This window comes from Stenotrophomonas sp. TWI819 (assembly GCF_039673075.1).
In the GTDB taxonomy this organism is placed as follows: Bacteria; Pseudomonadota; Gammaproteobacteria; order Xanthomonadales; family Xanthomonadaceae; genus Stenotrophomonas; species Stenotrophomonas rhizophila_B.
The window spans coordinates 108,828-166,498 of record NZ_JBDJKY010000005.1; the positions used below are offsets into that span (position 1 = coordinate 108,828).

A 57,671-nucleotide genomic window follows, 5' to 3' on the forward strand; every position below is an offset into this window, starting at 1 on the left:
GGGGTAAAGACTGACGGGCTCTTTGCCCAGCTCGACGTCCAGGCTGCTGGTGATGAAGACTGGGGCGCAGGCGACGAAACGGTGTTCGCCGGCACGATGACCATCCAAACGGTCATCGCCGAGGGTGACCGCGCGCTGGCACAGCGTGTAGATACCGTGGAAGCTTCGATCGGTGACATCGACCTGGGTGGCATCGAGGCCTCGGTGCAGCAGGTGAGCCAGGCGGTGGTCGACCTAAACGGACGGGTCAGCGCCACGTACACCGTCAAGGCCCAGATCACCAGCGCCGGCCAGATCTACATGGCCGGCATGGGCCTTGGTGTCGAGCAGCAGCCTGACGGCAGCTACCAGAGCCAGATCCTGATGCAGGCCGACCGGTTCGGGGTGATCAACGTCGTCAATGGCCAGGTGACCTCACCGTTCGTGATCCAAGGCGGTCAGACCTTCATCAACCAAGCGTTGATCGGCACCGGCTGGATCACCAACGCGATGATCGGCAACCAGATCGCATCCAGTTCAGTCGCCGGCAGCGGCCTGCCGCGTTGGGAGATCAACAAGGACGGTGGGCGCGTCGTGCGTGGCGATAACTTCACCATCAACGAACATCCAGCCTACGGCTATCGAATGACAGATAATCAGACTGGCGTGACGTTCATCGAGATCGGGGAGCTCAGCTGATGCCCCGTGGCTTTCGACAGCGTGATCCATACACTGGACAGGTACTGATCGACGTGACGACACGGCTTCCACGAATCATGGGGCGAGCAACCATTTCCCCTGGCGTCAGTGGCTCGGTCGCTGTGCCACCGAGTGGAACCAATCCGATCTTCTGCTACTTCGCGGGCAGCAACGTTCCGGGGCGTGAGGCTGGCTCACCAACAATCACCGTCAACGATTCAACGAACACAATCTCGTGGTCATACCCGGGGTCGTCGTACTATTCCGGCGGCACGCTGGCATACGGGAGGTATTGAGTGGCGCGCGGTGCACGTATCCGGAACGAGGGCGGCTCCCTCGTGCAGATCGATCCCCTCTACGAAAACCTATGTCTTCGCGAAAAGGGGGTAGTGCGGACGTCCGCATTCGGGGCCAGTGGGGCAGCGGCAAACGCTGGCGTCGCGACGATCCAGTTGGCCGGATGCAACGAGCCTTTGTTGATGATCCGCTGCAACGGTGTATTCGTGGGGCTAAGATCAAGGGACGAAGTGGGGGGAACGTACACCTGGCAGTTGATTGCCAGTAGCCCGGTGGTTGATGTCGAGTATTGGGTTTTCGACACCACGGATGTGGCTCAGATGGCCTTCCTGACAACGAAGGGCATGCGCATCCGGAACCCGAACAATGCCCGGGTGGTGTTCGACTCGCGCTACAAGTACATGCGAGTCCTGAGCATGATCAACACTGCGGTGGGGACCGGAGGTCAGCCATACCCCGTGCCGATCACGTCAGGCTTCGCAGTTGGCTTTGCAAATGCGTCCCTGAGCACGATCATTGCTGGCGGCCCTATCAGCGGCGGCAGCTTCTGGCTATTTCAGGTGACCGTGCAGGTGGCTGGATTCATGACCACCAACAACGGCGAGGTTCAGTGCCGTGCAATCACGATCAACTCGTTTACCAACGAGGGGCAGGGAACACCCCCCTATGGCGGCGGCATCATTGGGTCACTTAGCGCGATCGCCCTGATCTGCGATATCAGAAACTACTGACGTTGCGAGGGCGTTTACTGACCCCGTCCTGGTGCTTCACCGACCACGGTGTGACGAGATATCCCGCCCGCTGCCAGTTCACCTGCGAGAAGTAGTTCTCACGCTTGTCTACAGCCGTTCCGTTCACCAGCACGTAGGGCTTGGCGGTCTTCGGCAGATCGCAGGTGCTGGTGTATCCATCGGTCTTGACCTTGACCAGGTATGGGCCACTCCCCTCGATCTGGGCACACACTGTGGCGCGGGAACCCTTCGATACCTGCAGGGCGCGGGGCGCGACCCGTACGACGAAATCGTCCAGCGTCTCGCCCGGATTCGACTCTTCCTGATACAGCCCCACGCTGCGGCCGTGGATGACGCCAGTATCAGAGGCTGCGGCACTTCCTGCGGCGGCGACGGCGAGTAGGGTGGTAATCAGCACTGCGCGCATAACGCTCTCCATGTGTTGTTTTGAACAACACCAGCGTAGCGGCAAAGAAAGGCGATCGCCTGCGCGAGAACCATTCGCGTTTTCGGGGAGCGAATGTCAGGCCACTGCGTCCAGCAGTTCCGCGCGGTTGTTCCGCGGCGTGTTCACCGCGCGACTGACGCGATAGGCCTCCATCGCCGTTGGCTCGCTGGCCAGCAGCATCGCCATCGCGTCGTCGGGCTCGGCCGCCAGCCACTCATCGGCCTGGCCGGCCGTCAGCCAAACCGGCATCCGGTCGTGGATATCGGCAGACACGCCACTGCTGTCGCCGGTGATCACGGTGAAGGTGCCCAGATTGTCCGGGTCGAGCAGGGGACTGGTGTCTTCCCACAGGCCGGCAGCCAGCAGCGGCCCGGCCGCGTGGATGAACCACGGATCTTTCTTGCCGTCCTCCGCATTGACGGACCACTCGTAATACCCGGCCATGGGGATCAGGCAGCGGCGCTTCTTGAACGCCGACCGGAAGGCCGGCTTGGTGGCCACCGTCTCGATGCGGGCATTGATCGTGGAGCCCTGCAGCTTCTTGGCCTTGGCCCAGAAGGGGAGCAGACCCCACGACAGGCGGGTGACCTGCAGGCCGGTTCCGCGATCGAGGATCACGGACGCGCGCTGCGTCGGCGCCAGGTTGTAGCTTTCGGGGATCGACATGAGGTCGCCGACCAGCTGGGGGAAGCCCAGGGTGTCAGCGTTTCGGATCGGGGTCTGGACGAATCGGCCGCACATGGCAGCAGGCTACCGCTACAGGGAGTGCCGATAGTGTGTACGTCCTACACTGCGACCATCCACTGAGGGCATGGCGATGGGCAGAGAGGACAAGGGAACGACAGCGATAGGGTTCAAGAACCGGAACGGGCAGGAAAACCTCCAGGCGACGGGTCAGCCCGGTACGGACCACCTCCAGACCGTCTACGTGCTGAGATGCACGCATTGCGGAACCTCTTATGGCGCCAACGGCAGCGATATCCACCTGCGCAAGTGCCCCGAGTGCCAAGGGGGGCGCCCCGGGATTCCCGTTCCTCTAGGAACTGCCTGACGGCACAGCTGCAGGTTCCCCGATTGCCCGAGGGTTGTCTTGGGGGCAATCTGTTCCTGTCGGATCCGGGAGCCACAGGCCGCTCAGCCCGGGTGCTGGGGTGCCTGAGCAGCGCCCCGCCGACACCTTCGCAGGCCGATTACGGCCAGTCGCGGAATCTGAGATCCCGGTCCGTATCCTGCGCGCATGCTTCCTCCCGACTTCCGCTGGCGCTCGGTCGCCAGCCGCCCTGATGAACTGCCAGATGCCATCTACTGCGGCATGACGGAGGTGTTGCGCCTGTCGCAGCGAGTGGACGATAAGCTCTGGTGGGTCGAGGTGGACCGTCATCTTGACGACCAGCACCGCGGCCGCCGGATGTGCACCAGCTACGAGCAGGGCGTGATCGGGTCTGAGCTGTGGGCGGTCAGGCATCAACAGCGGATTCGCTTGGAGATCGATCAGCGGGAAGTGGCCCGCGCGGCCCAGCGGAAGAACCGGACCTGGTAGGCAGTCAGCCGGCGTTGGCTCCGTATCGGCGCGTGCGACCGCCGGCGGCGACAGTTGCTGCATGGATCAGAAGAGCATCGGCAAGGCGCGCTGGGCGCGCGCGAGGGCGGCTTCGCTATGGCAGCAGGCCGACGACCTGGACAGGAATCACAGCGGCGACTGGCGGGCGAGGGCGACTCGCCGGCGCGGTGCTGACCGCCTCCGAACCGAGGCGGCGCGTTTTGATCGAATCGCGACCCGCTTAAATCCCCGCCCGGACGACGAGGCTGCATGACGCCGCTGTGCCGCCGCTGAGTTTCAGAAGGTGTTCGCGATGCTATCCAAAGTCCCGAGCACAATTTCCAAGCGACTATCCGCTTTGCCCTTCGCCTTTGCCTTGAGCCACGCTCCTACGTTCGCCGGCTTGTTCACCCCGCGTTTTAGGCCAGTCGAGTGCAGCGCCGCAGCATTCAAAGCATGGTTCATTGCCTGGCCCGACCGCTCACTTCTGTGTGCAATGTGATTTCTTATCGAGATCATTGCGTCAACGGTCGCGCTACTTCTAGAAGAGACTTTTGTGAACTTTTCTGCATGTTTGGGAGAAAGAAGTCGCACTGCACCTTCTTTGAGTAGCGCGTAATTCGAGTACGTGATGTTGTTGCCTGATGGATTGGCTAGCGATTGCACATCAGCCTTGCTGAGATGAGTCGGAAATGTGATTTTTCCGAAACGATCATGTAGTGCTTTGGGCTTTCCGCTATTGCGCAGCTGCTCGTCGAAGGAATTCTGAAGGTGAACTTTTAGCTGTGATGGATTGCGATTCATGTAAGCGATGAACATGTCGCTGACGAAGCCCTCCCAACTCACGGCTGCCGCCATCAGCATATGCTCGCTAAGAGTTGACTGATCGCTTTTGTTCGGTAATCCGTCTAGGCCCGCAGCGTAGAAAGTTCGGATTCCCTGCACCTGGTCAATGAAGTCCGTCTTCACCGAGGTTGGATCGATTTTCCGCACAGGACTATCCTTGTTCTCTGAGTTCGCAGCAGATTCGCGCATCGGAGCTCGCGTTGCAAGGTTACCTAGGCAGCATTGCTTAAAAGCATCGCCACCACATTCCCGCAGCGCAGACGATCAAGGTAGTCTGCCCACTCCTGCATCATCCGGACGCGCTCGGCCATATGGGTCGTGCGGTTGTAGGCTCGGCCGTTGGGGTCGCGCACGGCGTGCGCCAGCTGATGCTCGATGATGTCTGGCCGGAAGCCCAGCACTTCGTCCAGGATCGTGCGTGCGGTGGCCCGGAACCCGTGGCCGGTCATCTGGTCGCTCTCGAACCCCATCCGCCGCAGAGCGGTGTTCACCGTGTTTTCGCTCAACGGCCGCTGCACGCTGTTTCGGCCGGAGAACACGTACCTGCCCCGGTTGGTCAGCGGATGAATCTCCCGCAGGATGTCCAGAGCCTGCCGCGACAGCGGCACCAGGTGCTCGGCGCGCATCTTCATCCTGTCGGCGGGGATGAGCCACACGGCAGCGTCCAGATCGAACTCGGACCACTCGGCCTGGCGCAACTCTCCCGGCCTCACGAACACCAGCGGAGCCAGGGCGAGCGCCCAGCGCGTGACTGGCCTGCCTTGGTAGGCGTGGATAGCGCGCAACAGCGGTGCCAGCTCCTTCGGCTCGGCCAAGGCTGCGTAGTGGCGCTTCGGCTTTGGCTGCAGAGCACCGCGTAGGTCTGCGACCGGGTTGCGCTTGGCCAGGCCCGAGGCAATGGCATAGCGCATGATCTGCCCGCAATTCTGGATCACTCGATGACCGGACTCGATGGCGCCCCGCCGCTCCATGCGTCGAGCGATCGACAGGAAGTCCGGCGCCTCGAGGTCAGCAGCCTGCCGCGAGCCGATCCACGGGAACACGTCGTTCTCCATCCACGCCTCGACCTTGATGCGATACGACGGCGCCCAGATCCGGCCCTTCATCCACTCTCGCCCGATGGACTCGAACGTCAATGCGTCCAGCCCGGCCTTCGCCGCGGCTGCGTCCTTCTTCTGCTGGCTTGGGTCTGTGCCCTGGGCGAGTAGACGGCGGGCGTCCTCGCGACGGTTGCGGGCCAGGGCCAGAGTGACCTCCGGATACACCCCGAGCGCCAGGCGCTTCTCCTTGCCGCCGAAGCGGTACTTCAATCGCCACCAACGGCCACCTGCAGGTGAGATCTCGAGGTAGAGACCACCGCCGTCGAAGAGCTTCTGGGTTTTGCTGCTTGGCTTCGCGCGCCGAATAGCGAGATCGGAGAGTGGGGGCATCGATTCTGGGGGCATGGGGCAGGTGCCCCAAAATATGCCCCCACCGTCTCACTAGCTGCAACGTGCCGGGCCGTACTTGCTCGCACAACGAAAAAGGCCGAAAGCCCTGTTATTGCAGGTCTTCCGGCCTTTCGAGTGCCCTGTCGGGCTGAATAGTGGTGGAGCCAAGGAGGATCGAACTCCTGACCTCGTCGATGCGAACGACGCGCTCTCCCAGCTGAGCTATGGCCCCACGGATACCGCACTTGCCTCGCGTGTCGCGTCTTGGAGCGCCGTGCGATGGATGTAGTGTAGCCCCGGCCAGTGGCGGCTGCCAAGAGGGGAGAGGCGGGAGCGACGCTTCATCCGAATCGCTCCCGGACGTCTTCGAACTGAACGGGAGAGTGGGTTTTGTGAGGATCGGTCGGCCGCAAACCCTTGCAGCACAACGGGTTGGATTTCTTGAGTAGCGAAATGTAACTAGACGCCATCGCGTAAAGAGGACCAAAACGGTGCCGATATGAAAGGGAGCCAATCCCTCATACCCAATCCCTTCGAGTCCCAACGATGACGACCCGTGCCGCCACCGTTTTCTCCTCCTCCATCGGCGCGCGTCTGGCGCTGCTGATGGGCCTGATCACCACTGTGGCTTTCATTGGGCTGGCGCTGCTGGTGTACCAGCAATCGGCGGCAAGCTACCAGCAGCGGGTGGAGGCCGGGCTGCAGTCGGCCACCGTGCTGATGCGCGACTCGGTCCAACTCTATGACCGCAGCCTCAGCGACAGCACCGAGCGCATGGCTGGCACTTTCCGCGCGATGCTGCCGGCGGGCGATGCCACCCTGGACCCCGCGAAGACGATCCTGATCGGTGAGCGGTCCACGCCGACGCTTCGTCTGGGCAGCGATGTCGTCAATCTGCAGGAGGCCGCCGTCGATCGCTTCGCCCAGGCGACCGGCGGCGTGGCCACCGTGTTCGCGCGCGACGGGCAGGAGTTCATTCGTGTATCGACCTCGCTGCGCAACGCCGAGGGTGCCCGTGCCATGGGCACCGTGCTGGACCACGCCAATCCGGCCTACCAGAGGCTGCTGGCCGGCGAGCGCTACACCGGCCCGGCCCGGCTGTTCGGTGTGGACTACATGACCCACTACATGCCGATCACCGATGCGGCAGGCGAGGTCGTGGGCATCGCCTTCGTCGGGCAGAACTATTCCGATGGCCTGGCGGCACTGAAGACCCGCCTGCGCGCCTCGCAGCTGGGCAAGGACGGCTACTTCATCGCCGTCGACACCCGGCCTGGCGAGAACTTCGGGACGATCATCGCCGGGCCGGACGGGGAGGGTGGCAAGCTTCAGGCCAAGGTGCCCGAATCCGACCACGCTGCGCTGCAGGCGCTGTTGGACGGCACGCTCACGCAGGGCCAGGTGCAGCTGCGCAGCGGTGATCAGGGCGCGGCCCAGACGTACTTCGTGTCGACCCAGGCCTATGGTCCGTGGCACTGGGTGGTGCTGGGCATGGAGCCGGTCTCGGTGGTGCACGCCGTGCTTGGCAAGCTGATGCTGCACATCGCGTTGGTCTCGGCGCTGGCACTGCTGGCGGTGATCGTGGCGATGGTGCTGGTGGTCCGACGGGTGCTGAGCCGGCCGTTGGCCGAAGCGGGGCAGGTGGCCCGGGACGTTGCGGCCGGTCGTCTTGAAGGCAGCATCCAGGTGCGCGGGCAGGATGAGGTGGGCCGCCTGATGGCGGCGCTGCAGCAGATGCAGGGCAAGCTCCGCGCGATCATTGCCGCACAGAACGACATGAGCCGCCAGCATGCCGAGGGTACGATCAGCTACCGCATCGATGCCGACGCATTTGAAGGGGAGTTCCGCACCATGGTGACCGGCACCAATGCACTGGTGGAGGCGCACATATCCACCAAGCTGCGCATGGTGGAGCTGGTGCAGTGCTACGCCGATGGTGACCTGTCGCCCTCGATGGAGGCGTTGCCGGGGGAGAAGGCCAAGATCACCGACGCCGTGAACGGTGTGCGCGATCGCCTGCAGGCCATCAATGGGGAAATCAAACACCTTGTCGCCGCAGCGGCAGCGGGTGATTTCAGCGTGCGCGGCAATGCGGGTGCCTTCAACCACGATTTCCGGGTGATGGTGGAAGGACTCAATACCCTGATGGTCACCGCCGACCGCAATCTGTCCTCGCTGTCGGGATTGCTGCGCGCGCTGGCCGCTGGCGACCTGCGCGGACGCATCGAGGGCGAGTTCCAGGGCGTGTTCGCCACCATGCGTGACGATGCCAATGCCACCGTCAGCCAGCTGACCACGATTGTCGCCGGCATCCAGCAGGCGGCCGTCTCCGTGGCCACTGCATCGTCGGAAATCGCGGCGGGCAACGAGGACCTTTCGCGGCGTACGGAACAACAGGCGGCCAGTCTGGAAGAGTCCGCCGCCTCGCTGGAAGAATTGACCGCAGCCGTGAAGCAGAATGCCGATCACGCCCGGCGCGCCGATCAGCTGGCGGCGCAGACGGCGGCCGTGGCCGCGCAGGGGGGCGCGGCGGTCGCGCAGGTGGTGCAGACCATGGGCGATATCCAGGCGTCGTCGCACCGTATCGCCGACATCACCACGGTGATCGACGGCATTGCCTTCCAGACCAACATCCTGGCACTCAATGCGGCGGTCGAAGCGGCACGTGCGGGTGAAGAAGGCCGTGGTTTCGCCGTGGTCGCCTCCGAAGTGCGCGCGCTGGCACAGCGCTCGGCGCAGGCGGCCCGGGAGATCAAGAGCCTGATCGGGGATTCGGTCACCAAGGTCACCGATGGCAGTGCGCTGGCCGATGAAGCGGGGCAGACACTGCAGCGGATGGTGCAGGCCGTGGGCGAGCTGGGCGGGCTGATCGAAGAGATCGCCAGCGCCAGCCAGGAGCAGGCAGCGGGTATCGATCAGGTCAGCCAGAGCATCGTGCAGATGGATGGCGTGACCCAGCAGAACGCCGCCTTGGTGGAAGAAGCCTCGGCCGCGGCGCGCGCACTGAACGCGCAGTCGAGCGAGTTGCAGCAGTCGGTGGGGCGTTTCCGTCTGGCCGGGCACACGTCGGCGCGACGCCAGGCCGTTCCCGCCTGAGCCCCGCAGGGGCAGGGGTCGCCGCCCCTGCCCATTCTCGCCGATCGGCCGATGTGCAGGGCCGATCGCGCCGCGCGCCCTTCCGGGCGGCGCGCCAGGCGGGCATAATCCGCGCCAGAAAACGCGGCCGCATAGCCAGTGGACCAGGGGGGCCGGACAGCCGTCGCCCACAACGCCCTGACACCAATCTGCAACATCCAGCCAATACCGTGCCGCATCGCTGTCTCCACAGCGATGCCGATTTCCTATGGTGCCCGGCCATCTGTCGGATGCCCCGATCTGTACTACCCGAGACCTCTGCATGCCCGCTCTACGCCACGCCCCTGTGTCGACGCGTCTTCTCTCCCGTTCCCTCTCCGCTGCCGTGCTGCCGCGCCGCCGCGCGCTGGCGCTGGCCTGCGCCTCCGCTGCGCTGATGCTGTCCGCTGCCGCCTCGGCGCAGGACGCGCAGTCCGCCAGCGCGACCTCGCTGGACACCATCACCGTCACTGCCGACCACCGCGAGCGCAACCTGCAGGAAGTGCCGGTGTCGGTCGGCGTGGTGCAGGGCGAGAAGATCCGTGATTACACCGCTGGCGGCGATGACACCCTGCTGGCCCTGTCGGGCAAGGTGCCGAGCTTCTACGCCGAAACCACCACCGGCCGCATCTTCCCGCGCTTCTACATCCGTGGTCTGGGCAACATCGATTTCTACCTGGGTGCCTCGCAGCCGGTGTCGATCATCCAGGACGACGTGGTGCTTGAACACGTGGTGCTGAAGTCCAACCCGGTCTACGACGTGGACCAGATCGAGGTGCTGCGCGGCCCGCAGGGCACGCTGTTCGGCCGCAACACCACCGCCGGCATCGTCAAGTTCGACACGATCAAGCCGAGCCAGGATTACAGCGGCCGCGTGCAGGCCAGCTACGGCTCCTACGGCAGCGTGGCCATCGATGGCGGCTTCGGCGGCCCGATCAACGACATCGCCTCGTTCCGCGTGTCGGCGCTGTACCAGCACCGCGATGATTACGTCGACAACACCTACAGCGGCCCGAGCGCCGATGGCACGGTCTCGCCGAAGAAGAACGCCATGGGCGGCTTCGATGACCGCAACGTGCGCGCGCAGCTGCTGCTGCAGCCGAGCGACAACTTCTCGCTGCTGGCCTCGGCTCATGCGCGCGATTACGACGGTACCTCGACCCTGTTCCTGCGCAACGCGGTGACCAAGGGCTCCAACAAGACCGACGTGCCGCGCGACAAGGTCGCCTACGACGAAGCCGACAACAACCCGCAGGCTTACAAGACCTACGGCGGCTCGGTGAAGGCGATCTACGATTTCGGCAACGTTTCGCTGACCTCGATCACCGCCTACGAAACCACCTCCGGCTACAGCCGCGGTGACACCGACGGCGGCGCCGCGGTGAACTATCCGGTCAATGGCGTGCCGAACGGCTACGGCCAGTCGATGGGCCAGATCCGCGATCTGGACCAGTGGACCCAGGAATTCCGCCTGGCCAACGCCGATGACAACCGCCTGAAGTGGCAGGTCGGCGCGTTCTACTTCGACGGCCGCGACACCACCGATTTCTACCAGCGCGCCTGGTTCCTGCAGGGCAATGCCCGCAACCCGAACAACTGGGTGCGCCTGCGCAACGTCAATACCTCCTGGGCGGGTTTCGGCCAGGTCAGCTATGACGTGACCGACAAGTTCACCCTGACCGCCGGCCTGCGCCAGACCAAGGATGAGAAGAAGACCCGTCTGCTCAAGACCGCCGATACCGCCGCCGGTGCCGTGACCTACAAGGGCCGCACCTACGTGGAGATGTCCGACACCACGCCGAGCTGGGACCTGAGCGCGATGTATGCGTTCAACCCGCAGCTGAGCGTGTATGCGCGCGTGGCCCGGGGCTTCCGCGGCCCGACCATCCAGGGCCGTTCGGCCGTGTTCAATGCCGATTTCACCACGGCGAACTCGGAAACCATCCTGTCCTGGGAAGCCGGCATCAAGAGCAGCCTGTGGGACAACCGCCTGCGCGTGAACGCCGCCGCGTTCACCTACGTGGTCAACGACATCCAGCTCAACGGCAACGATTCGGACGGCAACGGCGTGCTGTTCAACGCCGACAAGGCCAAGGCCTACGGTCTGGAAGCGGACATGGAGCTGCGCCCGATCCCGAACCTGGCCCTGAGCGCCGGTATCAGCCTGCTGCACAGCGAAATCCAGGACGACCGCGTGTACGCGCAGGTCTGCGCCCTCAACGGCGCCGTGGTCTGCACCGTGAATGACCCGACCATCAAGGTCGGTGCCAACACCTTCGCGCAGATCAACGGCAACCCGCTGCCGAACGCGCCGAAGTACAACATCAACCTGGCCGCGCGTTACGACATGCCGGTCAATGACAGCGATGTGTTCTTCGTGTCCACCGACTGGAACAAGCAGGGGTATACCAGCTTCGTGCTGTACGACTCGGCCGAGTTCAACTCCAAGGGCAGCTTCGAAGGCGGCCTGAAGCTGGGCTACTCCGCCAACTACGGTGCCTGGGAAGTGGCGCTGTTCGCGCGCAACATCACCAATGAGAAGAACCTCAAGGGTGTGATCGAGAACTACATGGCCGCGGTCTACAACGAACCGCGCACCGTGGGCGTTTCGCTCAACATGAACTGGTAAGTCACGCGATCACCGGTGCCGCATTGCTGCGGCGCCGGTGAGCCGGATCGATGAAAAACGCCCCGCTGATGCGGGGCGTTGTCGTTTCAGGCAGGGGGCAACAGCGCCGAGAGGATCGGCTCCAGCTGCGCCTGGCGCCAGCCCGCGAGCGCGGTCGGCCATTGGCGGCTTTCCAGATAGCTTTCCAGATGCTTGCGCGAGGCGAGCACGCCATCGGGCAGGCCGAGTTCCGCACCGCGCGCGCTGACGGCATCCTGCAGCCGCTTCAGGGCCTGCTTGTTGGCATCGTTGGCCGGCAGCGCCAGCGGTGCCTCGGCTTCATCGGCAAGCGGGGTGGTCAGCGCCTGCCACACCTGGGCGGCCAGTTTGCGCGGGGCCTTGGGGAAGCCTTCCATCAGCTTGGACAACGCCTCCACATCGGCCGGCGGGGTGCGGGCGAGCACGGCAGCCAGTTCATTGTCGAGCACCCAGCTGCGTGGCTTGTCGCTGGCGCGCGCCTGCACGTCGCGCCAGCGCAGCAGCCGCAGCAGGCGCAGCTGCGCAGCGGTGTCCATGAACTGTGCCGAGCGCATCGCCACGTGCGGCCAACGCTCTTCATCGTGTTCGACACTGGCGAGCAGGCGCTCGGCATCGTCCTGCAGCCACTGGCGGCGACCGAGTTCTGTCAGGCGCGCATCGAGGGTGTCGTGGATCTGGAACAGGTACTCCACGTCGTCGGCGGCGTACTCCAGCTGCGCGTCCGAAAGCGGGCGGCGCATCCAGTCCGAGCGGGTTTCGCCCTTGGTGAGGGTGACGCCGGTGACCGCGGTGACCAGTTTCTGGTAGCCCATGCCACCGCCGATGCCCGCCAGCGACGCACCGATCTGGGTGTCGAACAGCGGGCGCGGCAGCACGCCGCAGGCGACCTTGAAAGTGACCAGGTCTTCGCTGGCGCTGTGCATGATCTTGAGGATCGAGGTGTCGGCCAGCCACGGGGCCAGGGCCTCGTTCATGCCGGGGATGAGCGGGTCGATCAGCAGGACTTCATCACCGACGGCCATCTGCACCAGCGCCAGTTGCGGCCAATAGGTGCGTTCGCGGATGAACTCGGTGTCCAGGCCGATGCGGGTGGGGCGCTGGCGGTAGCGCTCGTCCAGTTCCGCCGGGGTTTTGATCCAGTAAGCCACGTGGGATTCCATGTACTGCAAAGGGGTGCTCAGGTCGGGGAGGATAGCCTAACCCTGTGCCACGGCCGGCATACCGCCGTGCGGTGATGAACGCCCGGGCCGTGGACGGTCGCCGCCCGGGACGGTGACGATTATGATGATCCCCTGTCCGCGCCTGCGGCATGCCACCTGGACCCTCATCGCGTCACGATGACACGCCCCAAGGAACCCCATTTGCGACCCTCAGGCACATTGCCGCTGCTGTTCACTGGCCTGTTGGGCCTGCTGGCCGCGTGTTCTCCCGCCCCGGCCCCCGCGCCGTCGGCAACGCCGGTCGCCAAGCCCGCCGCTGCACCGGCGACGACCAGCGCACCGGTTGCCCAGGTCACCATCGGGGGCGAGGACGCCGCTGAAACCGTGGAACGCTGGCAGGCGCCGGCACTGGCCCTTGGCGACGGCGACGTGACCCAGGCGCGCCGTGACGCGGCACGTGCCTTCGAGGAAGGTCGCCTGTACCGCACGGCCGAGGATGCGATTCCGATCTGGCTCGCGCTGCTCCAGCATGACCCCAAAGACCGTGCGGCCGAGACCGGCCTGAAACGTGCCCGGCAGCGGCTGCTGGAGGAGGCAGGCGCGTTGTTGGACCGCCCGCTCAAGCAGCGTGAGGCGCTTGCCCAGGCCAGTGAGATGGCCCTGGTGCTGCTCACGCTGGCACCGGATGATGCCAAGGTGCGTGAGCTGCAGTCGCGGGTGGAGATCGCCCAGCGTGTGGTGGCGTACAACCGTGCCGGTGAAGACGATCTGCGCGCGGACCGCATCGGCGAGGATGGCGACGGCGCGATCCCCAATTTCCGCGAGGCACTGGCGCTGGATGCGGACAACCCGCGCGCCCGGCAGGGCCTGGCCGCCGCCGAGAGCGCGCTGATCCGCCGTGCCGAGACCGCCGCGCGGGCCACCGATTTCGCCGCGGCCGGGACTTGGCTGGCCGAAGCGGCGAAGGTCCGCGATTCATCGATCACCATCGCCGATGCCTTCGAGCGCATCGAGAAAATCCGGTCGGATATCCTGCTGCGGCTGCGCAACGAAGGCCTGCGTGATCTGGCCACGCCGCAGGGGCTCAAGCCGGCCCGGCAGAAGCTGGAGGATGCGCTGCGCATCGCGTTGCCCGGCGACCCTGTCGTCGGCCAGCTGCGTGAGCGGATCGAACTGGTGACGCATTACGGCAGCTTCCGGCCGCGGCAGGTGTTCAGCGATGCGTTGCGCGATGGCGGCCGCGGGCCACAGATGATCGTGGTGCCGCACGGCGGTTTCCAGATGGGCGCGGCCGAGAATGAGCTCGGTGCGACCGATGCCGAAAAACCTTCGCATTACGTGCGTTTCGAACGTGGCTTCGCGATGTCGATCACGGAAGTGACCGTCGCCGATTTCCGCCGTTATGTGCAGGCCACCAAGACCCGCCCACGCGCCACGCGTCGCGGTCACTCGATCGTGTATGACGAGCGCAGCGGCAACTTCGTGCGCCGCAGCGGCGTGGACTGGCAGTCTGATTACAACGGCGCCGAGGCGATCGCCAATCTGCCGGTGATGCACGTCAGCGTGCGCGACGCCGAGAATTACGCCACGTGGCTGTCCGAGCAGACCGGGCGCTCCTACCGCCTGCCCAGCGAAGCCGAATTCGAGTACGCGCTGCGCGCGGGCAGCAGCGGCCGTTATCCATGGGGTGATGCGGGCACACCGCCAGCGCGTGCGGGCAATTTCACCGGGGCCGAGGATGTCTCGCCCTCCGGACGGCACTGGTACAACGCCTTCGTCGGCTACGGCGATGGGTATTGGGGCCCGGCCCCGGTGGCCAGCTTCGATCCCAACCCGTGGGGCCTGCACGACATTGCCGGCAACCTCAGCGAATGGGTGGCCGACTGCTGGCATGCCAGCTACCGGCGGGCACCGTCCGATGGCGTGGCCTGGTTCAACCCGGGCTGCCGGCAGCGCGTGATCCGCGGTGGCAACTGGGCCAATGCGCCGGCGCAGACCCGCGCGGCCTGGCGGCAATCGCAGGATTCGGACACCACCAGCGCACGGATCGGCTTCCGGCTGGTCCGAGGCATCTGAGGGATCACCCCGTCGTGGGGTGACGGGATTTCACCCGGCCCCCCGGCGCGCGTTCTAGGATTGGCACAGTGTCGGGCAGGGTGCCGCGGCCATCTCAGGAACCACGCGCATGCGCAACGATCCATTCGGCGGTCAGCAGCAGGGCCGCGCCCGGCGGCCAGGGCTGTTCGGCAACATCCGCTGGTGGGTGCTTCTGGCGTTTGCCGGCTATGCCGCGTTCTACTGGTTCTCCAACCGCGCCGTGGATCCCTACACCGGCGAGAGCGTGCTGATCGACAGCTCGCTCGATGCGACCCAGGAAAAGGCGCTGGGCCTGCAGGCCTACCAGGAGATCCTGGCGCAGGAGCGACCGCTGGATCCCAGTGCGCCGCAGTCGCGCGAAATCCAGGCGATCGCCCAGCGCCTGATCGCCAAGGTGGACGTGGTGGAAACCGCGCTCGCCGAAGAGCATGGCCTGAAACCTGCACATTTCGCGCGTGATTTCGAATGGGAGGTCAACGTGATCCCCTCCGATCAGGCCAATGCCTTCTGCCTGCCGGGCGGCAAGATGGCGGTCTACACCGGGTTGATTCCAGTCGCGCGTACGGTGGATGCGATGGCGGTGGTGATGGGCCATGAAATCGCGCACGCCTTATTGCGGCATGGCGCCCAGCGCATGGCCCAGCAGAAGATGACCCAGATCGGGCAGATGGCTGGTGCCGCCAGCGGCATGGACCCGCAGCAACAGCAGATGATGATGTCGACGATGGGCTACGGCTACCTGCTGCCGTACGCGCGCAGCCATGAAACCCAGGCCGATGAAGTGGGCCTGATGCTGGCCGCGGCGGCCTGCTTCGATCCGCAGGAAGCGATTCCGCTGTGGGAGCGGATGGGGCAGGCCAGTGGTGGGCAATCGACCTCGGAATTCGCGTCCACGCATCCCAACCCGGGCACGCGCATCCAGAACCTGCAGGCGTTGATGCCCAAGGCGATGGAGTACCGGCAGAAATTCTGCGAAAGCGCAGGGCGTTGAAGGCGAACCGCAGCGGCCTGGGTCCGCCGGATCAGCGCGCCGGCTCGTTGACCGTTACGTCGATCACGCCTTCCTGCACGCGTGCCTTGAGCGTGTCGCCCGGGCGCACCTGCAACGGCGAACGCACCAGACTGCCATCGTCCTCGCGGGTCAGGATCGCGTAACCACGCGCGACGGTGGCCAGCGGGCTCACTGCCTCCATCGAACGGGCGAGCGCACGCAGGCGCAGGGCGTCGCGCTGCAGCTGGCGACCGATCGCACTGTCCGCACGCGGCTGCAGGCGTTGCAGGCGCTCACGCAGGGCATCCAGCCGGCGCTGCGGATGACCGCTGCGCAGCACGGCCGCCGCGTGGCGCAGGTGGGCCAGACGGCCCTGATGCTGTGTGGACCACGCTGCGTGCAGGCGGCGCGCGACGTCCTGCTGGCGACGCTGCAACAGCTGCAGGCGCGACTGCGGGCTCTGCGCGTTGAGGCGGAGCAGGGCACGGTCCGCGCGCTGCATGGCCTGCCCCACGCTGTGCCGCTGCAGCTGCGCCAGACGCGCATCCAGGCGACGCACACGCAGCAGCAGGTCACGCTGATCAGGCACCAGCAGTTCGGCCGCGACCGACGGCGTCGGCGCGCGCAGATCGGCGGCGAAGTCGGCCAGGCTGAAGTCGGTTTCGTGCCCCACGGCAGACACCACCGGGGTCTGGCTGGCCGCGATCGCGCGGGTCAGCTGCTCATCGTTGAAGGCCCAGAGATCCTCCATCGAGCCGCCACCGCGGGTCAGCAGGATCACGTCATAGCGGCCGCTGGCATCGGCGCCACGCAGCAGCGAGGTGATCTGCGCGGCAGCGCTGTCGCCCTGCACCAGGCTGGGCAGCAGATCGACCTCGAGCATCGGGAAACGCCGTTCAAGCACGCTGAGCACGTCGCGCACCGCCGCGCCGGTGGGCGAGGTGATCACTGCCAGACGACGCACATGCGCCGGCAGCGGTCGTTTGCGCTCCGGCGCGAACAGGCCCTCGGCCTCCAGGCGCGCCTTGAGCTGCTCGAAGGCGCGCCGCAGGGCGCCTTCGCCGGCTTCCTCCATGTGGTCGAGCACCATCTGGTACTCACCGCGTGCTTCGTACAGCGTCAACCGGCCACGGGCGAGCACGCGCATGCCTTCGCGCGGCACGAACTTCAGCCACTGGCTCTTGGGCTTGAACAACGCGGCGCGGATCTGCGAGCGCGCGTCCTTCAGCGTGAAATACAGATGGCCCGAGGCCGGGCGCGTCACGCTGCCCAGTTCGGCCTCCACCCAGATCAGCGGGAACGCGCCTTCCAGCAGGTCGCGGGCCAGGATGTTGAGCTGGCTGGGCGTGAGAATCTGCGCGCTGCGGTCCATGGAGGAGTCAGGCCAAACGGTACGAACGGGGGGCCATGGTCGCACGTCGGCGGCGTTGCTTCATCCCGCAGTGGTGCGGTCGGCGTGCTGCTGCAGCGCCCAGGCGACATGCTCGCGCACGATGGCTGAAGGATGCTCACGTCGTGCCTGCAGCGCGGCCAGTGTCTCGGCGTGGCTGGGGGCATTGCCCAGCGCCACGGCAATGTTGCGCAGCCAGCGTTCATGTCCGCTGCGGCGGATCGGGCTGCCCTCGGTGCGGCGCAGGAACTCGTCTTCTTCCCAAGCGAACAGCTGGGCGAGCGAGGCGGTGTCCAGATCGTTGCGCGCGCGGAAATCCGGCTCGTCGGTGCGCTTGGCGAACTTGTTCCAGGGGCAGACCAGCTGGCAGTCGTCGCAGCCGTAAATGCGGTTGCCCATCGCCGTGCGCATGTCCTCGGGAATCGCGCCGTCGTGTTCAATGGTGAGGTAGGAGATGCAGCGGCGTGCATCCAGGCGGTGCGGGGCGATGATCGCCTGGGTCGGGCAGACATCGATGCAGCGCGTGCAGGTGCCGCAGTGTGCGGTGGCCGGTGTATCCACCGGCAGCGGCAGGTCGACGTAGATTTCGCCGATGAAGAACCACGAGCCGCCCTGTTTGTCGATCAGGCAGGTGTGCTTGCCGATCCAGCCCAGCCCGGCATTACGGGCGAGCGCGCGCTCCAGCACCGGGGCCGAATCAACGAACACGCGGTAGCCGAACGGCCCGATCTCCGCGGCGATGCTGTCGGCGAACTTCTGCAGCCGGTTGCGCATCAGCTTGTGGTAATCGCGGCCCAGCGCATAGCGCGCCACGTAGGCGCGGTCGCCATCGTGCAGGGTGGCCCAGGCTTCGGCGTCGTCCTTGTGGCCGTAATCCATGCCGACCGAGATCACCCGCACCGTGCCCGGCAGCAGTTCATCCGGCCGTGCGCGCAGCGTGCCGTGGCGCGCCATCCACTCCATCGTGCCGTACAGGCCCTTGCCCAGCCAATCGGCCAGGTGCGCCTCGTCTTCGCGCAGATCGATGCCGGACACGCCGCAGCGCTGGAAGCCGTGCACGCCCGCGATCGCACGGATGCGGTCGGCGGCACGGGCCAGATGGACGGGGGCGGGCAGGGGAACGGCGGACATGGCCTGGGCGGAAACGGAGCCTGGGAAGGGCGCGGCAAGGCTGCGCCTGGGCGACAAGTATAGAATCCCGGCATGCCCGAGCTTGCTGAACTGTTCGATATCGCCGCTGCGCGCCGCCTGGATGCGCAGGCCAGTGCCCTGCTGGGCGATGGCGGTGCCTCGCTGATGGAACAGGCCGGCCAGGCCGCCTGGCATTGCCTGCTGGAGCGCTGGCCGCAGGCGCAGCGCATCGGTGTGGTGGTGGGGGGCGGCAACAACGGCGGCGATGGCTACGTGCTGGCCCGTCTGGCCCGTGAAGCCGGCCGCCCGGTGACGGTGCTGCGGCTGGACACCGATGCGCCGGCTACACCGTTGTCGCAGCGGGCCGAGCAGGCGTTCCTCGCCGCCGGCGGTGCGGTGGCGCGCTTCGATGGCGTTCTCCCGCCGATGGACCTGCTGGTGGACGCGCTGTTCGGCATCGGTCTGAACCGCGCGCCGGCCGGTGCCGCGGTGGATCTGATCACGGCCATCAACGGCGCTGGGGTGCCGGTGCTGGCGCTGGACGTGCCCAGCGGCGTGGATGCACGCACCGGTCACGTGCCCGGCGTTGCCATCCGTGCCACGGTCACCCTGCAGTTCATCGTGCGCCACCAGGGGCTGTATACCGGCGCAGCGCTGGAGCATGTCGGCGGTCGCCGCCTGGCCGCGCTGGATCTGCCTGCCGACGCTGGCGAAGGCGTGCAGCACAGCGCCGAGTGCTGGCAGCAACCGCGCCTGCGCGCGCAGCTGCCGGCGCGCCGCGCCAATACCCACAAGGGCGAATCCGGCCACGTGCTGTGCGTGGGCGGCAACCTCGGCAGCGGGGGCGCGGTGATGCTGGCCAGTGAATCGGCGTTGCGCGCCGGCGCAGGGCTGGTCAGTGTGGCGACCCAGTCACCGCATGTCGCCCCGCTGCTGGCGCGCCTGCCCGAAGCGATGGTGCATGCCGTACAGGACGCGCAGGAGCTGCAGGCCCTGCTGCCGCGTGCCGGTGTGATCGCGATCGGGCCAGGCCTGGGCCAGGACGACTGGGCGCACGAACTGTGGCGGCAGGTGCTGGCCAGCGGCAAGCCGCTGGTGATCGATGCCGACGCCCTGAACCTGCTGGCCAAGGCGCCGCAGCCGCTCCATGACGCGATCCTGACCCCGCACCCGGGCGAGGCCGCGCGCCTGCTCGGGCTGAGCACCACGCAGGTGCAGGCCGACCGTTTCACGGCGGCCAAAGCGCTGGCCGAGCGTTTCCACGCGGTGGTGGTGCTCAAGGGCGCCGGCACCGTGGTCGCTGCGCCCGATGCGCTGCCGCGGGTGATGGCCGCCGGCAATCCAGGCATGGCCGTGGGTGGCATGGGCGACCTGCTCACCGGCATCATTGCCGCCCTGCGTGCGCAGGGGCTGGGCGCTTTCGATGCCGCCAGCACCGGCGCATTGCTGCACAGCCTGGCCGGCGATGCCGCCGCCAGTGACGGCCAGCGGGGCCTGTTTCCCACCGATCTGCTGGCGCCGCTGCGCCGGCTGGTCAATCCGGACGGTTGAACATGATCGAGTTTTTCCTCGCGCAGACCGAAGACACCGACCTGCTCGGGCAATGGCTGGCCGCGACCCGGCCGCCACAGGCGGTGATGCAGCTGCAGGGCGACCTGGGCGCCGGCAAATCCACCCTGGCCCGCGCACTGCTGCGCGCGCTGGGCGTGCAGGGGGCGATCCGCAGCCCGACCTACACCCTGGTGGAGCGCTACCCGCTGGCCGACGGCCACGAGGCCTGGCACCTGGATCTGTACCGGATCGGCAACGCGCAGGAGCTGGATTTCCTCGGGCTGGACGAAGGCAGCGCCTCGCTGTGGCTGGTCGAATGGCCCGAGCGCGGTGCCGGTGCATTGCCGCCGACGGACCTCGAAGTGGCGCTGGATATCCAGGGCCAGGGGCGTCGCGCCCGGCTCACCGCCACCAGTCCGGCCGGTCGTGAATGGCTCGCACGGCTGCCCCAAGGGGGTGACTTGCAGGCCCTTTCTGTCGGCTGACACTAGGAAACACCGGCAGGTTACGGATTATTAAGGGAAAAGGAGTTGCATTTCATTCAGCGCGGTGATTGAATCCAGACCCATGCCAATGGGGAAATCACTCGCCGCCCTCTGCACTGCCGTCGGACTCTGTCTGGCGAGCGCGCTGTCGTGGGCGGGCGAAGTCCGCCAGGTGGCCGTGGAGACCGGTGCGACCGGGACCCGTGCGGAGATTTCGCTGGCCGGCAGCGGGGGCTACAAGACCCTGTCGCTGGCCGGTCCGAACCGGCTGGTGGTGGATTTCCCGGATTCCAGCGCGATCCGCAACCTCAAACTGCCTGCGCCCAAGGGCGTGGTGACTGCTGTCCGCACCGGGCAGCCGGTGCCGGGCACGTTCCGCGTGGTGTTCGACCTGGCCGAATCGGTCGCTCCGTTCCGCCCGCAGATGATCAAGCAGGGCGACGAGTCGCGCTTGGTGATCGAGTGGCCGGGCGATGCGCCGGCCGCGACCACCGTTGCCAGTGCGCCCGCGCCCACCCCGGCCGCAGCGCCTTCGCCCACGCCAGCGGCTTCGACGCCGGCCGCCGCGCCGGCACCGACCGCCGCCCAGACGGCACAGGCACGCAGCGATGCAGCGCGCGCCACCGCCTTGCTGACCGCGTCGGTGCGCCAGCAGGCCAGCGCCACGGTCGCCACCTCGGCGCCGGGCCCGGCTGCCGCGACGGCCACCACGGTCAACGTCGCTGCCGCAGGGACCGCCAACGCGGCTAGCAACAGCGCCTCGCCGGCCGCGATCCTGGCCGGTCAGTCGACCCCGGCGGTCGTGGCCAGTGCGCCGGTTCCGACGCCCGCGCCGACCCCTGCGCTGCAGGACAACCCGCGTCCTGCCATGCCCAGCGATGCTTCGCGCGTGAAGATGCGCGCCGGCATGCGTCCGTTGGTGATCGCGATCGACCCCGGCCATGGCGGCCAGGATCCCGGCGCGGTCGGCCCAACCGGCAAGCGCGAAAAAGACATCACCCTGGCGGTGGCCCGTGAACTGGCCCGCCAGATCAACGCGACGCCCGGGCTGAAGGCCTACCTGACCCGCGACAGCGACGTGTTCATTCCGCTGCCGATGCGCGCGCAGAAGGCGCGTGCGGCCAAGGCCGACATGTTCATCTCGATCCACGCCGATGCCGCCGAGAACCGGGCAGCAACCGGCTCGTCGGTGTACGTGCTCTCCACCAAGGGCGCCTCCTCGCAGCGAGCGCGCTGGCTGGCCGACAAGGAAAACGCCGCCGATCTGGTCGGTGGCGTGCGCCTGCAGCAGACCGAAGGCACCCTGGCCAACGTGCTGCTGGATCTGGCCCAGAGCGGTTACATGAAGGCCTCCGAAGACGCGGCCGGGCATGTGCTGGGCGGCCTGAAGCGGATCGGCAAGAACCACAAGCCCAACATCGAACGTGCGAACTTCGCGGTGCTGCGCACCTCGGACATGCCGGCGATGCTGGTCGAAACCGCCTTCATCTCCAACCCCGATGAAGAGCGCCGCCTGATCGATCCGGCCTACCAGCGCCAGATCGCCGGCGCAGTGCTGGACGGTGTGCATACCTTCTTCAGCCGTCAGCCGCCGCCGGGCACCCTGTATGCCGCGCGCGCCCAGGCTGAAATCGATGCCGCCAGCACCGTGGCGGGCGGCAGCAAGTAACCCCTCCGGGCTGCACCGCCCGGCGCACGCTATCATCACGGGATGACGTCCGTTTCCCGAATTCCCACCGCTGCCACGCCTGCCATCTCCCTTGCCCGGAGGTGCGCATGAGCATCCGCCAACTCCCTGAGATCCTGATCAACCAGATCGCCGCGGGCGAAGTGGTCGAACGCCCTGCGTCCGTGGTCAAGGAACTGGTCGAAAACGCGCTGGACGCCGGCGCCACCCGGGTGGATATCGACCTGGAAGAGGGCGGTGTGCGGCTGATCCGCATCCGCGACGACGGCGGTGGCATCGCCCCGGAAGATCTGCCGTTGGCGGTGTCGCGGCATGCAACCAGCAAGATCGCCAGCCTGGACGATCTGGAATCGGTGGCCACGCTCGGCTTCCGCGGCGAAGCGCTGCCGTCGATCGCCTCGGTCAGCCGCTTCACCCTGAGCTCGCGCCGCGCCATCGACGAGCACGGTTCGGCCCTGCATATCGAGGGCGGCCGGCTGGGCGAAGTCACCCCGCGCGCGCAGGCGCCCGGCACCACGGTGGAAGTGCGCGAGCTCTTCTACAACGTGCCGGCGCGCCGCAAGTTCCTGCGCGCCGAGCGCACCGAGCTGGGTCATATCGAAGAGTGGCTGCGCTCGCTCGCGCTGGCGCGCCCGGATGTCGAACTGCGCGTGTCGCACAACGGCAAGCCCTCGCGCCGTTATAAGCCCGGGGATCTGTACTCGGATGCGCGCCTGGGCGAAACGCTGGGCGAAGACTTCGCCAACCAGGCACTGCGCGTGGATCACAGCGGTGCCGGCCTGCGTCTGCACGGCTGGATCGCGCAGCCGCATTATTCGCGGGCCAGCACCGATCAGCAGTACCTGTACGTCAACGGCCGCTCGGTGCGCGACCGCAGCGTTGCCCATGCGGTGAAGATGGCCTACGGCGATGTGCTGTTCCACGGTCGTCAGCCCGCGTACGTGCTGTTCCTGGAACTCGACCCGACCCGCGTCGATGTCAACGTGCATCCGGCCAAGCATGAAGTGCGCTTCCGCGACTCGCGCCTGATCCACGATTTCGTCTACCGCACGCTCAAGGAAGCGCTGGCCGAAACCCGTGCCGGCATGACCGCGGCCGGCCCCCAGGTGCATGCCACCGAGAGTGCCGCCACGGCGGCCCCCGCTTACGGGCTGCCGACGTCGGGCAGTACCGGCGATGCACTCGCCGGCAACGGCGCTGGCGGTGGCATGGGCGGCGACTGGCGCCCGCAGCAATCACCGTTGGGGTTGCGTGTGGCCGATGCGCCATCCGCCTACGCAGCGCTGTATGGCGCGCCGGGCGGTACCGCAGCGGCCAGCAGCCTGCCGCCGATGCCGACTGAAAACGGCCTGCCGGTGACCGCGGCCGACAGTGGCGTGCCACCGCTGGGCTATGCGATTGCCCAGTTGCATGGCATCTACATCCTGGCCGAGAACGCCGAAGGCCTGATCGTGGTGGACATGCACGCCGCACACGAGCGCATCGGTTACGAGCGGCTGAAAACCGCACATGACGGCATGGGCCTGCATGCGCAGCCGCTGCTGGTGCCGATCACCCTGGCGGTGGGCGAACGCGATGCCGACACTGCCGAGCGCGAGGCGGACACCTTGACCTCGCTGGGCTTTGAGATCACCCGCGCCGGCCCCGGTTCACTGCACGTACGCAGCATTCCGGCGTTGCTGGCCAATGCCGAACCCGAAGCGCTGCTGCGCGACGTGCTCACCGACCTGCGTGAGCATGGGCAGAGCCGACGCATTGCCAGTGCCCGCGACGAACTGCTGTCCACCATGGCCTGCCACGGCGCGGTGCGCGCCAACCGGCGCCTGACCGTGCCGGAAATGAACGGCCTGCTGCGCGACATGGAAATCACCGAACGCTCGGGTCAGTGCAATCACGGCCGACCGACCTGGGCCCGTTTTTCGCTGGCGGAAATCGACCGCTGGTTCCTGCGTGGACGCTGAGAGGAAGGTCATGGGGAAGCACTGGGGAGTGTGGGCGACTGCGTTGCTGCTGGCAGTGAGTATCTCGGGGTGTGGCGAAAAGAACGAGGCAGCACCGGCGAAGGTCGCGATCGATCCGGCCTTCGAGGCCGAACAACAGCAGTGGCGCCAACAGCGCTACGAAGCGCTGCACGCCGCCGATGGCTGGACCAGCCTGGTTGGCCTGCACTGGCTGGAGTACAAGGCGCACTACATCGGGCGTGGGCCGGGCAGCGGCATCCGCCTGGCGGTCGGCCCGGACAAGCTCGGCATGGTCGCGCGCGAGGGCAGCACCGTCTGGTTCACGCCGGAGCGTGGCGTGCCGATGCGCGTGGAGGGCAAGCCGGTCACCGGCCGCATCCGCTTCTTCAGCGATCGCGATCCAACGCCGACCGTCATCGCCTTCGATGACGACAAGGGCCGGCTCAGCCTGATCCATCGCGGTGAGCGCTTCGCGCTGCGGGTCAAGCACGCCGATGCCCCCTCGCGGACGAACTTCACCGGCCTGACGTACTGGCCGGGTGGCCCGTCGTGGCGCATCACCGCGCGCTTCGTGCCACATCCGGCCGGCAAGACGCTGCCGATCGTGGACATCACCGGGCTGACCACGAACATGCCCAATGCCGGCACGCTGGAATTCGAACGCGACGGCCACACTTGGCGGCTGGAGGCGATCGGCGAGCCTGGGCGCGAGCTGTTCGTGATCTTCGGCGATCGCACCAGCGGCCACGGCAGCTATCCGGCTGGCCGCTATCTCGATCTGCCCGCGCCCGACGCGCAGGGCCGGGTGGTGATCGATTTCAATCACGCCTACAACCCGCCGTGCGCGTTCACGCCGTTCGCGACCTGTCCACTGACACCCCCTGAAAACCGCCTGGACCTGCGTGTGGACGCAGGTGAGCAGGCGTACCACGCCCCTGAAGGAGAGGCTTGATGATCTCGATGTTGTCGCGTGTCGTATCCCCGTTGCTGATCGCTGCGAGCCTGTTGGTCGGTACGGGAAGCGCCGAAGCGCGCCCGGCGGCGCCGAGCGCGCCGACAGCGGCCAAGGCCACCCCGCCGGTCCCGCTGCTGTGGAAGGTCACCGGCCCGGGCGACAGCCGCCTGTATCTGCTGGGCTCGTTCCATCTCCTGCAGCCCACCGATTATCCGCTCTCTGCTGATGTCGATCAGGCGTTCACCGCCTCCCAGCGAGTGGTGTTCGAGCTGTCGCCGCAGGACATGGAATCGCCGCAGCTGGCGCAGAAAATGGTGCAGGCCGCGATGCGCACCGATGGCTCGGAGCTGAAACGCGACCTGGACGCCGCGACCTGGACCAAGCTGCAGGCCTATGCGCAGGAGAACAAGCTGCCGCTGGCCCAACTGCAGGGCATGAAGCCGTGGTTCGTCGGCCTGACCATCACCCTGAGCCAGTTCACCAAGATGGGCCTGGACCCGGCGCTTGGGCTGGATCGCCATTTCATGACCCGCGCCGCCAGCGCCGGCAAGGCCACCGCCGGGCTGGAAGACATCGACACCCAGATCGCCGTGCTGTCGGGGATGTCGGCCAAGGAGCAGCAGCAGATGGTCGCCGAGGCGCTTGAGCAGGCCGGCAAGGGCGACGAGATGGGCCGCAAGCTGCATGACGCCTGGCGCCGCGGCGACGACACGCTGCTGTGGACCTCGATGGCCACCGAAATGCGCGGCCAGTACCCGCAGCTGTACAAGCGCATCAACACCGACCGCAACGATGCCTGGGTGCCCAAGCTGCAGCAGCATCTGCAGGCCGGGCAGGGCGGCACGATGGTGGTGGTGGGCACGTTGCACCTGCTCGGCAACGACGGTGTGGTCGAAAAGCTGCGTGCCAAGGGCTACAAGGTGGAGCGCGTCTGCACCGGCTGCGCCAAGCCCAAGCGCTGATGCGCGCGGCTGGAGGGCGATAGGGTCGACCGGATGGGGTCGACGACGTCGCCGGTCCCTGAAACGAGAAAAGGCGCGGCCCGAGGGCTGCGCCTTTTTCTTGGTTGCGCCGAGCGGGGGCTCAGCGGCGGGTCTTGCCTGCGCCCGGTGCCGGCGTTTCCGGCTTCTTGCCGGTACCCGTACCCGTGCCAGTGCCACCCGGACGGCCACCGAAGCCGCCGCCCATGTTGCGCTGGAAATCCTGCCACATCTCCATGTTGCGCTCGGTCAGCTGGTTCATCATCGCCCAGGGGGTCTGGCCGAGGAGATTGCCCATCTGCTGGCGGAACTGCTGCTGCTGGTCCAGGAAGACCTGCATGCTGCGCTCCAGATAGTTGCCCATGAAGCCCTGCAGCGAGTCGCCATAGAAGCGGATCAGCTGGCTGAGCAGCTGGGTGGACAGCATCGGTTCGCCGTCCTGCTCCTGGTCGGCGATGATCTGCAGCAGCACCGAGCGGGTCAGGTCATCGCCGCTCTTGGCGTCACGCACCTCGAAGTCCTCACCGTCCAGGATCAGCTGGCGCACATCCTCTATGGTGATGTAGCTGGAGATTTCCGTGTCGTAGAGCCGGCGGTTCGGATACTTCTTGATAATGCGGGTCGCAGCCATGAAGCAGTCACTCATCACAGTAGGCGCGCAGCATGGCGCAGTGCAGCAGCCTATGCAACCGCCATAGGTAGCAAGGGGCCGCATTTATGTTGCGCAACATGGAGTGCAGCAATTTCGGCCCTTACCACCCCATGTGGTGGCCGCCGTTGATATCCAGATTGGAGCCGGTGATCCAGGACGCTTCCTCGTTGACCAGGAAGGCCACTGCGTAGGCGATTTCCTCCGGCTTGCCGAGGCGGCCGGTGGGGATGTCGGCGATGATCTTGGCGCGCACTTCGTCCGGCACGGCCATCACCATGTCGGTGGCCACGTAGCCCGGCGAAATCGTATTCACGGTGATGCCGAAGCCGGCATTCTCACGCGCCAGCGAAATGGTGAAGCCGTGCATGCCGGCTTTGGCCGCGGCGTAGTTGGCCTGGCCGTACTGGCCCTTCAGGCCGTTGATCGAGCTGATCTGGATGACCCGGCCCCAGCCGCGGCGGCGCATGCCCTCGATGACCGGACGGGTGACGTTGAACACCGAATTGAGGTTGGTGTTGATCACGTCGTGCCACTGGTCCGCGCGCATGCGGTGGAAGGTGGTGTCGCGGGTGATGCCGGCGTTGTTGATCAGGATCTCGACCGGGCCCAGCGCCGCTTCGACCGCCTGCACCATGCTTTCGGCGGTGCCGGGGTCGGACACATCGCCCGGGAAAATCGCTACGTCGCAGCCGCGCGCCAGCATCTTCTCGCGCCAGGCCCTGGCTTTGGCTTCGTCACGGTAGTTGGTGGCGACCCGATGGCCCTGGTCGGCCAGGCGTTGGCAGATGGCAGTACCGATACCGCCGGTACCACCGGTGACCAGTGCGACGCGAGATGTCATGAGCAGCTACTCCGAAAGGCAGGGCCAACAAGGGGGAAAGCGATTCTGCAACATCAGGGGGCAAAAGGGGCAGCCTCGCCAGCGGCGTGCAGGGTGGAAATGTCGCCAGGTGGCAACCGGGCCGGATCGAAGCCGGCGGCGGCCTGCTGAAGCCACCCGCCCACATCATCGCCCTCCGCACCGATCGATGGCGCCTGGCCCAGCTGCGCCCATGCCCGGCGCAGGGCCGGCAGCGGCCGGGCCGGATCCACCGGCAGCGCCGCCTCGGACTTGGAGAGCTTGCGCCCGTCCGGGCCGAGCAGGAGCGGCAGATGCAGATAGCGCGGTGTCGGCAAACCCAGCGCCTGCTGCAGCAGGATCTGGCGCGGTGTGGAATCGAGCAGGTCCGCCCCACGCACCACATCGGTCACCTGCTGCGCGCCATCGTCGACCACGACCGCCAGCTGGTAGGCCCAATAGCCGTCGGCGCGGCGCAGCACGAAGTCGCCAACCTCGGCGTGCACGTCCTGCACGATGCGGCCCTGCAATCCGTCATCGAACCCCACCACACTGCCGGGCGGCACCCGCAGCCGCACGGCAGGCTGCGCACGCTCGGCACGGGCCACGCAGTGGTGATGGATGCCGCCCTGCGCGGCCAGCTCGCTGCGGCTGCAATGGCAGGCAAACGCCTTGCCCTCGCGCAGCAGCCGGTCCAGCGCCGCCTGATACACCGCATCGCGCTGGCTCTGATGCACGACCGGCCCGTCACTGGTCAGGCCGAATGCCGCCAATGTGGCCAGTTGGCCGCTGACCGCGCCCGGCACAGTTCGAGGAGGATCGACGTCTTCCACCCGCACCAGCCAGCGGCCGCCCGCGTGCCGCGCGAGCAGCCAGCTGCCCAGCGCGGCCAGCAGCGAGCCGGGGTGCAGAGGGCCGGTAGGCGAGGGCGCAAATCGGCCGCAGTAGGGGGGCATGGACATGAACTATGAATCGTCGGTCAGTTTGCGACTTGAATTCAAGCTGAAGTCACCGCAGATTTGCATTCATCAACCTCCCATGAGCGTCCTTTTCCCATGTTCAGTCGCATTGCTCTCTTCCTGCTGACCAACTTTGCGGTGCTGATCCTGGCCGGCATCGTGATGTCGGTACTGGGCGTCAATCCCAACCAGATGAGCGGCCTGCTGGTCTTCGCGGCCATCTTCGGTTTCGGCGGCTCGTTCATCTCGCTGCTGCTGTCCAAGTTCATGGCCAAGCGTTCCACCGGCGCCGTCGTGATCACCGAGCCGCGCAACCCCACCGAACGCTGGTTGCTGGCCACCGTCGAGCGCCAGGCCCGCGAAGCCGGCATCGGCATGCCCGAAGTGGCCGTGTACGAAGGCCCGGAAATCAACGCCTTCGCCACGGGCGCCAACCGCAACAAGGCCCTGGTCGCCGTCTCCACCGGCCTGCTGCACAACATGAGCGAAGACGAAGCCGAAGCCGTGCTCGGCCATGAAATCGCCCACGTCGCCAACGGTGACATGATCACCATGGCCCTGCTGCAGGGCGTGCTCAACACCTTCGTGATCGTCCTGGCCCGCATCGTCGGCGGCTTCATCGACAGCGCCCTGTCCGGCAACCGCGAAGGCGGCGGCCGCGGCTTTGCGTACTACATCATCGTGTTTGTCCTGGAAATGGTGTTCGGCCTGTTCGCCACCATGATCTCCATGTGGTTCTCCCGTCACCGCGAATTCCGCGCCGACGCCGGTGGCGCCCACCTGGCCGGCCGCCAGAAGATGATCGCCGCCCTCGAGCGCCTCAAGGTCAACCACGGCCAAAGCACCCTGCCGACCCAGATCGCCGCCTTCGGCATCGCCGGCGGCGCCGCCAAGAAGCTGTTCATGAGCCACCCCCCGCTGGACGAGCGCATCGCCGCCCTGCGCGCCGCCAACAACACCGTGGTGTAACCCACACCGCAGTGCGCAGAGCAGAACGCCCGGCTCCCGCCGGGCGTTTTTTGTTGGGCGGGCGCCCGCGACCAAAAAATGTCAGTGCCGTCCAGTAGATGTCAGGAGCGTTGAGCTCTCCCATCCGCCACATCGAGATCTGTCGAGAGGCCGGTGGGCAGCCTGGGCCAAGACCGTCAGGGCGCCATGGATGGCGCCCACGAGCCCCCAGGGATGGGTTTACGGCGCGTCTTGGCCCAGGCTACCCACCGGCCTCTCGCCCTCAGCAATGGAAGCGCTGCCGCTGCCGCTGCCGCTGCCGTTGCCGTTACCGTTGCCAGCATTCAACAGCAGCCGGCCAGCGGTCGACACTACCGAAGCACGACGAGCCAGGCTCGCTATGACGCGTCCAGAACGGCGCACGATGACAGCCCACAAACAACAACGGCGCCCGAAGGCGCCGTCATCATGCAGATCAGATCCAGCCCGATCAGAACTTCGCGTCGAACTCCGCCGCGTAGCCCGTATTGACCAGCACCTTCTGCAGCGCATCGCTGATCTTCACATTGCCAGCCACGATCTGCTGGGTCTCCGGACCGCGGCTGTCCATACGGGCCGGGGTCGCACCCTTGAAATCGCACACACGGCCACCGGCCTCACGGACCAGCAGCACACCGGCGGCGATGTCCCAGGCCTTCACACCGGCCTCGAAGTACGCATCGGCACGGCCACAGGCCACATAGGCCAGATCCAGCGCCGCCGAACCCGTGCGGCGCACGTCTTCGGCCTGCACCAGCAGCGCGTCCACCGCCTTCAGCTGCGCGCTCGTGCGCTGACGCTCACGCGGTGCAAAACCGGTATGGATCATCGCGCCGCCCAGATCCTTGCGCTCGGCAATCCGGATACGGCGGTCATTGAACACCGCGCCCGCACCACGGCTGGCGGTGAACAACTCATTGCGGAGCGGATCGAAGATCACCGCGTCGATCGGCTCACCGTTCTCGACCAGGGCGATGGACACGCAGTAGTGCGGGAAGCCGCGCAGGTAGTTGCTGGTGCCGTCCAGCGGATCGATGACCCACATGTAACGGTTGACCGACTGCACGCCACCTTCCTCACCCATGATCCCGTACTCGGGATAGGCGCGCTTGAGTTCCTTGACGATGACCTTTTCCGCATCTGCATCGACTTCACTGGCATAGTCCATGCGGCCCTTCTGCACGACGTTCAACGCCTCGAGCTTGTTGATGTTGCGCAACAGGACGTTGCCGGCGAGGCGGGCGGCCTTGACCATGACGGTGACGGCGGGTTTCTGCATGGCGAAAAGCTCCCGTAAAGGCAGAGTAGGGGTTTGGCGGGGGAAAAGAGCGGTCCCGGCGCAGAGGCCGGTCGCACAGTTTACCATTTGTCGCTGTCCTGCTCGCATCTGGCCTGTTCATGTCCGTTCAAACCGCTCCCGCCCGCATCCGCTTCGTCCTGGTCGGCACCCAGCACCCCGGAAACATGGGGGCGGCCGCACGTGCCATGAAAACCATGGGCCTGGGCCGCCTGGTCCTGGTCGCCCCGGAAAAACCGCTGGATGAAGAGGCCTTCCGCCGCTCGGCCGGTGCCGAAGACGTCCTCGGCGACGCGCCGGTCGTGGCGACCCTGGCCGAGGCCGTGGCCGACTGCCGCTTCGTGCTGGGCTGTACCGCCCGCTCGCGCCGGGTCCAGCTGGAAGAACTGCTGCCGGCCGTGGCCGCCCAGCGCGTGCTGGCCAAGGCGGCCGAGCCGGCCGAAGTGGCCTTCGTGTTCGGCCGTGAACGCACCGGCCTGACCAACGAAGAGCTGCAGCTCTGCCACGCCGCCGTGCATATTCCGTCCAACCCGGACTTCAGTTCATTGAACCTGGCCGCCGCCGTCCAGGTGCTGGCCTATGAAGTGCGCATGGCCATTCTCGGCGCGGCCGATGCCCCCGCCGCCATGCCGGCCGACCCCGGCTTCGGCGAAGCGCCGGCCAGCCATGCCCAGGTGGAAGGCCTGTTCGGCCAGCTGGGTGACACCTTGGATGAGATCGATTTCCACAAGGGCCGTGCCCCCGAATCGGCGATGCGCAAGCTGCGCCGCCTGTTCCTGCGTACCGAGCTGAGCGAGCAGGAAGTGCGGCTGCTGCGCGGCATTCTGTCCGACGCACAGCGCATGGCGAGATTGGCGACAAATAAGCCCCTGTAAGCCGACGCAGTTCTCACTTTTTCGGGTAGTCTGTCTCGATTCCTTGGGGGGAGTGATGGGCTTGTCGGGACTGCGAAGGCTGCTGCAGAGCGTATTGCTGTGTCTGGCCATCGCCGCGACGACGGGGTCGGCCTGGGCCGGTCCCGCCCACGAACTGGTGCTGGGAAGGATCAGCGACGACCCGAAGTCTCACTATGCACAGCTGCAGCCCCTGCTGGATTATGTGATCCCGCGCATGCGCGATGTCGGCATTACCGAAGGCCGCATCCTGATGGCGCGGGACGCCCAGCAGATGGGCAGCTATCTGCGCCGCGGCCGGGTCGACTGGGTCACTGAAACCTCCGGCACCGCCGTCGCGCTGGGCCTGCGCAGCGGCGCCAGGCCGCTGCTGCTGACCGAGCGCAGCGGCGTGCGGGAGTACCACACGGTGTTCTTCGTGCGCCGCGACAGCCCCATCCAGACCCTGGAAGATCTGCGCGGGCATACGCTGGCGCTGCAGAACGTGGCCTCCACCAGCGCCTACCTGGTGCCGGTGATGACGTTGTTGCAGCATGGCGAAACCCCGGAAATTCTGGCGTCGCTGGGTGACACGGCGGCACCGGACAGCGTGGGCTATGTGTTCGCGCGGTCCGAATCCAACATCGCCACCTTCGTCCACAAGGGGCTGGTCGATGCCGGGGCGGTGAGCAGCGTGGACTGGGCCGACGGCAAGCGTATCCCGGCCAACTTCGTGCGTGACTTCCGGGTCATCCACCGCACCGAGCCGTATCCGCGCGCTGTGGAAATGGTGCGCGAAGGGCTCGACCCGCGGGTCCGCGACCGCCTGCAGGAGGTGCTGCTGGAGGCCGCCTCGGACCCGCAGGGACGCAGTGCATTGAATGTGTTTTTTGGTACGTCCGGGTTCCACCGCGTGGATGCACAGATGCAGCACCGGCTGGATGAATTGAAACAGGGCTTGACGCGCGTGCGGATGGAAGTGGAATGAGTCGGTTGGGTTCCGGAATGCAGGCAAAGTTCGTGCTGGCGATGAGCGGCGCGATGCTGGTGGTGGTGGCCATCGTGGCGGTGGTGCTGGGGCGTCAGGCGACGATGCAGGGCGAGGTCCAGCACCTCAGCGGCAACGTCATCCATGACCTGTTCGACCGCAGCGTGCGCAGCCGGGGTGAGGCCTTGGCGCGCGAGCTGTCCGATGCGCTGGCCAACCCGCTGTACTACAACGACCTGGAGCAGGTCGGCGCGCTGGTGCGCAACACCTCGCGCCAGCAGGTGGTGCGCTACGTGCTGGTGTTCGACGAGAACGGCCGGCTGATCCACGATGGCTCGGTGGACGTGCTCGAGTTCGGTCAGCCGATGCGCGATCCGCTGGCGACCGGTGCGGTCGGTGCGCGCGAGCTGGTCGTCCAGCAGTCGCCCAAGGTGCTCGACAACGCGATGCCGATCATGATCGGCAACCAGCGCATCGGCGGGGTCCGCGTAGGCATGGCGCTGGATGATGTCCAGGCGATGGAAAAGAAAGCCAACCAGACCCTGGGCGAGCGGCTGCAGCAGGTCGGCAAGCGGCATCTGGGCTGGCTGCTGCTGATGCTGGGCCTGCTGGTCGGCATTGGCGCGGTGGTGATCATCTATGTGCAGCGCACGCTGGTCACCCCGATCCGCTGGCTGGCCGGCGCCGCCCGCCAGATCGAGGCGGGCGACTACAACCTGCAGATGCGCCAGAGCCATCGCCAGGACGAGGTAGGCGAACTGGTGCGGGCATTCGGTCGCATGAGCCAGGCCATCGCCCGGCATGACCGCGAAGTGCGGCACATGGCCTATACCGACGCGCTGACCGGTCTGACCAACCGGCTGGCCTTCCGCGAAGCGCTGGACCATCGGCTGATGGCCGCGCGTGCGTCGGGCCACCGGCTGGGACTGCTGTTCGCCGACATCGACGATTTCAAGCGCGTCAACGACACCCTCGGCCATGAGGCTGGCGATGAAGCCCTGCTGCAGTTCGCCCAGCGCATCAGCGCCGCGGTCGCGCAGGCCGGTGGCGATGAGGCCCTGTTGGCCCGCTTCGGTGGCGATGAGTTCGTGATCCTGATCGGCGAAGGTGACGTGGCTGCCCGCGCCCGCGAGCTGGCCGAAATCCTGGTCCGCGAGCTGGGGCAGCCACTGGTGGTACAGGGCAGGGAGCTGTTCCTGGGCACCTCGATCGGCGTGACCCTGTTCCCGGACGATGCCGCCGATGCCACCACGCTGCTCAAGAACGGCGACATCGCGATGTACCAGGCCAAGATGGCCGGTAAAAACTGTTACCGCTACTACAGCCGGGCGATGGACCATGCGGTCGAGCGCCGCGTGCACATGGAGCAGGAGCTGCGCGGCGCCTGGGAGCGCGGCGAGCTGCGGCTGGCCTATCAGCCGATCTACCGGACCCGCGACCGCCGTATGGTCGGCGTGGAGGTGCTGCTGCGCTGGCAGCACCCGACCCTGGGCACGATTCCGCCCTCGGTGTTCATCGAAGTGGCCGAGCAGAGCGGCCTGATCGAAGTGATCGGTCCCAAGGTGCTGCGCGCGGCCTGTACCGAGGCGGTGCAGTGGCCGCCGGGTGCCGATGGCGAAGGCCTGTTCGTCTCGGTCAACGTGTCACCGCGCCAGCTGCGCGGTGGCGAGCTGCCAACGCTGGTTGCCGACTGCCTGCGCGACACCGGGCTGCCGGCGTCGCGCCTGCATCTGGAGCTGACCGAAACGGCGGTGATCGGTGATGAAATGCTGGCCGCCGCATTGCTGGACAAGCTGCACCGGACGGGCGTGAAGGTCTGGCTGGATGATTTCGGAACCGGCTTCTCCGGCCTGAGCCACCTGCGCCAGGTGCCGGTGGACGGGGTCAAGATCGACAAGAGCTTCGTGGCCGACATGCAGCGTGACCCGGACGACCTGGCCTTGACCACGGCGATCATCGCCATGGCCCATGCGCTGGGGATCACCGTGGTGGCCGAAGGCATCGAGCAGGAAGTGCAGTTCGATCTGCTGGCCCAGCGCGGCTGCGACCTGGCCCAGGGCTACTGGTTGAGCCACCCGGTCAGCGCCACGGACGTGGTGCAGCTGCTCGAGGCCGGCAGCTGACGCTAGACCGGGCGCTTGCTGCTGTCGCCGGAGATCTCGCGGACCAGCTTGGGGACCAGGTAGCCGGACAGGCGTGCGGTCAGCTGTGCATGCAGGTCCTTGGCGGTGTCGTCGGCCACTTCGAAATGGGCGACGCCTTCGACCCGGTCCACCTGATACAGGTAATAGGGCAGCACGCCCGCCGCGAAACTGCGCTCGCTCAACGCCTGCAGCGCCTGGATCGAATCGTTGACCCCGCGCAGCAGCACCGCCTGGTTGAGCAGGGTGGCGCCGGCCGCGCGCAGGCGCGCCATTGCAGCATCCACGGTCGCATCGAATTCGTTGGCGTGGTTGGCATGGATCACGAACGCCACCGGCCACGGCAGCGAGGCGATCCACTGCACCAGCTCCTCATCCACGCGCTCGGGCAGGACCACGGGCAGGCGGCTGTGGATGCGCAGGCGGCGCAGGTGCGGAATCTGCTTCAGGGCCTGGGTCAGCTCCACCAGCTTGTGGGTCGCCAGCGACAGCGGGTCGCCGCCGGACAGGATCACCTCGTCGATGTCCGGGTCCTGCGCGATCGCATCGACCGCATCGCGCCAGCCCTCGCGGGCCGCGTTTTCGGTGCCATAGTCGAAATGGCGGCGGAAGCAGTAGCGGCAGTTGATCGCGCAGCTGCCGGTGGTGACCAGCAGGGCACGGCCACGGTACTTCTGGATGACCCCCGTGGCCTTCTTGGCCGCGCCATCGCCGACCGCGTCCAGGCTGAAGCCGGGCACGACCTTCAGCTCGTCGGTGATCGGCAGTACCTGCCGGAGCAGGGGGTCATGCCGGTCGCCATGGCGCATCCGGGCCGCGAAGCCCTGCGGCACGCGCACCGCGAACTGGCCGGTCGCCTCGTCAGAGACCCCCAGCGCCACCGGATCCAGCCCCAGCTGCCGCAGCAGCTCGCGCGGGTCGCGGATCGCCTCGCGCCACCGTTGCTGCCAGCGGACGGGGGCGGCCAGGGGCATGGCGGAAAGCTGCATGGAATGGGGGCCTGCGGTTATCATGTGGGTCAGAAATATCGAGTCACCCCACCGGTGTCGGTGGGATTTCCCATTCTATCCGGCTCGCCGCGCCTGCGCGGCGTTTGCCCATTCAGGAGTTTCAGCATGGCCACTGTTGGCATGAACGATGTCAAGAACGGGATGAAGATCCTGATCAACAACGAACCGGCCGTCATCACTGAGACCGAATACGTCAAGCCGGGCAAGGGCCAGGCCTTCACCCGCATGAAGTACCGCTTCATCAAGTCGGGCCGCGTGGTCGAAATGACCATGAAGGCGACCGACGACGTGGAGAAGGCCGATGTTGTCGATACCAACATGGACTTCATGTACAGCGACGGCGAGTTCTGGCACTTCATGGACCCGGAAACCTTCGAGCAGGTCCAGGCCACCAAGGCCGGCATGGGTGGTGCGGACAAGTGGCTGAAGGGCGAGGAAGTCTGCATCGTGACGCTGTGGAACGGCGAGCCTATCTTCGTGCAGCCGCCGAACTTCGTGGAACTGAAGATCACCGAAACCGATCCGGGCGTCCGTGGCGACACCTCGGGCGGCGGCGGCAAGCCGGCCACCCTGGAAACCGGCGCCGTGGTCCGCGTGCCGCTGTTCGTCAACCAGGATGAAATCATCAAGGTCGACACCCGCTCGGGCGAATACTCCGCACGCGCAGGCAAGTAATCCGGGTAGGCGGCAGCGCATTCGCGCTGGCGCTCCCACGATCCGCGCCGCGGATCGTGGGCCCCAACTCACCAGCATCCACACTCCGCCGCTTCGCGGCCGCCCCTGACCCAGGGGCCAGTCCTCCAGAAGCATCGCGGTAGCCGTCCAGCATGGGACCGGTCTTCTGAAGGTTCGAGGTAGGCCCTGCCGTAGGCTGACCTGTTTCTCCAGCAAAGTGAGCCCGCATGACCGACACCGCCCGCATTCCCGAAGCCTGTGACCTGTTGATCGAAGCCGGTTACGTGGTCCCGATCGAGCCGCATGCGGTGGTGCTGGAAGACCATGCCGTGGCCGTGCGTGGCAGTGAGATCATCGCGATCCTGCCGCGTGCGCAAGCGCGCGAGCGCTTTGCGCCCAAGCAGACCGTGTCCCGACCGGACGCGGCGCTGATGCCGGGTCTGGTCAACGCGCATACCCACAATCCCATGACCCTGCTGCGGGGCGTCGCCGACGACCTGCCGCTGATGGTCTGGCTGCAGCAGCACATCTGGCCGGTGGAAGCGGCGGTGATCGGGCCGGAGTTCGTGGCCGACGGCACCACCCTGGCGATCGCCGAGATGCTGCGCGGCGGTACCACCTGCGCCAACGAAAATTACTTCTTCTCCGACGTCCAGGCCGCCGTCTACAAGCAGCACGGGTTCCGTGCGCTGGTCGGTGCGGTGATCATCGATTTCCCGACCGCCTGGGCCAAGACCGACGACGAGTACTTCGCCAAGGCCGGCGAGCTGCACGACCAGTGGCGCAACGATCCGCTGATCGGCACCTCGTTCGCCCCGCACGCGCCGTATACCGTCAACGACGCGAACTTCGAACGCGTGCGCATGCTGTCCGACCAGCTGGACATGCAGGTGCACCTGCACACGCATGAAACCGCGCAGGAAATCAGCGACTCGATCAAGCTGCATGGCCAGCGTCCGCTGGCGCGTCTGGATCGGCTCGGCCTGGTCAACGACCGCCTGATCGCGGTGCACATGACCCAGTTGACCGAGGCTGAGATCCATCTGTGCGCCGAGCGCGGCGTCAGCGTGGTGCATTGCCCCGAATCCAACCTCAAGCTGGCCTCCGGGTTCTGCCCGGCCTGCGCGCTGCAGCGCGCCGGTGTGAACCTGGCGATCGGCACCGATGGCTGTGCCAGCAACAATGACCTGGACATGTTCAGCGAGAACCGGACCGCGGCGATCCTGGCCAAGGCCGTGGCCAATGACGCCACCGCGCTGGACGCGGCCACCACGCTGCGTGCGGCCACCCTGGGCGGCGCACGCGCGCTGGGCTTCGGCGACCGTATCGGCTCGATCGAGGTCGGCAAGCAGGCCGATCTGGTCTGCGTGGATCTCTCCGCGCTGGAAACCCAACCGCTGCACCATGTGCTCTCGCAGCTTGTCTACGCCGCCGGCCGCCACCAGGTCAGCGATGTCTGGATCGCGGGCCAGCCCAAGCTGGTCCAGCGCGAACTGGTCGGCATGGACACCGCCGCGATCGTCGCCAACGCCCGCCAGTGGCGCGAGCGTATCCGACACATCCGTGCTTGATGCATCAAGGATCCCCATGAACACCCCCCAAGCTTCCACCAATTTCGATCAGGCCGAACTGGACAAGTTCGCCGCGCTCGCCAACCGCTGGTGGGACGTCGATGGCCCGCAGAAGCCGCTGCACGCGTTGAACCCGGTGCGCCTGCAGTACGTCGCCCAGCGCGTCACCCTGCGCGGCGCCCGCGTACTTGATATCGGCTGCGGTGGCGGCCTGCTCAGCGAAGCGCTGGCCAAGGAAGGCGCGGACGTCACCGCGATCGACCTGGCCCCGGAACTGGTCAAGGTCGCCCGCCTGCACGGGCTGGAGTCGGGCGTCACGGTCGACTACCGCGTGCAGGCCGCTGAAGACCTGGCCGCCGAACAGCCGGGCAGCTTCGATGTGGTGACCTGCATGGAAATGCTCGAGCACGTGCCGGACCCGGGCGCGATCATCGCCGCCTGCCATCGCCTGCTCAAGCCGGGCGGCCAGCTGTTCCTGTCCACCGTGAACCGCACCCCGGCCGCGTTCGCCGTGGCGATCGTCGGTGCCGAATACGTGGCGCGGCTGCTGCCCAAGGGCACGCACCACTACCAGGATTTCATCAAGCCGGCCGAGCTGGGCAAGTGGCTGCGTGAGGCTGATTTCAACCTGCGCGACGTCAGTGGCATGGCCTATGAGCCGTGGCGCAACCGTGCCCGCCTGAGCACGCGCACCGACATCAATTACCTGGCCTACGCGGTCAAGCCGGACGACGCGGCACGTGTCTGAGTCCGGTTTCCCGCCGGCGGTGCTGTTCGATCTGGACGGCACCCTGCTGGACAGCGCCCCGGACATGCTGGCCACCGCCAACGCGATGCTGGCCGAACGCGAGCGTGCGCCGATCACCTTGGACGCGCTGCGCCCGGTGGTCTCCAAGGGCTCGCGTGCGATGGTCTCGGTGGCGTTTCCCGAGCTGGGGCAGGACGCGCGTGATGCGCTGGTGCCAGAGTTTCTGGCGCGCTACGAAGGCCTGATCGGCCAGCATGCCGTGCTGTTCGATGGCATCGCCGGCATGCTCGACGCGCTCGATGCGGCCGGCTGCGCGTGGGGCATCGTCACCAACAAGCCCGAGTATCTGGCCCGGCTGATCGTGCCGCAGCTGGGCTGGCAACAGCGCTGCAAGGTGTTGATCGGCGGCGACACCCTGGCCCAGCGCAAGCCGCACCCACTGCCGCTGTTGGCCGCCGCCGAGCGCATGGGCATCACCCCGGGCACGTGTATCTACGTGGGCGATGACGAGCGCGACATCGTCGCCGCCAACGCCGCCGGCATGGCCTCGGTCGCCGCGCTGTGGGGCTATCGGCTCGATGCCGACGATCCCATGGCCTGGGGCGCCGACACGCTGATCGCACGTCCCGAACACCTGCAACATGCCAAGGCGTGGCCGCTTCCGCGCACGCTCTAGCCTTTCAAGGAATACACCGTGAGTACTCCCAGCGCCCTGGACAGTTTCCTGGACAAGTGGCGGACCCGCTGGCCCGAGTGGCAGGTGGCCGAACGCTTCGTGCCCGAGCACCAGCGCACCCTGGTGGTGGCGTGGTTCTCGCTGCTGCAGGAGTTTGACGACATCCTCAATACCGCCGGCGACCCGATGCCGTCCGACGCCAAACTGGCGTGGTGGGGTGAAGAGCTGCGCAGCTGGTCCGCACAGCGCTCGCGCCATCCGCTGGGCCGTGTGCTCGAGCCGGTGCGCGCGCCGTGGGCGCAGCTGGCCGAGACCTTGCCCGATCTGATCCAAGCGCGTGCGGTGCCGATCGATCCGGCGCAGGCGCTGCGCGCGTTGCAGGCCTATGCGGCCGCCGTGGCCGCGGTCGAAGCGGTGATGTTCGATACCCCGGCGCGTGGCGATGTCGCCACCGCGGTGCTGGTGCAGACCCTGGCCCAGCGGCTGCACGAGAGTGGCGTCGCCGCGATTCCGCGTTCGCTGCTGGCCGAGGATGACACCGCGGCACCGCGCAAGTGGGCGCAGCAGCTGCTGGCGAAGTGGCCGGCGCGGGTTGCCGGCCCGCGTCCCCGCCGGCTGTACGCCGCGTTGGCCCGTGCCCGCCAGCAGACCTGGGCGCAGGACCGCCAGTACCAGGCCACGCCGATGCGTACGCTGTGGCGGACCTGGTGGGCTGCGCGAGGCTGAGCGTGGGTGCCGGCCAGCGGCCGGCCCTCCGTTACTTTCCGCGTTCCAGCACCAGCAGCGGGTCGATGCGGGTATCGAACCAGTTCATGCCCCAATGCAGGTGCGGGCCGGTCGCACGACCGGTCGCACCGACAGCGGCGATCACCTGGCCCTGCTCGACGCGGTCGCCGACTTTCACGTCGATGCGCGACAGGTGCAGGAAATTCGAACTGATCCCGAAGCCGTGATCCAGCAGCAGCGTGCCGCCGGTCAAATACAGGTCCGGGCCAGCGAAGGTGACCACCCCTGCGGCCGGTGCCTTCACCGGGGTGCCGGTCGGCACCGCGATGTCCATGCCGGAGTGGCCCGAACCGGGTTGGCCGTTATAGACGCGCGCATTGCCGAAGCGGCCGCTGATGCGGCCCTGCACCGGCCAGATGAAGGCCTGTGCGAAGTCGGCGCGATTGTCATCGCGGGCACGCGCGGCGGTGACCTGCGCCTGCTCACGCTTGATCCGCTCGGCAATCGCCGGCGGCGGATTGACCGTCTTCGGCGGCACGCCGTTGACGCGCTCGGTCGGCCAGTCACGCGGGGTGACCGCGATGCTGGCCGTTTCAGTGCCGCCGTCCGGACGCGTCACCTGCACCTGCAACGGACCTTTCTCATCGCGGCCGATACCGAACACCACGCTGCCGTACCCGCTCACGCGCAGGGTGCGGCCGCCGTACTGCACGACGCTGCCGGCCGGCACCTTGCCGATCACCATCGCGCCCTGCGAGGCGCTGGCCGGAAACACCACGCGCGCGTCGGCCTGGGCCACGGCGGGCGAGGGCAGCAGGCTGCCCATCGTCACGACGCCTGCGGCCGCCAGGGCCGCGCTCAACACCCGTGCCCGCATCAGCGGTCGAAGCTCATGCGCTGGCCGTTCGGCGAGCCCACCAGCTTCTCGCCATCCCACGCCAACTGCCCGTTGACCCAGGTCGAGGCGATGCGCGAACGGAAGGTGGTGCCCTCAAACGGCGACCAGCCGCACTTGGACAGCACATCTTCGCGCTTGACGGTGAACGGCACGTCTTCGACCAGCACCAGATCGGCGAAGTAGCCTTCGCGCAGGTAGCCACGCTGGCTGACATCGAACAGCTGCGCCGGTGCGTGCGCGAACTTCTGCACGACCTGGGTGATCTCCAGCTTGCCTTCGTGCACCAGTTCCAGCGCGGCGACCAGTGCGTACTGCACCAGCGGCAGGCCGGACGGCGCCTGTGCATAGGGCTTCTGCTTTTCTTCCCAGGTGTGCGGCGCATGATCGGTGGCGAGCACGTCGATCACGTCATCGGCCACGGCGCGGGTCAGCGCTTCGCGGTCGCTGGCTTCCTTGATCGCCGGGTTGCACTTGATCAGGTTGCCCAGCCGCGCGTAATCGCTGCGGTCGAAACGCAGGAAGTGGATGCACGTTTCGGCGGTGATCTGCTTGCGGCTGCCATCGGCGCGGATCAGCGGGCCGCGTTCGAACAGGGCCAGCTCATCGGCGGTGGAGATATGCAGCACGTGCAGGCGGGTGCCGTGCTTCCTGGCCAGCGACACGGCCAGCTCGGAGGACTTCAGGCACGCCTCGCGCGAGCGGATGTCCGGGTGCTGCTCGGCACTCAGGGCATCGCCATACTTCTCGGCGTACTCCTTGGCCTTGGCATCGATCATCGGCGTGTCTTCGCAGTGCGTGATGATCGGCGTAGGCGCATCGCGGAAGATCGCATCGAGCGTTTCCGGGTTGTCGACCAGCATGTTGCCGGTGGAGGCGCCCATGAACACCTTGATGCCCGGCGCGGTTTTGGGATCCAGCGACTGGATGTGGGCCAGGTTGTCGTTGCTGGCGCCCATGTAGAAGCCGTAGTTGGCGCGTGCGCGGCCGGCGGCGGCATCGTATTTGGACTGCAGGATCTCGGCGTTGAGCGTGGGCGGGTTGGTGTTGGGCATGTCCATGAAGCTGGTCAGGCCCCCGGCGACGGCCGCGGCCGATTCGGTCGCGATGTCGCCCTTGTGGGTCAGGCCGGGCTCACGGAAATGGACCTGGTCGTCGATCATGCCCGGCAGCAGCCAGCGGCCGGCGGCGTCGACGACGGTTTCGCCGGGGCGGGCATCCAAACCGGGGCCGATCTGCGCGATGCGGCCATCTTCGATGCGCAGGTCACCCTGGGTGATGGTGCCTTCGTTGACCAGGCGGGCGTTGACGATGAGCGTGGAGGACATTCAGTGTTTTCCTGTGCAGCGGCAGGTGGCGTCATGCGCGGCGCGCGGGGGCACCTCGTCGATGCCACCGGGATGGAAGGGATGGCAGCGGCCCAGCCGGCGCGCGGCCAGCCAGCTGCCGCGCGCGGGGCCATGGGTGGCGATGGCTTGCATGGCGTATTCAGAACAGCTGGGCATGAAGCGGCAACGCGGCCCCAGCAGCGGGCTGATGAAGCGCTTGTAGAAGCGCAGCAGGGCGATGAGCAGGCGTGAGATCACCCCCCAATCTTATTCCAGTTGGCATGAAGGGCGCATTTGTCGCAGGATGGGGCGTTGGACCCGTCCGCACCCACGCGCGCGACGGGCCGCCCCGGCGTGTCGCCGGGTCAGGTACCGAACTGCGCACGTTGGCCCGCCTGCCAGGCGGGCCGGTCGCACGCCTTGCGACTCCGGGGCTGAACGGAGTAGGCGGTGTGGTTGCTGCTGCTGGTCGGGTAGGCTATAAAGGCCCGCTTTCCCGGGCCCCGGGGAATCCAAGGAAGAGCGTTTCGTGGCTGCTAAAAAAACTGCAAAGAAGGCCGTCAAGGCCGCCAAGAAAACCGCCAAGCCTGTTGTAAAGAAGTTGGCGGCCAAGTCCGTTGCCAAGAAGCCGGCCGCCAAGCCGGCTGGCAAGCCTGCATCCAAACAACCGGCGGCCAGGACGGCACCCGTTAAAAAGGCGGCCAGCACGTCGCCGGCCAAGGCCGTCAAGAAGGCTGTCGCCAAGAAGCCTGCTGCCAAGACGGTGGTGGCCAAGAAGACCGTCGCCAAGAAGGTCGTTGCCAAGAAGTCGACGGTCGCCAAGCCGGTTGCCACGCCCGCCAAGCGCGCGGCAGGCAAGCCGGTGAGCAAGGCGCCCGTCAAGAAAGCCGCTGCCAGCAAGACGGCAGCCAAGAAGACCGTGACGCCTGCTGTCGCCAAACCGGCGGCCAAGCCGGCACCGGCGAAGAAGTCCGCAGTCAAGCAGGCACCGGCCACGCCGGCCAAGGCCAGCAAGACCGCCAGCAAGCCCGTGGCACCCAAGCCGGCCACCAAGCCGGTTGCAGCACCTGTAGTGAAGTCCGCACCGAAGCCGGCATCGCCGGCCCCGGCCAAGTCTGTCCCGGCCAAGAGCGCGGCCAAACCTGTTACCTCTCCGGCCTCCGCGCCGGCGCCGGTCGCAGCGGCCCCCGCCTCCAAGGCCCCGCAAAACAAGAATCCCGTGCCCGTTTCGAAATCGCCTGCAAAAACCCCCGCCAAGTCCGAGTCCGCCCCCAAGCCCGTGTCGCGTCCGGTCGGCAAGGTCGCCGTTGCCGTGGCAGCGCGCTCGTCCGCCCCGGCACCGCGCACCAAGGTCAAGGTGGTGGAATACAAGACTGACGAAGCCACCGGTCGTCCGATCCTGCCCGACGGTTACAAGCCGAGCGCGGAAGAGGAATACATGAGCCCGCTGCAGCTGGAGTATTTCCGCCAGCGCCTGCAGCACTGGCGCAATGATCTGGTGGAGGAATCCAAGCAGACCATCGCGAATCTGCAGGAAGAAGTGCGTGATATCGGCGATGAGGCCGAGCGCGCTACCCGCGAGACCGAGAACTCGCTGGAACTGCGTACCCGCGATCGTTATCGCAAGCTGATCGGCAAGATCAACAGCACGCTGAAGCGTCTGGAAGATGGCGATTACGGTTTCTGTGTGGATACGGGCGAAGAGATTGGCCTGGATCGTCTGGAAGCCCGCCTGACCGCTGAGCGCACGATCGATGCGCAGGAGCGTTGGGAGCATCTGCAGAAGCAGCAGGGCGACTGATCGCGCTGTTGGTTGTGCTGTTCTACGAAAAACCTGGCTTCGGCCGGGTTTTTTTTGGCTGTCTGTTTTTGGTTCGGGTTGGTTCGGGTTGGTCGCGAAGGGCGTTGGCGCCTTGCTGTCTGGTGCCCGAGTGGGTCGGGCAGCCCGGTCCGGGACCCGCCGTAAACCCATCCATGGGGGCTCGTAGTGCGGCTTGCTCGTGCGTGCAATCCTGCACGCACGGCAAGGCCGGGGTTGGGCGTCCTGCCCAACCCGTCCGGCGCATGCGCCGGACCCATGCCGCACACGGTCCCGGACCGGGCTACCCGACCCACTCCCGACAGGTTCATGGGTGGGCGGCAGGAAGAGCCTGGACTCCCGCTTCCGACACGCTGTGAGTCAGTCGCCAAGGTTGCCTGGGTACCGCGCTGGTCTGGATGCTTGTGCAGCGGTGCGCGCGATATCCACGCATGGCGTGAATCTACCGGCGAGGCGGGCGCGCCGAGAATTGCGCAATTCGTAATTCGCAATACGCTGGCACCCGGAAGGGAAGCCGAAGCCGTAAGCCGTAAGCCAGCAGCTAACAGCTAACAGCCAAAGCCAAGCGCTGACAGCCAACAGCCAACAGCCAACAGCTAACAGCCAACAGCCAACAGCCAACAGCCAACAGCCATCAACCGGCGCTGTACGCCGTGAGTGATAAGCCGTGAGACGTCCGCTATCTGCTGTTTGCCGTTCGCTTTTCGCTGTTGATTCCGCGCAAGCAACCCACTGTCCATGGGTGGACGGGTAGCGCAGTGAAGGACCGTGTGCGGCATGGATGCCGCACTACGAGCCCCCATGGATGGGTTCACGGCGGGTCCTGCACTGCGGTGCCCGGCCGCCCAACCCCAGGCATAAACAGGCGCCGACTCACAGCCCCGGCAACCCAACCGCGCAGCGCCAGTCAATTAGCCAAACGGCCAAACGGCCGAGCGGCCAACCAACCGGGCAGCCGATCAGCCAGGCAGGAAATCCGTCAATGCAGATCGCGCAGGTTCAACCGCCGCAGCGTCGGGTTCTTCCAGGCCGTAATGCCCGCCACGCTCAACACCGCAAAGCCACCCAGCACCACCGCCGGGACCAGCCCCAACAGCTTCGCCATCGTGCCCGCATAGAACGCACCCAGCTCATTCGACGAACTGATGAAAATGCCATTGATCGACGACACCCGACCACGCATCTCCTCCGGCGTCGCCAACTGCAGAATCGTCGAACGCACCACCACCGACACACCGTCGAACGCACCGTAGAACAACAGGATCGCCGCCGACAGCCAGAAATTCGACGACAGCCCGAACCCGATCACGCACAGACCAAAGCCGGCCACCGCGAACAACAGCACACGGCCCGCATTGCGCTGCAGCGGCCGACGCGCCAACCACAGCCCCACGCACACCGAGCCCAGCGCCGGCGCCGCGCGCAGCACCCCCAGCCCCTCCGGGCCGTGATGCAGAATCTCGTGCAGGAAGGCCGGCAGCATCGCCACCACGCCGCCGAGCAACACCGAAAACATGTCCAGCGCCATCGCTCCGACCATGATCTTGTTGCCCAGCACGAACCGGCCGCCCTCGGCGATGCTCTTGAAGATCGGGGCCGCCGGACCCGTGTGCACCGGCTCGGACACCCGCAGTGCCGCCAGGCAGCCCAGCGCGATCAGCGATACGCCCACCGCCACGCCATAGGCCACGCCCTTGCCGCCCCACGCCACCAGTGCGCCGCCCAGTGCCGGGCCGACCACCATGCCGGTCTGGAACACCACTGCGCCCAGTCCCGCGCCACGCGCGTACTGCGTGCGCTCCAGCACGCGGGCGAACAGTGCGTTGTAGATCGGCGAGAGGAACGCGCGGACCATGCCGGTCAGTGCGATCGCCGCATAGATCGGCCACACCCCGTGGAACGGCAGCCAGCCCTGGGCGACCGCGGTCAGCACCAATGCGGTCATCACCAGCCCGCTGCACGCGACCATGCCCAGCCGGCGGCGGGGCAGGTGGTCCACCAGATAGCCGGCGAACGGCGCCACGCAGAAGAACGGGAGCACCTCGGCCAGGCCGACCAGGCCCAGCGAGAACGGATTGCGGGTGACTTCGTAGATATGCCAGCCGACCGTCACCGCAACGATCTGGTAGGAGAGCATCGCGAAGATGCGGTACGCCAGCACCAGCGAAAAGCCCGGGCGGGCCAGCAGCTGCAGGGCGCTGTCCGGCTCCTGCGGATCGGCGGAGAGCGTCACGACTGCGCTTGGGCGGTGTCGCGGATGAAGGCCAGCATCGCCGCGACGCCGTTGCTGCGGGTCGGCGACAGGTGGCGCGACAGCCCGATGTCCTGGATGTAGCTCGGCTCGGTGGCCAGGATCTCGGCCGCCGAACGGCCCGAGTAGACGCGCAGGGCCAGGTAGATCAGCCCGGAGACGATCGCCGAATCACTGATCGCGTGGAAGCGCAGCGCCTCGGCATTGCCGTCCGGCACGATCCAGACCATCGATTGGCAGCCGAGCAGGCGGTGCTCCTCGGTCTTCCACTCATTCGGGAAGGTGGGCAGCTTGCGGCCGAGGTCGATCAGGTACTGGTAGCGCTCGGACCAGTCACCGAAGAAGGCGAATTCCTCGGCGATGGCGGCCTGGGCGTCAGCAGCGGTGGGCTCGAGCGGGAACGGGGAGGTGGGGGTCATGGGGGCTCCGGGTCGGTGTTCGCCGTCCGTGGGTGACCGTGCAGTTGCGGGGGGAGGCAGCCCGGCCGTCCGTGGCCGGGGCGATGTCATGGCAACGCCCAGGGGATCGGGCGGTGTCGGGTAGCGCCCGACGGTCAGCCGGGCGGTCTGTCAGCGCTTGCGCGACCAGCGCACGCCTTGGGCGGTGTCTTCCAGCACGATGCCCTCGGCGGCCAACTGGTCGCGGATCGCATCGGCGCGGGCGAAGTCGCGGGCCTGCTTGGCAGCGGCGCGTTCGTCGATCAGGCCCTGGATGGCCGCATCGTCGTCGTTGCCGCCTGCGGTGCCAAACCAGGCTGCGGGATCCTGCTGCAGCAGGCCCAGTGCCAGGCCGGCACCGAGCAGCGCGGACTTCCAGTGCGCCTTGTCGGCGTCGGCAGCCTTGCGTGCCTCACCGGCGATACGGGCCAGCTCGGCCAGCGCCTGCGGCGTATTGAGGTCGTCATCCAGCGCGGCCTCGATCTCGGTCGGAATCACCGCAGCGGCGTCCACCTCGACCAGACCGCGCAGGGTGCCGTACAGCCGGTCCAGGGTGCGCACCGACTGCTCGATCAGCGCATCGGACCAGTCCAGCGGCTGCCGGTAGTGGGCCGACAGCAGCGCATAGCGCAGCGCCTCGGGGGCATGCTGGCGGACCAGATCATGCACGCGCTCGATGTTGCCGATCGACTTGCTCATCTTGGCGCCGCCGAAGTTGAGCATGCCGTTGTGCAGCCAGAACCGGGCGAAGGTCTGCCCGCCATGCGCGCACTCGCTCTGGGCGATCTCGTTCTCGTGGTGCGGGAACTGCAGGTCCACGCCGCCGGCATGGATATCGATGGTCGGCCCCAGGTGCGCGGCGGCCATCGCCGAGCACTCGATGTGCCAGCCCGGGCGGCCACGGCCCCAGGGCGATGCCCAGCCCGGCAGATCGTCGCTGGACGGCTTCCACAGCACGAAATCGCCCGGGTCGCGCTTGTACGGGGCGACATCCACGCGCGCACCGGCCAGCATCTCGTCCGGGTCACGGCGCGAGAGCTTGCCGTAGTCGGCGTAGGAGCTCACCGAGAAAAGCACGTGGCCTTCGGCCGCATAGGCGTGCCCGTTGGTGATCAGCTGCTCGATCATGGTGACGATGTTCGGGATGTGCGCGGTCGCCTCCGGCTCGATATCCGGCGGCACCACGCCCAGCGCGGCCATGTCCTCGCGGTAGGCGGCGGCGAAGCGGTCGGTGATGGTGCTGATCGGAACCTGCTGCTCGCGTGCGGCCGTGTTGATCTTGTCATCCACGTCGGTGATGTTGCGGGCATAGCGCAGGCCACCGAAGCGGCGTCGCAGCAGATCGGCCAGGACCCCGAACACCACCGGCCCACGGGCATTGCCGATGTGGACGTAGTTGTAGACCGTGGGGCCACACACATACAGGGTCGGACAGGTCGGATCGAGCGGGGTGAACGGTTCGAGCTGGCGTGTCAGGTTGTTGTGCAGGCGCAGGGTCATGAGGGTCTGGGGCGGGGGTAAGCGGTCGATTTTAGAACGTGTCGGGGGCTTTGGGGGGATGTGGCCGGGGCGGGGCTGTCGGCGGGTATCTGACTGAAACGACACCGGTACACCTGTGGCGCTCGGGGCAACAGGCCCGCCGTTGCGGGCTTCCGGCCGGCGGGCCGGTCCGGACTATGGGCAGAAACGTCACGGACGGGTAATGTTCAGCCCCTTGTGCCTGCCACTGCCTACACTATCCCCCTTGTCCTTTTCCCTGTTGCCAATGAAATCCGCTTCGTTGTTGACGCTGGTCTGCGTGCTCGGAAGTGCCGCCTTCGGGGCGTGCGCCCAGGACAGTGAGGTGCGCAACCGGGTCGTGATCGTGGAGAACGTGAAGTTCGACTACGCCCAGGTGCTCAACGTGGAGCCCATCTTCCAGACCCTGCGGGCGACGCGCACCGAGGAACACTGCGAGCCGGTCTCCACCCGTACCCTGGCACCGGTCAACGTCACCGGCGAGGAGCCGCAGGAAGACAAGGGCCGCTTCGGCCGCTTCATGGATTCGGTGCGCTCGATCTTCCGCCGGGAGGATGGCAGTACCGACGAGAGCGCCTATCAGGAGACCGTCGTGGTCGAGAAGCCGCCGGCCAATACCGGGCCGCTGCTGACCCGCGATTGCAAGATCATCCCGGTCGGCCGCGAGTTCCGCCGCCCGATCGCCTACGACGTGGACTACGTCTACAAGGGCACCAAGTACCGCTCCCGCCTGCCGGAAGACCCGGGCAACCGGCTCAAGATCCGGGTCTCGATCACCCCTTGGGTGGGCAACGAGCAGGCCGGTGGCGCCAACCCGTGACACCTTCCGTCGCCTCACGGGCGACGCCTTCAACCTGAATTTCCATTCAGGCCTTGCACCCACCCCGGGTGCATGCAAAGATGGGCGGCCATGAAACTCACCGACTTCCAGCACGACACCAGCGCCGCCCGTATGGCTACGGGCATGACGTCGCGTGCCCGCCGACCGGAACCCCACATTTTCGCTGGGTAACCGGAGCTTCGTGCTGTCTGTTCGGAAAACCCAGCCCCCGCGCTGGGTTTTTTCGTTTCTACGATCTGAAAAGTTTCATCTGTATACGTTTTGTTGAGCCCTGAACGCGCCCCGGCGCCCCCAACCTCCGCCGGAAACGGTGGAAAACCAGCCGCAAAGGATCGATCGATGTCCCTGAAGCACTTCCTGAACACCCAGGACTGGAGCCGCACCGACCTGGATGCCCTGTTGACCCAGGCCGCGTTGTTCAAGCGCAACAAACTGGGCGACGAGCTCAAGGGCAAGTCGATTGCCCTGGTGTTCTTCAACCCCTCCATGCGTACCCGCACCAGCTTCGAGCTGGGCGCGTTCCAGCTGGGTGGCCACGCGATCGTGCTGCAGCCGGGCAAAGACGCCTGGCCGATCGAGTTCAACCTGGGCTCGGTGATGGACGGGGACACCGAGGAGCACATCGCCGAAGTAGCCAAGGTGCTGGGCCGCTATGTGGACCTGATCGGCGTGCGTGCCTTCCCGAAGTTCATCGACTGGACCAAGGACCGCGAAGACGAAGTGCTCAAGAGCTTCGCCAAGTACTCGCCGGTGCCGGTGATCAACATGGAAACCATCACCCACCCGTGCCAGGAACTGGCCCACGTGATGGCGCTGCAGGAACACTTCGGTACCCAGGACCTGCGCGGCAAGAAGTACGTGCTGACCTGGACCTACCATCCCAAGCCGCTGAACACCGCCGTAGCCAACTCGGCGCTGACCATCGCCACCCGCATGGGCATGGACGTGACCCTGCTGTGCCCGACCCCGGATTACATCCTGGATGAGCGCTACATGGGCTGGGCCGAGCAGAACGTCGCCGAGAGCGGCGGTTCGCTGCAGGTCAGCCATGACATCGCCAGCGCCTACACCGGTGCGGACGTGGTGTACGCCAAGAGCTGGGGCGCGCTGCCGTTCTTCGGCAACTGGGAGCCTGAGAAGCCGATCCGCGACCAGTACAAGCACTTCATCGTCGACGAAGCCAAGATGGCGCTCACCAACAACGGTGTCTTCAGCCACTGCCTGCCGCTGCGCCGCAACGTGAAGGCGACCGACGGCGTGATGGATTCGGCGCAGTGCATCGCGATCAACGAAGCCGAAAACCGCCTGCATGTGCAGAAGGCGATCATGTCGGCGCTGATCGGCCGGTAATCGAACGAATCCAACGGTGCAGCCACGCATGGCGTGGCTCTACCGGCTCCAGAACCCAATCAATACCGCATTTCCAATTGGACCCTGACCCCATGAGCAAGAAAGACATCGTCCTGGCCTTCTCCGGCGGACTCGACACCAGCTTCTGCGTGCCTTACCTGCAGGAGCGCGGCTACAACGTGCACACCGTGTTCGCCGATACCGGCGGCGTGGATGACGAAGAGCGCGATTTCATCGAGAAGCGTGCTGCCGAGCTGGGTGTCACCACCCACGTCACCGTCGATGGTGGCCCGGCGATCTGGAGTGGCTTCGTCAAGCCGTTCGTGTGGGCCGGCGAAGGCTACCAGGGCCAGTACCCGCTGCTGGTCTCCGATCGCTACCTGATCGTGGATGCCGCGCTCAAGCGCGCCGCCGAACTGGGCACCAACATCATTGCCCACGGCTGCACCGGCATGGGCAACGACCAGGTCCGTTTCGATCTGGCCGTGAAGGCATTGGGCGACTACCAGATCGTTGCGCCGATCCGCGAAATCCAGAAGGAACACACCCAGACCCGCGCCTACGAGCAGAAGTACCTGGAAGAGCGTGGCTTCGGCGTGCGTGCCAAGCAGCAGGCCTACACCATCAACGAGAACCTGCTCGGCCTGACCATGTCCGGCGGCGAGATCGACCGTTGGGAAGCGCCGGGCGAGGGTGCCCGCGGCTGGTGCGCGCCGCGCAGCGAATGGCCGGTCGAGCCGCTCACCGTCACCCTGAAGTTCGTCGAAGGCGAAGCCGTCGAGCTGGACGGCAAAGCGCTGGCCGGTGAGCAGATCCTGGCCAAGCTCAACAAGCTGTTCGCCCCGTACGGCGTTGGCCGTGGCGTCTACACCGGTGACACCGTGATCGGCCTGAAGGGCCGCATCGTGTTCGAAGCGCCGGGCCTGGTCTCGCTGCTGGCCGCACACCGCGCGCTGGAAGATGCGGTGCTGACCAAGCAGCAGAACCGCTTCAAACCGGACGTGGCACGCAAGTGGGTGGAGCTGGTGTACGAAGGCTTCTACCACGACCCGCTCAAGACCGACATCGAGGCCTTCCTGAAGTCCTCGCAGACCAAGGTCAACGGTGAAGTGGTGCTGGAAACCCGCGGTGGCCGTGTGGATGCCGTGGCCGTGAAGTCGCCGCACCTGCTCAACGCCAAGGGCGCCACCTATGCACAGTCGGCGGACTGGGGCGTGGAAGAAGCCGAAGGCTTCATCAAGCTGTTCGGCATGAGCTCGACGCTTTACGCGCAAGTCAATCACTGAGCGATTGAATTGCGCGCGCGTCTCCCGCGCATTCTTCCTCAACCCCGCGCCGTTGGCGCGCCCCCTTGAACACCAAGGGGGCTCTCCACCAGACGCATTCCGGTAGCGCCTGGCCATGCCCGGCGGAATTCCACAGGATTGTTGATTCATGCTTGAACAGACACTCGATCACCTGCAGCAGCTTGTGTCCTTCGACACGCGCAATCCGCCGCGTGCGATCACCACCGGCGGCATCTTCGATTACCTGCGTGCGAACCTGCCCGGGTTCAATGTGGAGGTGATCGACCATGGCGACGGTGCAGTCAGCCTGTATGCGGTGCGTGGCACCCCGAAGTACCTGTTCAACGTGCACCTGGATACCGTGCCGGATTCGCCGCATTGGACGGCCGACCCGCACGTGATGCGGCGCGCCGAGGACCGCGTGATCGGACTGGGCGTGTGTGACATCAAGGGCGCCGCGGCTGCGTTGGTGGCGGCTGCGAACGCCAGCGATGGCGACGCCGCGTTTCTGTTCTCCAGCGACGAGGAGGCCAACGACCCGCGCTGCATCGCCGCCTTCCTCGCCCGCGGCATTGCGTATGAAGCGGTGCTGGTGGCCGAGCCGACGATGAGCGAAGCGGTACTCGCGCACCGTGGCATCAGCTCGGTGCTGATGCAGTTCAAGGGCCGCGCCGGGCATGCCTCGGGCAAGCAGGATGCGGCCGCCAGCGCACTGCATCAGGCGATGCGCTGGGGCAACCGCGCGTTGGACCATGTCGAGTCGTTGTCGCATGCGCGCTTTGGTGGGCTGACCGGCCTGCGCTTCAACATCGGGCGCGTGGAAGGCGGCATCAAGGCCAACATGATCGCGCCCGCCGCCGAGGTGCGCTTCGGCTTCCGCCCGCTGCCGTCGATGGATATCGATGCGCTGTTGGCCACCTTTGCCGGTTTCGCCGAACCGGAGGCCGCGGTGTTCACCGAGACCTTCCGCGGGCCCAGCTTCCCGGCCGGCGATATTGCCGAAGCAGAAAACCGCCGTCTGGCTGCGCGTGACGTGGCCGATGCGCTGGACATCCCGATCGGCAACGCAGTGGATTTCTGGACCGAGGCCTCGCTGTTCTCGGCCGGGGGTTACACCACGCTGGTGTACGGCCCGGGCGACATCGCCCAGGCCCACACTGCCGATGAGTTCGTGACGCTGGAGCAGCTGCACCGTTACGCCGAGTCCGTGCACCGCATCATTGCGCACGGCGCCTGATCGAATGACGCCGTCGTGGTCCCCCACTGACGGAACTCCCATCGCGGCCCCGGCCGCCTGCGACGATATCGAAATGCCTTCTTCCCAGCCCCACCGCCAGACCCGTCAGACCATCGTGCGCCTGCTCTCGAGCATGGCCAGCGCGAAGGAGATCAGCCAGTACCTCAAGCGTTTCTCGCAGCTGGACGCCAAACGCTTTGCCGTGGTCAAAGTCGGCGGCGCGGTGCTGCGCGATGACCTGGAGGCGCTGACCTCCTCGCTGTCGTTCCTGCAGGAAGTCGGCCTGACCCCGATCGTGCTGCATGGCGCCGGCCCGCAGCTGGACGCCGAACTGTCGGCGGCCGGCATCGAGAAGCAGACCGTCAACGGCCTGCGCGTGACCTCGGCCGAAGGCCTGGCGATCGTCCGCCGGGTGTTCCAGGCCTCCAATCTGCAGCTGGTCGAAGCGCTGCAGCAGAACGGTGCGCGCGCAACCTCGATCACCGGCGGCGTGTTCGAAGCCGAGTACCTGGATCAGGACACCTACGGCCTGGTCGGTGAGGTCAAGAAGGTCAACCTGGCTCCGATCGAAGCCAGCCTGCGTGCCGGCTCGATCCCGGTGATCACCAGCCTGGGCGAAACCCGCTGCGGGCAGATCCTCAACGTCAACGCCGATTTCGCCGCCAATGAGCTGGTGCAGGAACTGCAGCCCTACAAGATCATCTTCCTGACCGGCACCGGCGGCCTGCTTGATGAAGAGGGCAAGGTGATCGACTCGATCAACCTGTCCACCGAGTACGACCAGCTGATGCAGCAGCCGTGGATCCATGGCGGCATGCGGGTCAAGATCGAGCAGATCAAGGACCTGCTGGATCGGCTGCCGCTGGAATCGTCGGTGTCGATCACCCGCCCGGCGGACCTGGCCAAGGAGCTGTTCACCCACAAGGGCTCGGGCACGCTGGTGCGCAAGGGTGAGAAAGTGCTGCGCGCCACCGCATGGGATGCGCTCGATCTGCCGCGCCTGAAGCAGCTGATCGAATCCAGCTTCGGCCGTACCCTGGTGCCGGATTATTTCCAGAAGACCAAGCTGCTGCGCGCCTACGTGAGCGAGAACTATCGCACCGCCGTGATCCTCACCGACGAGCCCGAAGGCGTCTACCTGGACAAGTTCGCGGTGCTCGACGATGCGCAGGGCGAAGGCCTGGGCCGCGCGGTCTGGAATGTCATGCTGGACGAAACCCCGCAGCTGTTCTGGCGCTCGCGCAACGGCAACCCGATCAATCACTTCTACTACGCGCAATCCGATGGCTGCTACAAGCAGGGCCACTGGAAGGTGTTCTGGTTCGGCGCCGATGGCTTCGACCGCATCAAAGCGTACGTCGAGCATTGCGCCGCACGCACCCCCAGCCTGGAGGGCTGAACCTCATGAATCTCGCCGATTGGACCAAGGTCCCCACACTGGCCGGCACACACGCCCGGCTGGAGCCGCTGCAGATGGCGCACATCGATGGCCTGCGCGGTGCACTGGGGGATGGCACCTTGTCCAAGCTCTGGTACACCCAGGTGCCCAGTGCGAAGACCATGACGGCCTATGTCCAGGCCGCGCTGCAGGCGCAGGCCGAGGGCAAGGGGTTGCCGTTCGTGGTCCTCAACGAGGCCGATGAAGTGGTCGGCACCACCCGCTACTACGATCTGGACGCCGAGGTGCCGCGCCTGAGCATCGGCTACACCTGGTATGGCGAGGCCGCCCAACGCACCGGCATCAACACCGAAACCAAGCTGATGCTGCTCACCCACGCCTTCGAGCGGCTGGAGTGCCTGAGCGTGGTGTTCGAGACCAGCTGGTTCAACCTCACCTCGCGCACCGCGATCGCGCGGTTGGGGGCCAAGCAGGACGGCGTGCTGCGCAACCACAAGCGCCACCCGGATGGCACCCCGCGCGACACCGTCATCTTCTCCATCATCGATGCGGAATGGCAGGGGGTGAAACGCCACCTGCAGCACCGCCTGGACGCACACGCATGAGCACCAAGACCTTCACCGTCGGCATCGTCGGCGCCCGCGGCCACACCGGTGCCGAGCTGATCAAGCTGATCGCCGCCCACCCGCACCTGCAGCTGGGCTTCGTGTCCTCGCGCGAACTGGCCGGCCAGCGCGTGAGCGATCACCACAGCGACTGGCACGGTGAACTGCAGTTCGAGAACCTGGATGCGGACGCTGTCGCCGCCAAGGGCATGGACGCCGTGATCCTGGCGTTGCCCAATGGCCTGTCCGCGCCGTTCGTGGCCGCGCTGGATGCGGCCAGGCCGGAGACGGTGATCGTGGATCTGTCGGCTGATCAGCGCTTTGAGCCGAGCTGGTACTACGGCCTGCCGGAGCTGACCCGGGGCGATTACCTGGGCCAGAAGCACATCAGCAACCCGGGCTGCTACGCCACCGCGATGCAGCTGGCGATCAGCCCGCTGCTGCAGCAGCTGGCCGGCCCGCCGCAGTGCTTTGGTGTCTCTGGTTACTCCGGCGCGGGCACCACGCCCTCGGACAAGAACAATCCCGAACTGCTGCGCGACAACCTGATGCCGTATGCGCTGACCAACCATGTGCACGAGCGTGAAGTGACCGCGCACCTGCGCGTGCCGGTCGAGTTCATGCCGCATGTGGCGCCGCACTTCCGCGGCATCACCATGACCGTGAATCTGTGGCTCAACACGGTGGTCACGCGTGAGGACGTGATCGCGCTCTATCAGAAGTACTACGCCAACGAAGCGTTGATCGACGTGATCGACGAAGCGCCATGGGTGAGCCAGATCGCGGGTCGCCATGGTGTGCAGATCGGCGGCTTCGACGTGGCCCCGGGCGGCAAGCGCGTGGTGGTGGTGGCGACTCTGGACAACCTGCTCAAGGGCGCGGCCACCCAGGCGATGCAGAACCTCAACCTGGCGCTGGGCCTGGACGAACTGGCTTCCATCCCGCACTGAATTCCCACGGCGCCGCGCGGCCCCCTGCGCGCGCCCTGACAACCCGGCGGAGCGAATCCGCCTACGGAGCAAGACATGGCAGACCTTCTGTGGCAGAAGCCCGGCGTGGCGGTAGACGCCAAGATCCAGACCTTCCTGGCCGGCGATGATGTGATCCTGGACCGCGAGTTCTTCCTGTACGACGTGGCGGCCAGCAAGGCGCATGCGCAGGGCCTGGAGAACATCGGCATCCTCGGCAACGACGAGCGCATCGGCCTGCAGCGCGAGCTGGATGTGCTGGCCGAGGATTTCCGCAGCGGCACATTCGTGCTGGATGAGCGCTTCGAGGATTGCCACTCGGCGATCGAAGCGCGCCTGACCGAGCACCTCGGCGATGCCGGCCGCAAGATCCACACCGGCCGCAGCCGCAACGACCAGATCCTGGTGGCGACCCGGCTGTGGCTGAAGGACAAGCTGCTGCGCGTGGCCGAGCTGAGCCGCGAGATCGCCAAGGTCGCGCTGGATCGCGCCGAGGCCGAAAAAGACCTGCCGGTGCCGGGCTACACCCACATCCAGCGCGCCGTGGTGTCCTCGGCGGGCATGTGGTGGGCCGGCTGGGCCGAAGCCTTCATCGACAACGCGATCCGCGCGCACGACACCTTCAACCTGGTCGATGCCAATCCGCTCGGCACGGCCGCCGGTTATGGCGTGAACCTGCCGCTGGACCGCGCGCACACCACCGAGGCACTCGGTTTCGCACGGATGCAGATCTCGCCGATCTACGCGCAGCTCTCGCGCGGCAAGTTCGAGCTGGCCGCCCTGGAAGCGCTTGGCGGCGCCACGCTGGATCTGCGCCGCATCGCGTGGGACCTGTCGCTGTTCACCAGCAGCGAGTTCGGCTTCGTCGCGCTGCCGGCGCAGTACACCACCGGCAGTTCGATCATGCCGAACAAGCGCAACCCGGACGTGATCGAACTGATGCGTGCCACCCACGCCAGCGTGGCCGCGGCACGCACCGAGATCGAGCAGCTGCTGTCGCTGCCGTCGGGCTATCACCGCGATCTGCAGAGCAGCAAGGGCGCGATCTTCCATGGCTTCGGCCGCGGTCTGGCCGCGCTGGAACTGCTGCCGGCACTGCTGGCCAACCTGGAATGGCGCGACGACAAGCTTCGTGCGGCGATCGACTCGGGCATGTACGCCACTGATGTCGCCGTGGAAGCGGCGGTGGCCGGTGTGCCGTTCCGCGAGGCGTACAAGGCCGCCGCCGCGGCGGCGGATACGGCCGGGCAGGGGCGTACCCCCGAAGGCAGCCTGGCCGCGCGCGTGTCGCCCGGCGCGGCGGCCGACCTGCGGCTGGATGAACTGCGCGCCCGCTGGGCCGCACTGGTGTAATCACGACGGCGGCCGCAAGGTCGCCGTTTTTGTAACGTCTTGCCGGGTGCGCCCGGGAAAAGGACTCACATGAAAACCTGTTATCTGGTGATGGTCACCCGCACCCCGGACTTCCGCGATGACGT

The 57,671-nt window shown here is 66.6% G+C and carries 50 protein-coding genes and 1 tRNA gene (2 of these 51 cut by a window edge); 32 read left to right on the forward strand and 19 right to left on the reverse strand.

Annotated elements, in window-relative coordinates; all coding sequences use genetic code 11:
* Window positions 1-678, forward strand: the 3' end of a protein-coding gene (locus ABE463_RS08805) for a DUF1983 domain-containing protein (RefSeq protein WP_346467902.1). The gene continues 2,835 nt to the left of window position 1, outside the view; only the last 678 of its 3,513 coding nucleotides appear in the window; the start codon falls outside the window, past its left edge; its stop codon occupies window positions 676-678.
* Between the two features lie 338 nt (window positions 679-1,016).
* Complete coding sequence (locus ABE463_RS08810) at window positions 1,017-1,706, forward strand: hypothetical protein (RefSeq protein WP_346467903.1); 690 nt, start codon at window positions 1,017-1,019, stop codon at window positions 1,704-1,706.
* Here ABE463_RS08810 and ABE463_RS08815 read toward each other — a convergent pair.
* Together ABE463_RS08815 and ABE463_RS08820 are read right to left on the reverse strand one after the other, a co-directional pair.
* Entirely contained in the window at window positions 1,693-2,133 is a 441-nt protein-coding gene (locus ABE463_RS08815; protein ID WP_346467904.1) for a hypothetical protein, read from the reverse strand. The two genes, ABE463_RS08810 and ABE463_RS08815, sit on opposite strands and share 14 nt — an antisense overlap.
* A 96-nt stretch (window positions 2,134-2,229) precedes the next feature.
* Window positions 2,230-2,895 (reverse strand): SOS response-associated peptidase, encoded by a 666-nt coding sequence (locus ABE463_RS08820; RefSeq protein WP_346467905.1) that lies wholly within the window; start codon window positions 2,893-2,895, stop codon window positions 2,230-2,232.
* A gap of 496 nt (window positions 2,896-3,391) precedes the next feature.
* Here ABE463_RS08820 and ABE463_RS08825 point away from each other — a divergent pair, with 496 nt between their 5' ends.
* Entirely contained in the window at window positions 3,392-3,694 is a 303-nt protein-coding gene (locus ABE463_RS08825; protein ID WP_346467906.1) for a hypothetical protein, read from the forward strand.
* Window positions 3,695-3,991: 297 nt separating this feature from the next.
* Here ABE463_RS08825 and ABE463_RS08830 read toward each other — a convergent pair whose 3' ends face one another.
* The 3 genes from ABE463_RS08830 to ABE463_RS08840 form a co-directional block, all read right to left on the reverse strand.
* Window positions 3,992-4,729, reverse strand: coding sequence for a hypothetical protein (locus tag ABE463_RS08830; RefSeq protein WP_346467907.1), 738 nt, complete (start codon window positions 4,727-4,729; stop codon window positions 3,992-3,994).
* 23 nt (window positions 4,730-4,752) lie between these two features.
* Window positions 4,753-5,970 (reverse strand): integrase arm-type DNA-binding domain-containing protein, encoded by a 1,218-nt coding sequence (locus ABE463_RS08835; protein ID WP_346467908.1) that lies wholly within the window; start codon window positions 5,968-5,970, stop codon window positions 4,753-4,755.
* Window positions 5,971-6,126: 156 nt separating this feature from the next.
* Window positions 6,127-6,202: transfer RNA gene (locus tag ABE463_RS08840), tRNA-Ala, on the reverse strand.
* A gap of 314 nt (window positions 6,203-6,516) precedes the next feature.
* On the opposite strand from ABE463_RS08840, the gene ABE463_RS08845 reads away from it, so the two are divergent.
* Entirely contained in the window at window positions 6,517-9,066 is a 2,550-nt protein-coding gene (locus ABE463_RS08845) for a Cache 3/Cache 2 fusion domain-containing protein (RefSeq protein WP_346467909.1), read from the forward strand.
* 301 nt (window positions 9,067-9,367) lie between these two features.
* Window positions 9,368-11,713: a TonB-dependent receptor gene (locus ABE463_RS08850; RefSeq protein WP_346467910.1), complete on the forward strand. Its 2,346-nt coding sequence runs from the start codon at window positions 9,368-9,370 to the stop codon at window positions 11,711-11,713.
* 86 nt (window positions 11,714-11,799) lie between these two features.
* On the opposite strand, the gene rnd is transcribed toward ABE463_RS08850, so the two are convergent.
* The gene (rnd, locus tag ABE463_RS08855; RefSeq protein WP_346467911.1) at window positions 11,800-12,879 is read right to left on the reverse strand and encodes a ribonuclease D; all 1,080 of its coding nucleotides are present in this window, start codon (window positions 12,877-12,879) and stop codon (window positions 11,800-11,802) included.
* Window positions 12,880-13,092: 213 nt separating this feature from the next.
* Between rnd and ABE463_RS08860 the strand changes: the two genes are divergently transcribed.
* Both ABE463_RS08860 and ABE463_RS08865 read left to right on the forward strand, forming a co-directional pair.
* Window positions 13,093-14,967 carry a formylglycine-generating enzyme family protein gene (locus tag ABE463_RS08860; protein WP_346467912.1) on the forward strand — a complete coding sequence of 625 codons (1,875 nt, stop codon included), beginning with the start codon at window positions 13,093-13,095 and terminating at the stop codon, window positions 14,965-14,967.
* Between the two features lie 109 nt (window positions 14,968-15,076).
* Window positions 15,077-15,979, forward strand: a complete 903-nt coding sequence (locus ABE463_RS08865; protein WP_346467913.1) for a M48 family metallopeptidase — start codon at window positions 15,077-15,079, stop codon at window positions 15,977-15,979.
* A gap of 31 nt (window positions 15,980-16,010) precedes the next feature.
* Here the strand turns inward: ABE463_RS08865 and xseA are convergent, their stop codons facing one another.
* Complete coding sequence (gene xseA, locus ABE463_RS08870) at window positions 16,011-17,351, reverse strand: exodeoxyribonuclease VII large subunit (protein WP_346467914.1); 1,341 nt, start codon at window positions 17,349-17,351, stop codon at window positions 16,011-16,013.
* A 60-nt stretch (window positions 17,352-17,411) separates the two neighbouring features.
* Window positions 17,412-18,500: a tRNA epoxyqueuosine(34) reductase QueG gene (gene queG, locus ABE463_RS08875; protein WP_346467915.1), complete on the reverse strand. Its 1,089-nt coding sequence runs from the start codon at window positions 18,498-18,500 to the stop codon at window positions 17,412-17,414.
* A 72-nt stretch (window positions 18,501-18,572) separates the two neighbouring features.
* On the opposite strand from queG, the gene ABE463_RS08880 reads away from it, so the two are divergent.
* The 6 genes from ABE463_RS08880 (at window position 18,573) to ABE463_RS08905 (ending at window position 26,101) form a co-directional block, all read left to right on the forward strand.
* A complete protein-coding gene (locus tag ABE463_RS08880; RefSeq protein ID WP_346467916.1) occupies window positions 18,573-20,051 on the forward strand; it encodes an NAD(P)H-hydrate dehydratase in 1,479 nt (492 codons plus the stop codon).
* Between the two features lie 2 nt (window positions 20,052-20,053).
* Window positions 20,054-20,536 (forward strand): tRNA (adenosine(37)-N6)-threonylcarbamoyltransferase complex ATPase subunit type 1 TsaE, encoded by a 483-nt coding sequence (gene tsaE / locus ABE463_RS08885; protein ID WP_259261485.1) that lies wholly within the window; start codon window positions 20,054-20,056, stop codon window positions 20,534-20,536.
* Between the two features lie 88 nt (window positions 20,537-20,624).
* The gene (locus ABE463_RS08890; protein ID WP_346468016.1) at window positions 20,625-22,205 is read left to right on the forward strand and encodes an N-acetylmuramoyl-L-alanine amidase; all 1,581 of its coding nucleotides are present in this window, start codon (window positions 20,625-20,627) and stop codon (window positions 22,203-22,205) included.
* Window positions 22,206-22,312: 107 nt separating this feature from the next.
* Window positions 22,313-24,184, forward strand: coding sequence for a DNA mismatch repair endonuclease MutL (mutL, locus tag ABE463_RS08895; RefSeq protein WP_346467917.1), 1,872 nt, complete (start codon window positions 22,313-22,315; stop codon window positions 24,182-24,184).
* Between the two features lie 10 nt (window positions 24,185-24,194).
* The gene (locus ABE463_RS08900; RefSeq protein WP_346467918.1) at window positions 24,195-25,136 is read left to right on the forward strand and encodes a DUF1684 domain-containing protein; all 942 of its coding nucleotides are present in this window, start codon (window positions 24,195-24,197) and stop codon (window positions 25,134-25,136) included.
* A 2-nt stretch (window positions 25,137-25,138) separates the two neighbouring features.
* Window positions 25,139-26,101, forward strand: coding sequence for a TraB/GumN family protein (locus tag ABE463_RS08905; RefSeq protein ID WP_259261648.1), 963 nt, complete (start codon window positions 25,139-25,141; stop codon window positions 26,099-26,101).
* 121 nt (window positions 26,102-26,222) lie between these two features.
* Here ABE463_RS08905 and phaR read toward each other — a convergent pair whose 3' ends face one another.
* From phaR to gluQRS, 3 genes are all read right to left on the reverse strand, one after another.
* Complete coding sequence (phaR, locus tag ABE463_RS08910; protein ID WP_346467919.1) at window positions 26,223-26,750, reverse strand: polyhydroxyalkanoate synthesis repressor PhaR; 528 nt, start codon at window positions 26,748-26,750, stop codon at window positions 26,223-26,225.
* Window positions 26,751-26,871: 121 nt separating this feature from the next.
* Window positions 26,872-27,612 (reverse strand): acetoacetyl-CoA reductase, encoded by a 741-nt coding sequence (gene phbB, locus ABE463_RS08915; RefSeq protein ID WP_346467920.1) that lies wholly within the window; start codon window positions 27,610-27,612, stop codon window positions 26,872-26,874.
* A 53-nt stretch (window positions 27,613-27,665) separates the two neighbouring features.
* Window positions 27,666-28,571, reverse strand: a complete 906-nt coding sequence (gene gluQRS / locus ABE463_RS08920; RefSeq protein ID WP_346467921.1) for a tRNA glutamyl-Q(34) synthetase GluQRS — start codon at window positions 28,569-28,571, stop codon at window positions 27,666-27,668.
* 93 nt (window positions 28,572-28,664) lie between these two features.
* Here gluQRS and htpX point away from each other — a divergent pair, with 93 nt between their 5' ends.
* The gene (gene htpX, locus ABE463_RS08925) at window positions 28,665-29,537 is read left to right on the forward strand and encodes a protease HtpX (protein ID WP_121038240.1); all 873 of its coding nucleotides are present in this window, start codon (window positions 28,665-28,667) and stop codon (window positions 29,535-29,537) included.
* Window positions 29,538-30,006: 469 nt separating this feature from the next.
* Here htpX and ABE463_RS08930 read toward each other — a convergent pair whose 3' ends face one another.
* A complete protein-coding gene (locus tag ABE463_RS08930; protein WP_019182815.1) occupies window positions 30,007-30,834 on the reverse strand; it encodes an inositol monophosphatase family protein in 828 nt (275 codons plus the stop codon).
* Between the two features lie 119 nt (window positions 30,835-30,953).
* On the opposite strand from ABE463_RS08930, the gene ABE463_RS08935 reads away from it, so the two are divergent.
* From ABE463_RS08935 to ABE463_RS08945, 3 genes are read left to right on the forward strand one after another with little or no spacing between them, the layout of a single operon-like run.
* Complete coding sequence (locus ABE463_RS08935) at window positions 30,954-31,727, forward strand: RNA methyltransferase (RefSeq protein WP_259261490.1); 774 nt, start codon at window positions 30,954-30,956, stop codon at window positions 31,725-31,727.
* Between the two features lie 52 nt (window positions 31,728-31,779).
* A complete protein-coding gene (locus tag ABE463_RS08940; RefSeq protein WP_123730705.1) occupies window positions 31,780-32,712 on the forward strand; it encodes a phosphate/phosphite/phosphonate ABC transporter substrate-binding protein in 933 nt (310 codons plus the stop codon).
* Complete coding sequence (locus tag ABE463_RS08945; protein ID WP_259261492.1) at window positions 32,709-34,835, forward strand: EAL domain-containing protein; 2,127 nt, start codon at window positions 32,709-32,711, stop codon at window positions 34,833-34,835. The genes ABE463_RS08940 and ABE463_RS08945 overlap by 4 nt, the downstream gene beginning before the upstream one ends.
* A 2-nt stretch (window positions 34,836-34,837) precedes the next feature.
* On the opposite strand, the gene epmB is transcribed toward ABE463_RS08945, so the two are convergent.
* Window positions 34,838-35,842 (reverse strand): EF-P beta-lysylation protein EpmB, encoded by a 1,005-nt coding sequence (epmB, locus tag ABE463_RS08950; RefSeq protein WP_346467922.1) that lies wholly within the window; start codon window positions 35,840-35,842, stop codon window positions 34,838-34,840.
* Between the two features lie 126 nt (window positions 35,843-35,968).
* On the opposite strand from epmB, the gene efp reads away from it, so the two are divergent.
* The 5 genes from efp (at window position 35,969) to ABE463_RS08975 (ending at window position 40,259) form a co-directional block, all read left to right on the forward strand.
* A complete protein-coding gene (gene efp, locus ABE463_RS08955; protein WP_123730708.1) occupies window positions 35,969-36,538 on the forward strand; it encodes an elongation factor P in 570 nt (189 codons plus the stop codon).
* Between the two features lie 227 nt (window positions 36,539-36,765).
* Window positions 36,766-38,109: a TRZ/ATZ family hydrolase gene (locus ABE463_RS08960; protein WP_123730709.1), complete on the forward strand. Its 1,344-nt coding sequence runs from the start codon at window positions 36,766-36,768 to the stop codon at window positions 38,107-38,109.
* A 16-nt stretch (window positions 38,110-38,125) separates the two neighbouring features.
* Window positions 38,126-38,857, forward strand: coding sequence for a bifunctional 2-polyprenyl-6-hydroxyphenol methylase/3-demethylubiquinol 3-O-methyltransferase UbiG (ubiG, locus tag ABE463_RS08965; protein ID WP_346467923.1), 732 nt, complete (start codon window positions 38,126-38,128; stop codon window positions 38,855-38,857).
* Entirely contained in the window at window positions 38,850-39,533 is a 684-nt protein-coding gene (locus ABE463_RS08970) for a phosphoglycolate phosphatase (protein WP_346467924.1), read from the forward strand. Before ubiG ends, ABE463_RS08970 begins: the two co-directional genes overlap by 8 nt.
* Window positions 39,534-39,551: 18 nt before the next feature.
* Entirely contained in the window at window positions 39,552-40,259 is a 708-nt protein-coding gene (locus ABE463_RS08975) for a squalene/phytoene synthase family protein (RefSeq protein ID WP_346467925.1), read from the forward strand.
* Window positions 40,260-40,290: 31 nt separating this feature from the next.
* On the opposite strand, the gene ABE463_RS08980 is transcribed toward ABE463_RS08975, so the two are convergent.
* Genes ABE463_RS08980 through yidD form a run of 3 tightly spaced genes read right to left on the reverse strand, consistent with a single transcriptional unit; the run spans window position 40,291 to window position 42,740 of the window.
* Complete coding sequence (locus ABE463_RS08980) at window positions 40,291-41,136, reverse strand: M23 family metallopeptidase (protein WP_346467926.1); 846 nt, start codon at window positions 41,134-41,136, stop codon at window positions 40,291-40,293.
* On the reverse strand, window positions 41,136-42,482 hold the full coding sequence (locus ABE463_RS08985) for a dihydroorotase (RefSeq protein ID WP_282264030.1): 1,347 nt from the start codon (window positions 42,480-42,482) through the stop codon (window positions 41,136-41,138). The genes ABE463_RS08980 and ABE463_RS08985 overlap by 1 nt, the downstream gene beginning before the upstream one ends.
* Window positions 42,483-42,740 carry a membrane protein insertion efficiency factor YidD gene (gene yidD, locus ABE463_RS08990; RefSeq protein ID WP_121038212.1) on the reverse strand — a complete coding sequence of 86 codons (258 nt, stop codon included), beginning with the start codon at window positions 42,738-42,740 and terminating at the stop codon, window positions 42,483-42,485.
* 271 nt (window positions 42,741-43,011) lie between these two features.
* Here yidD and dksA point away from each other — a divergent pair, with 271 nt between their 5' ends.
* Window positions 43,012-44,283 (forward strand): RNA polymerase-binding protein DksA, encoded by a 1,272-nt coding sequence (gene dksA, locus ABE463_RS08995; RefSeq protein ID WP_259261499.1) that lies wholly within the window; start codon window positions 43,012-43,014, stop codon window positions 44,281-44,283.
* Window positions 44,284-45,280: 997 nt separating this feature from the next.
* Here the strand turns inward: dksA and ABE463_RS09000 are convergent.
* From ABE463_RS09000 to cysS, 3 genes are all read right to left on the reverse strand, one after another.
* The gene (locus ABE463_RS09000; RefSeq protein WP_259261500.1) at window positions 45,281-46,534 is read right to left on the reverse strand and encodes an MFS transporter; all 1,254 of its coding nucleotides are present in this window, start codon (window positions 46,532-46,534) and stop codon (window positions 45,281-45,283) included.
* Complete coding sequence (locus ABE463_RS09005) at window positions 46,531-46,971, reverse strand: SufE family protein (RefSeq protein ID WP_346467927.1); 441 nt, start codon at window positions 46,969-46,971, stop codon at window positions 46,531-46,533. The genes ABE463_RS09000 and ABE463_RS09005 overlap by 4 nt, the downstream gene beginning before the upstream one ends.
* 150 nt (window positions 46,972-47,121) lie before the next feature.
* Complete coding sequence (gene cysS, locus ABE463_RS09010) at window positions 47,122-48,489, reverse strand: cysteine--tRNA ligase (protein WP_346467928.1); 1,368 nt, start codon at window positions 48,487-48,489, stop codon at window positions 47,122-47,124.
* Between the two features lie 265 nt (window positions 48,490-48,754).
* Here cysS and ABE463_RS09015 point away from each other — a divergent pair, with 265 nt between their 5' ends.
* From ABE463_RS09015 to ABE463_RS09055, 9 genes are all read left to right on the forward strand, one after another.
* A complete protein-coding gene (locus tag ABE463_RS09015) occupies window positions 48,755-49,327 on the forward strand; it encodes a hypothetical protein (RefSeq protein WP_123730718.1) in 573 nt (190 codons plus the stop codon).
* A gap of 360 nt (window positions 49,328-49,687) precedes the next feature.
* On the forward strand, window positions 49,688-50,698 hold the full coding sequence (locus ABE463_RS09020) for an N-acetylornithine carbamoyltransferase (protein ID WP_346467929.1): 1,011 nt from the start codon (window positions 49,688-49,690) through the stop codon (window positions 50,696-50,698).
* A 92-nt stretch (window positions 50,699-50,790) separates the two neighbouring features.
* Complete coding sequence (locus ABE463_RS09025; RefSeq protein ID WP_346467930.1) at window positions 50,791-51,984, forward strand: argininosuccinate synthase; 1,194 nt, start codon at window positions 50,791-50,793, stop codon at window positions 51,982-51,984.
* A 148-nt stretch (window positions 51,985-52,132) separates the two neighbouring features.
* Window positions 52,133-53,221: an acetylornithine deacetylase gene (locus ABE463_RS09030; protein WP_346467931.1), complete on the forward strand. Its 1,089-nt coding sequence runs from the start codon at window positions 52,133-52,135 to the stop codon at window positions 53,219-53,221.
* 73 nt (window positions 53,222-53,294) lie between these two features.
* Window positions 53,295-54,620, forward strand: a complete 1,326-nt coding sequence (locus ABE463_RS09035; protein WP_183073675.1) for an acetylglutamate kinase — start codon at window positions 53,295-53,297, stop codon at window positions 54,618-54,620.
* Window positions 54,621-54,625: 5 nt separating this feature from the next.
* A complete protein-coding gene (locus ABE463_RS09040; protein ID WP_346467932.1) occupies window positions 54,626-55,225 on the forward strand; it encodes a GNAT family protein in 600 nt (199 codons plus the stop codon).
* On the forward strand, window positions 55,222-56,175 hold the full coding sequence (argC, locus tag ABE463_RS09045; RefSeq protein ID WP_259261506.1) for an N-acetyl-gamma-glutamyl-phosphate reductase: 954 nt from the start codon (window positions 55,222-55,224) through the stop codon (window positions 56,173-56,175). Before ABE463_RS09040 ends, argC begins: the two co-directional genes overlap by 4 nt.
* Window positions 56,176-56,250: 75 nt before the next feature.
* The gene (gene argH / locus ABE463_RS09050) at window positions 56,251-57,546 is read left to right on the forward strand and encodes an argininosuccinate lyase (RefSeq protein WP_346467933.1); all 1,296 of its coding nucleotides are present in this window, start codon (window positions 56,251-56,253) and stop codon (window positions 57,544-57,546) included.
* A gap of 69 nt (window positions 57,547-57,615) precedes the next feature.
* Window positions 57,616-57,671, forward strand: partial view of a YciI family protein gene (locus ABE463_RS09055; protein ID WP_346467934.1) — the beginning only. 205 nt of this gene lie beyond the right edge of the window; 56 of the gene's 261 nt are visible here — the first part of the coding sequence; it begins with the start codon at window positions 57,616-57,618; its stop codon lies off the right edge, out of view.

Coding starts and splice junctions, on each gene's coding strand:
- gluQRS (WP_346467921.1), bottom strand. CDS start 28,571: ATGTCCATGCCCCCCTACTGCGGCCGATTTGCGCCCTCGCCTACCGGC.
- htpX (WP_121038240.1), top strand. CDS start 28,665: ATGTTCAGTCGCATTGCTCTCTTCCTGCTGACCAACTTTGCGGTGCTG.
- cysS (WP_346467928.1), bottom strand. CDS start 48,489: ATGACCCTGCGCCTGCACAACAACCTGACACGCCAGCTCGAACCGTTC.
- mutL (WP_346467917.1), top strand. CDS start 22,313: ATGAGCATCCGCCAACTCCCTGAGATCCTGATCAACCAGATCGCCGCG.
- ABE463_RS08880 (WP_346467916.1), top strand. CDS start 18,573: ATGCCCGAGCTTGCTGAACTGTTCGATATCGCCGCTGCGCGCCGCCTG.
- queG (WP_346467915.1), bottom strand. CDS start 18,500: ATGTCCGCCGTTCCCCTGCCCGCCCCCGTCCATCTGGCCCGTGCCGCC.
- phbB (WP_346467920.1), bottom strand. CDS start 27,612: ATGACATCTCGCGTCGCACTGGTCACCGGTGGTACCGGCGGTATCGGT.
- epmB (WP_346467922.1), bottom strand. CDS start 35,842: ATGCAGCTTTCCGCCATGCCCCTGGCCGCCCCCGTCCGCTGGCAGCAA.
- ABE463_RS09025 (WP_346467930.1), top strand. CDS start 50,791: ATGAGCAAGAAAGACATCGTCCTGGCCTTCTCCGGCGGACTCGACACC.
- ABE463_RS08835 (WP_346467908.1), bottom strand. CDS start 5,970: ATGCCCCCACTCTCCGATCTCGCTATTCGGCGCGCGAAGCCAAGCAGC.
- phaR (WP_346467919.1), bottom strand. CDS start 26,750: ATGGCTGCGACCCGCATTATCAAGAAGTATCCGAACCGCCGGCTCTAC.
- ABE463_RS09020 (WP_346467929.1), top strand. CDS start 49,688: ATGTCCCTGAAGCACTTCCTGAACACCCAGGACTGGAGCCGCACCGAC.
- ABE463_RS08960 (WP_123730709.1), top strand. CDS start 36,766: ATGACCGACACCGCCCGCATTCCCGAAGCCTGTGACCTGTTGATCGAA.
- ABE463_RS08845 (WP_346467909.1), top strand. CDS start 6,517: ATGACGACCCGTGCCGCCACCGTTTTCTCCTCCTCCATCGGCGCGCGT.
- ABE463_RS09005 (WP_346467927.1), bottom strand. CDS start 46,971: ATGACCCCCACCTCCCCGTTCCCGCTCGAGCCCACCGCTGCTGACGCC.
- ABE463_RS08825 (WP_346467906.1), top strand. CDS start 3,392: ATGCTTCCTCCCGACTTCCGCTGGCGCTCGGTCGCCAGCCGCCCTGAT.
- ubiG (WP_346467923.1), top strand. CDS start 38,126: ATGAACACCCCCCAAGCTTCCACCAATTTCGATCAGGCCGAACTGGAC.
- ABE463_RS08985 (WP_282264030.1), bottom strand. CDS start 42,482: ATGTCCTCCACGCTCATCGTCAACGCCCGCCTGGTCAACGAAGGCACC.
- ABE463_RS08820 (WP_346467905.1), bottom strand. CDS start 2,895: ATGTGCGGCCGATTCGTCCAGACCCCGATCCGAAACGCTGACACCCTG.
- ABE463_RS08980 (WP_346467926.1), bottom strand. CDS start 41,136: ATGCGGGCACGGGTGTTGAGCGCGGCCCTGGCGGCCGCAGGCGTCGTG.
- argC (WP_259261506.1), top strand. CDS start 55,222: ATGAGCACCAAGACCTTCACCGTCGGCATCGTCGGCGCCCGCGGCCAC.
- ABE463_RS08900 (WP_346467918.1), top strand. CDS start 24,195: ATGGGGAAGCACTGGGGAGTGTGGGCGACTGCGTTGCTGCTGGCAGTG.
- ABE463_RS08815 (WP_346467904.1), bottom strand. CDS start 2,133: ATGCGCGCAGTGCTGATTACCACCCTACTCGCCGTCGCCGCCGCAGGA.
- ABE463_RS09035 (WP_183073675.1), top strand. CDS start 53,295: ATGCCTTCTTCCCAGCCCCACCGCCAGACCCGTCAGACCATCGTGCGC.
- efp (WP_123730708.1), top strand. CDS start 35,969: ATGGCCACTGTTGGCATGAACGATGTCAAGAACGGGATGAAGATCCTG.
- tsaE (WP_259261485.1), top strand. CDS start 20,054: ATGATCGAGTTTTTCCTCGCGCAGACCGAAGACACCGACCTGCTCGGG.
- ABE463_RS09040 (WP_346467932.1), top strand. CDS start 54,626: ATGAATCTCGCCGATTGGACCAAGGTCCCCACACTGGCCGGCACACAC.
- ABE463_RS08890 (WP_346468016.1), top strand. CDS start 20,625: ATGGGGAAATCACTCGCCGCCCTCTGCACTGCCGTCGGACTCTGTCTG.
- ABE463_RS08945 (WP_259261492.1), top strand. CDS start 32,709: ATGAGTCGGTTGGGTTCCGGAATGCAGGCAAAGTTCGTGCTGGCGATG.
- ABE463_RS09015 (WP_123730718.1), top strand. CDS start 48,755: ATGAAATCCGCTTCGTTGTTGACGCTGGTCTGCGTGCTCGGAAGTGCC.
- ABE463_RS08930 (WP_019182815.1), bottom strand. CDS start 30,834: ATGCAGAAACCCGCCGTCACCGTCATGGTCAAGGCCGCCCGCCTCGCC.
- ABE463_RS08830 (WP_346467907.1), bottom strand. CDS start 4,729: ATGCGCGAATCTGCTGCGAACTCAGAGAACAAGGATAGTCCTGTGCGG.
- ABE463_RS08865 (WP_346467913.1), top strand. CDS start 15,077: ATGCGCAACGATCCATTCGGCGGTCAGCAGCAGGGCCGCGCCCGGCGG.
- ABE463_RS08935 (WP_259261490.1), top strand. CDS start 30,954: ATGTCCGTTCAAACCGCTCCCGCCCGCATCCGCTTCGTCCTGGTCGGC.
- ABE463_RS08850 (WP_346467910.1), top strand. CDS start 9,368: ATGCCCGCTCTACGCCACGCCCCTGTGTCGACGCGTCTTCTCTCCCGT.
- xseA (WP_346467914.1), bottom strand. CDS start 17,351: ATGGACCGCAGCGCGCAGATTCTCACGCCCAGCCAGCTCAACATCCTG.
- ABE463_RS09030 (WP_346467931.1), top strand. CDS start 52,133: ATGCTTGAACAGACACTCGATCACCTGCAGCAGCTTGTGTCCTTCGAC.
- argH (WP_346467933.1), top strand. CDS start 56,251: ATGGCAGACCTTCTGTGGCAGAAGCCCGGCGTGGCGGTAGACGCCAAG.